The sequence below is a fragment of the Chloroflexota bacterium genome (genome assembly GCA_016219275.1).
In the GTDB taxonomy this organism is placed as follows: domain Bacteria; phylum Chloroflexota; class Anaerolineae; order UBA4142; family UBA4142; genus JACRBM01.
Genome location: JACRBM010000015.1, coordinates 1 through 56,363 on the forward strand (window position 1 = coordinate 1; position 56,363 = coordinate 56,363).

Annotated in this window: 52 protein-coding genes and 1 pseudogene; 49 read left to right on the forward strand and 4 right to left on the reverse strand. The window is 56.7% G+C overall.

Features of this window, described 5'->3' with window-relative positions:
- The first annotated feature begins 32 nt into the window (after positions 1–32).
- From HY868_02240 to HY868_02305, 14 genes are all read left to right on the forward strand, one after another.
- Positions 33–2,528, forward strand: a complete 2,496-nt coding sequence (locus HY868_02240; GenBank protein MBI5300929.1) for a tetratricopeptide repeat protein — start codon at positions 33–35, stop codon at positions 2,526–2,528.
- Between the two features lie 325 nt (positions 2,529–2,853).
- Positions 2,854–4,071 carry a ribonuclease H-like domain-containing protein gene (locus HY868_02245; GenBank protein ID MBI5300930.1) on the forward strand — a complete coding sequence of 406 codons (1,218 nt, stop codon included), beginning with the start codon at positions 2,854–2,856 and terminating at the stop codon, positions 4,069–4,071.
- A gap of 122 nt (positions 4,072–4,193) precedes the next feature.
- Positions 4,194–4,643 (forward strand): hypothetical protein, encoded by a 450-nt coding sequence (locus HY868_02250; GenBank protein ID MBI5300931.1) that lies wholly within the window; start codon positions 4,194–4,196, stop codon positions 4,641–4,643.
- A gap of 92 nt (positions 4,644–4,735) precedes the next feature.
- On the forward strand, positions 4,736–5,251 hold the full coding sequence (locus tag HY868_02255; GenBank protein ID MBI5300932.1) for a hypothetical protein: 516 nt from the start codon (positions 4,736–4,738) through the stop codon (positions 5,249–5,251).
- A 46-nt stretch (positions 5,252–5,297) separates the two neighbouring features.
- Positions 5,298–6,269, forward strand: a complete 972-nt coding sequence (locus HY868_02260) for a c-type cytochrome (protein ID MBI5300933.1) — start codon at positions 5,298–5,300, stop codon at positions 6,267–6,269.
- 553 nt (positions 6,270–6,822) lie between these two features.
- Positions 6,823–8,280 carry an NAD(P)/FAD-dependent oxidoreductase gene (locus HY868_02265; protein ID MBI5300934.1) on the forward strand — a complete coding sequence of 486 codons (1,458 nt, stop codon included), beginning with the start codon at positions 6,823–6,825 and terminating at the stop codon, positions 8,278–8,280.
- Entirely contained in the window at positions 8,277–9,551 is a 1,275-nt protein-coding gene (locus HY868_02270) for a hypothetical protein (protein ID MBI5300935.1), read from the forward strand. The genes HY868_02265 and HY868_02270 overlap by 4 nt, the downstream gene beginning before the upstream one ends.
- Positions 9,494–10,789: a hypothetical protein gene (locus tag HY868_02275; GenBank protein MBI5300936.1), complete on the forward strand. Its 1,296-nt coding sequence runs from the start codon at positions 9,494–9,496 to the stop codon at positions 10,787–10,789. Before HY868_02270 ends, HY868_02275 begins: the two co-directional genes overlap by 58 nt.
- Before the next feature lie 4 nt (positions 10,790–10,793).
- Positions 10,794–12,023: a hypothetical protein gene (locus HY868_02280; protein MBI5300937.1), complete on the forward strand. Its 1,230-nt coding sequence runs from the start codon at positions 10,794–10,796 to the stop codon at positions 12,021–12,023.
- 114 nt (positions 12,024–12,137) lie between these two features.
- Positions 12,138–13,730 (forward strand): SpoIIE family protein phosphatase, encoded by a 1,593-nt coding sequence (locus HY868_02285; GenBank protein MBI5300938.1) that lies wholly within the window; start codon positions 12,138–12,140, stop codon positions 13,728–13,730.
- 1 nt (position 13,731) lies between these two features.
- The gene (locus tag HY868_02290; protein ID MBI5300939.1) at positions 13,732–14,082 is read left to right on the forward strand and encodes an STAS domain-containing protein; all 351 of its coding nucleotides are present in this window, start codon (positions 13,732–13,734) and stop codon (positions 14,080–14,082) included.
- Positions 14,083–14,091: 9 nt separating this feature from the next.
- On the forward strand, positions 14,092–14,439 hold the full coding sequence (locus HY868_02295; GenBank protein ID MBI5300940.1) for an STAS domain-containing protein: 348 nt from the start codon (positions 14,092–14,094) through the stop codon (positions 14,437–14,439).
- 4 nt (positions 14,440–14,443) lie between these two features.
- Entirely contained in the window at positions 14,444–15,076 is a 633-nt protein-coding gene (locus HY868_02300) for a cyclase family protein (protein ID MBI5300941.1), read from the forward strand.
- A 196-nt stretch (positions 15,077–15,272) separates the two neighbouring features.
- Positions 15,273–16,034 carry an aldolase gene (locus HY868_02305; protein MBI5300942.1) on the forward strand — a complete coding sequence of 254 codons (762 nt, stop codon included), beginning with the start codon at positions 15,273–15,275 and terminating at the stop codon, positions 16,032–16,034.
- Positions 16,035–16,267: 233 nt separating this feature from the next.
- On the opposite strand, the gene HY868_02310 is transcribed toward HY868_02305, so the two are convergent.
- Complete coding sequence (locus HY868_02310) at positions 16,268–18,097, reverse strand: exo-alpha-sialidase (GenBank protein ID MBI5300943.1); 1,830 nt, start codon at positions 18,095–18,097, stop codon at positions 16,268–16,270.
- Between the two features lie 558 nt (positions 18,098–18,655).
- Here HY868_02310 and HY868_02315 point away from each other — a divergent pair.
- The 11 genes from HY868_02315 to HY868_02365 all read left to right on the forward strand — a co-directional run bounded on the left by HY868_02315 (position 18,656) and on the right by HY868_02365 (position 27,553).
- On the forward strand, positions 18,656–19,354 hold the full coding sequence (locus HY868_02315) for a hypothetical protein (protein ID MBI5300944.1): 699 nt from the start codon (positions 18,656–18,658) through the stop codon (positions 19,352–19,354).
- A gap of 97 nt (positions 19,355–19,451) precedes the next feature.
- The gene (locus tag HY868_02320) at positions 19,452–20,243 is read left to right on the forward strand and encodes a class I SAM-dependent methyltransferase (protein MBI5300945.1); all 792 of its coding nucleotides are present in this window, start codon (positions 19,452–19,454) and stop codon (positions 20,241–20,243) included.
- 101 nt (positions 20,244–20,344) lie between these two features.
- Positions 20,345–21,370 (forward strand): hypothetical protein, encoded by a 1,026-nt coding sequence (locus tag HY868_02325; protein ID MBI5300946.1) that lies wholly within the window; start codon positions 20,345–20,347, stop codon positions 21,368–21,370.
- Between the two features lie 339 nt (positions 21,371–21,709).
- Entirely contained in the window at positions 21,710–22,105 is a 396-nt protein-coding gene (locus tag HY868_02330) for a GntR family transcriptional regulator (GenBank protein ID MBI5300947.1), read from the forward strand.
- A 12-nt stretch (positions 22,106–22,117) separates the two neighbouring features.
- The gene (locus HY868_02335) at positions 22,118–23,053 is read left to right on the forward strand and encodes a slipin family protein (protein MBI5300948.1); all 936 of its coding nucleotides are present in this window, start codon (positions 22,118–22,120) and stop codon (positions 23,051–23,053) included.
- A gap of 1 nt (position 23,054) precedes the next feature.
- A complete protein-coding gene (locus HY868_02340) occupies positions 23,055–23,270 on the forward strand; it encodes a DUF4177 domain-containing protein (GenBank protein MBI5300949.1) in 216 nt (71 codons plus the stop codon).
- Positions 23,271–23,406: 136 nt separating this feature from the next.
- Positions 23,407–24,240 carry an SdpI family protein gene (locus tag HY868_02345; protein ID MBI5300950.1) on the forward strand — a complete coding sequence of 278 codons (834 nt, stop codon included), beginning with the start codon at positions 23,407–23,409 and terminating at the stop codon, positions 24,238–24,240.
- 50 nt (positions 24,241–24,290) lie between these two features.
- The gene (locus tag HY868_02350; GenBank protein ID MBI5300951.1) at positions 24,291–24,734 is read left to right on the forward strand and encodes a DUF4870 domain-containing protein; all 444 of its coding nucleotides are present in this window, start codon (positions 24,291–24,293) and stop codon (positions 24,732–24,734) included.
- Between the two features lie 42 nt (positions 24,735–24,776).
- A complete protein-coding gene (locus HY868_02355; protein MBI5300952.1) occupies positions 24,777–25,796 on the forward strand; it encodes an ABC transporter ATP-binding protein in 1,020 nt (339 codons plus the stop codon).
- A complete protein-coding gene (locus HY868_02360; protein ID MBI5300953.1) occupies positions 25,793–26,695 on the forward strand; it encodes an ABC transporter permease in 903 nt (300 codons plus the stop codon). The genes HY868_02355 and HY868_02360 overlap by 4 nt, the downstream gene beginning before the upstream one ends.
- A gap of 3 nt (positions 26,696–26,698) precedes the next feature.
- The gene (locus HY868_02365) at positions 26,699–27,553 is read left to right on the forward strand and encodes an ABC transporter permease (protein ID MBI5300954.1); all 855 of its coding nucleotides are present in this window, start codon (positions 26,699–26,701) and stop codon (positions 27,551–27,553) included.
- On the opposite strand, the gene HY868_02370 is transcribed toward HY868_02365, so the two are convergent.
- Positions 27,550–28,839 carry an MFS transporter gene (locus tag HY868_02370; GenBank protein ID MBI5300955.1) on the reverse strand — a complete coding sequence of 430 codons (1,290 nt, stop codon included), beginning with the start codon at positions 28,837–28,839 and terminating at the stop codon, positions 27,550–27,552. The two genes, HY868_02365 and HY868_02370, sit on opposite strands and share 4 nt — an antisense overlap.
- A 110-nt stretch (positions 28,840–28,949) precedes the next feature.
- Here HY868_02370 and HY868_02375 point away from each other — a divergent pair, with 110 nt between their 5' ends.
- The 11 genes from HY868_02375 (at position 28,950) to HY868_02425 (ending at position 42,216) form a co-directional block, all read left to right on the forward strand.
- Complete coding sequence (locus HY868_02375) at positions 28,950–30,098, forward strand: hypothetical protein (GenBank protein MBI5300956.1); 1,149 nt, start codon at positions 28,950–28,952, stop codon at positions 30,096–30,098.
- Between the two features lie 149 nt (positions 30,099–30,247).
- Positions 30,248–30,982 carry a sulfite exporter TauE/SafE family protein gene (locus HY868_02380; GenBank protein MBI5300957.1) on the forward strand — a complete coding sequence of 245 codons (735 nt, stop codon included), beginning with the start codon at positions 30,248–30,250 and terminating at the stop codon, positions 30,980–30,982.
- A gap of 123 nt (positions 30,983–31,105) precedes the next feature.
- The gene (locus HY868_02385) at positions 31,106–32,818 is read left to right on the forward strand and encodes a peptide ABC transporter substrate-binding protein (protein ID MBI5300958.1); all 1,713 of its coding nucleotides are present in this window, start codon (positions 31,106–31,108) and stop codon (positions 32,816–32,818) included.
- 81 nt (positions 32,819–32,899) lie between these two features.
- Entirely contained in the window at positions 32,900–33,880 is a 981-nt protein-coding gene (locus tag HY868_02390) for an ABC transporter permease (protein ID MBI5300959.1), read from the forward strand.
- Entirely contained in the window at positions 33,880–34,833 is a 954-nt protein-coding gene (locus tag HY868_02395) for an ABC transporter permease (GenBank protein ID MBI5300960.1), read from the forward strand. The genes HY868_02390 and HY868_02395 overlap by 1 nt, the downstream gene beginning before the upstream one ends.
- 104 nt (positions 34,834–34,937) lie before the next feature.
- A complete protein-coding gene (locus HY868_02400; protein MBI5300961.1) occupies positions 34,938–35,936 on the forward strand; it encodes an ABC transporter ATP-binding protein in 999 nt (332 codons plus the stop codon).
- Positions 35,937–35,962: 26 nt separating this feature from the next.
- Positions 35,963–36,949 carry a dipeptide ABC transporter ATP-binding protein gene (locus HY868_02405; GenBank protein MBI5300962.1) on the forward strand — a complete coding sequence of 329 codons (987 nt, stop codon included), beginning with the start codon at positions 35,963–35,965 and terminating at the stop codon, positions 36,947–36,949.
- 44 nt (positions 36,950–36,993) lie between these two features.
- A complete protein-coding gene (locus HY868_02410; protein MBI5300963.1) occupies positions 36,994–37,560 on the forward strand; it encodes a Uma2 family endonuclease in 567 nt (188 codons plus the stop codon).
- A 133-nt stretch (positions 37,561–37,693) separates the two neighbouring features.
- Positions 37,694–39,511, forward strand: coding sequence for an ABC transporter substrate-binding protein (locus HY868_02415; protein MBI5300964.1), 1,818 nt, complete (start codon positions 37,694–37,696; stop codon positions 39,509–39,511).
- A 73-nt stretch (positions 39,512–39,584) separates the two neighbouring features.
- Positions 39,585–41,336 (forward strand): peptide ABC transporter substrate-binding protein, encoded by a 1,752-nt coding sequence (locus tag HY868_02420; GenBank protein MBI5300965.1) that lies wholly within the window; start codon positions 39,585–39,587, stop codon positions 41,334–41,336.
- Positions 41,337–41,493: 157 nt separating this feature from the next.
- Positions 41,494–42,216 carry a hypothetical protein gene (locus HY868_02425; GenBank protein MBI5300966.1) on the forward strand — a complete coding sequence of 241 codons (723 nt, stop codon included), beginning with the start codon at positions 41,494–41,496 and terminating at the stop codon, positions 42,214–42,216.
- Between the two features lie 153 nt (positions 42,217–42,369).
- Here the strand turns inward: HY868_02425 and HY868_02430 are convergent, their stop codons facing one another.
- Together HY868_02430 and HY868_02435 are read right to left on the reverse strand one after the other, a co-directional pair.
- Positions 42,370–42,786 (reverse strand): hypothetical protein, encoded by a 417-nt coding sequence (locus HY868_02430; GenBank protein MBI5300967.1) that lies wholly within the window; start codon positions 42,784–42,786, stop codon positions 42,370–42,372.
- 4 nt (positions 42,787–42,790) lie between these two features.
- A complete protein-coding gene (locus HY868_02435; GenBank protein MBI5300968.1) occupies positions 42,791–44,575 on the reverse strand; it encodes a lamin tail domain-containing protein in 1,785 nt (594 codons plus the stop codon).
- Positions 44,576–44,925: 350 nt separating this feature from the next.
- On the opposite strand from HY868_02435, the gene nuoB reads away from it, so the two are divergent.
- The 13 genes and pseudogenes from nuoB to HY868_02500 all read left to right on the forward strand — a co-directional run bounded on the left by nuoB (position 44,926) and on the right by HY868_02500 (position 55,889).
- Positions 44,926–45,654 (forward strand): NADH-quinone oxidoreductase subunit NuoB, encoded by a 729-nt coding sequence (nuoB, locus tag HY868_02440; protein MBI5300969.1) that lies wholly within the window; start codon positions 44,926–44,928, stop codon positions 45,652–45,654.
- Positions 45,655–45,718: 64 nt separating this feature from the next.
- Positions 45,719–47,482, forward strand: a complete 1,764-nt coding sequence (locus tag HY868_02445) for an NADH-quinone oxidoreductase subunit D (protein MBI5300970.1) — start codon at positions 45,719–45,721, stop codon at positions 47,480–47,482.
- A gap of 62 nt (positions 47,483–47,544) precedes the next feature.
- The gene (locus HY868_02450; protein MBI5300971.1) at positions 47,545–48,183 is read left to right on the forward strand and encodes a 4Fe-4S binding protein; all 639 of its coding nucleotides are present in this window, start codon (positions 47,545–47,547) and stop codon (positions 48,181–48,183) included.
- Between the two features lie 48 nt (positions 48,184–48,231).
- Positions 48,232–48,720 (forward strand): TlpA family protein disulfide reductase, encoded by a 489-nt coding sequence (locus HY868_02455; protein ID MBI5300972.1) that lies wholly within the window; start codon positions 48,232–48,234, stop codon positions 48,718–48,720.
- 69 nt (positions 48,721–48,789) lie between these two features.
- Positions 48,790–49,023 (forward strand): hypothetical protein, encoded by a 234-nt coding sequence (locus HY868_02460; protein ID MBI5300973.1) that lies wholly within the window; start codon positions 48,790–48,792, stop codon positions 49,021–49,023.
- A 4-nt stretch (positions 49,024–49,027) separates the two neighbouring features.
- Positions 49,028–49,237: pseudogene (locus HY868_02465) on the forward strand (hypothetical protein).
- A 129-nt stretch (positions 49,238–49,366) separates the two neighbouring features.
- A complete protein-coding gene (def, locus tag HY868_02470) occupies positions 49,367–49,966 on the forward strand; it encodes a peptide deformylase (protein ID MBI5300974.1) in 600 nt (199 codons plus the stop codon).
- A 68-nt stretch (positions 49,967–50,034) separates the two neighbouring features.
- Positions 50,035–51,237 carry a DUF362 domain-containing protein gene (locus HY868_02475; protein ID MBI5300975.1) on the forward strand — a complete coding sequence of 401 codons (1,203 nt, stop codon included), beginning with the start codon at positions 50,035–50,037 and terminating at the stop codon, positions 51,235–51,237.
- 257 nt (positions 51,238–51,494) lie between these two features.
- On the forward strand, positions 51,495–52,400 hold the full coding sequence (locus tag HY868_02480) for a hypothetical protein (GenBank protein MBI5300976.1): 906 nt from the start codon (positions 51,495–51,497) through the stop codon (positions 52,398–52,400).
- Positions 52,401–52,402: 2 nt separating this feature from the next.
- The gene (locus HY868_02485) at positions 52,403–52,900 is read left to right on the forward strand and encodes a hypothetical protein (protein MBI5300977.1); all 498 of its coding nucleotides are present in this window, start codon (positions 52,403–52,405) and stop codon (positions 52,898–52,900) included.
- A complete protein-coding gene (locus HY868_02490; GenBank protein ID MBI5300978.1) occupies positions 52,897–53,454 on the forward strand; it encodes a hypothetical protein in 558 nt (185 codons plus the stop codon). The genes HY868_02485 and HY868_02490 overlap by 4 nt, the downstream gene beginning before the upstream one ends.
- Positions 53,451–55,226, forward strand: a complete 1,776-nt coding sequence (locus HY868_02495; GenBank protein ID MBI5300979.1) for a succinate dehydrogenase flavoprotein subunit — start codon at positions 53,451–53,453, stop codon at positions 55,224–55,226. Before HY868_02490 ends, HY868_02495 begins: the two co-directional genes overlap by 4 nt.
- A 207-nt stretch (positions 55,227–55,433) precedes the next feature.
- Entirely contained in the window at positions 55,434–55,889 is a 456-nt protein-coding gene (locus HY868_02500) for a YdcF family protein (GenBank protein MBI5300980.1), read from the forward strand.
- Positions 55,890–56,363 lie beyond the last annotated feature (474 nt).

A 56,363-nucleotide genomic window follows, 5' to 3' on the forward strand; every position in this document is an offset into this window, starting at 1 on the left:
CCCCCCCCCCGCCCCCCCCCCTGGCCCGGGGGGTGGGGGCCGGGGGGGGCCCGCGCATCCTCATCACGACGCGCGATGTTTCGTTCGACGATGCGCGATTTACGCCGTCGCAATTTTGCGCGCACATTGAACTGGGCGGGCTGGCGATGAGCGACGCGCTCGATTTGGCGGCAGACGTGCTGAACGACAACGGGATTGATCGCACGCGCATCAAGCGCGAAGATTTGATTGAATTGATGGATCGGCTGGGCGGGCATCCCTTGTCGCTCTACCTTGCGTTGCCGCATTTGCGCCGCGTCGCGCCGCGCGATTTGATCGCGCAGTTTGAAACGCTCTTGCCCGGGTTTGTGAACGGCGCGGCGAAGGAACGCAATGAAAGTTTGGCGGTCTCGTTGAATTATTCGTTGACGCGCTTGGGCGAGCAAACGCGCGCCGCGCTTCCCGCGCTTGCCGTGTTTCAGGGCGGCGCGCTGGAAGATGATTTGTTGGCAATTACGGAAATTGATGCGGAACTGTGGAAGACCGCGCGCGCGGAATTGCAAGCCGCCGCGCTCGTGAAGATAGAAACATTGCCCAACATTCAATTTCCATTTCTTCAATTCCATCCCACGCTCTTGCCGTATTTGGCAACCCAACTTGACAATGCGCGTCGCGCCGAATTGCAAGAACGTTATTGGAAACGATATTACGATGTTGCGCGTTACTTGTATCAAACCGACACCCAGCATCCGATTGAAGCGCGCGCGATCGTTGTGCGCGAAATGCCCAACCTCCGCCGCGCACTCGATCTTGCGCTCACTGCCGGGGCGATGGATGAGGCGGTGAATATTGCGGATAGCATTGCGAAATTTCTCAACAACTTTGGTCGTTGGCGCGAACGTGATGCGATGATGGAGAAAGTCAACAGTCAACAGTCGTCAGTCGCCAGTGATGGAAAATTGACGAAAGCGGAATATTTGTTGGACAGTCAGCGCGGGGATGCGTTGCGGCAACAGGGACACGCGGCGGAGGCGGAGCGGTTGTTCCGCGATTTGCTCAAGCGGATGGATGCGGGCGCGGCGTATGATGTCGAGTACGACCGCGCGATGACGCATTGGCGTTTGGGGCGTTGCCTTGCCGCGCAAGGGCGACCGGCGCAGGCAATCGAGTGGCATCGCCAAGCATTGCAAGTGTTCGGGCGGTTGAGCGCGATGGACAAGGATGCGAAGAAGATGTGGGCAGTTGTGCAAACTGATTTGGCATATAATCTTGCGGAGAACGGGAATTTTGGCGAAGCAGAAAAGGAATATGAAGCGGCGGTAAAACTTGCGCGCGAGGTTGATGACTCGCGGCAAGTTGGCGTCGCGCTCGGTCAACTGGGCACGCTGGCGATGCAACGCGGCGACCTGAAGACCGCGCACGAACGCTACACCGACGCGCTCAACACCTCCCGCGCATTGGGCGAGCAACAGAGCGAAGCAATTTATTTGCATCAGTTGGGGAGGGTGGCGCAAGAGGCGAAGCAGTGGGACGAGGCGGAGCGGTGCTATCGTGAGAGTCTGCGGCTTGAAGAGCAAATGAATCACGCCGAAGGTGTCGCGCAAACGTGCAACCAACTCGCGTGCGTCGCAGAAGGCGCGGGGCGGCTGGAGGATGCGGAGCGGTGGTATTTGCGAACAATCGAATACGCCGATTATTTGCCGGACAAAGGCGCGGCAGTTTATAACAACCTCGCCAACCTCTACCTCACCCTGCGCCGGCTGGATGAGGCGGAGCGTTACGCGCGCCGCGCGGTGGAAATTGTAGAGGCGTATCAAGTTCAAACTGAAGTTTGGAAATTTTACCAAATCCTTGCACAAATCGCGGACGCGCGCGGCAAGCGGGATGAAGCGGTGCAGTGGCGGCGCAAGTCGCAGGACAGTTTCGCGGCGTATGCCGGCGCGGCGTATAAAGTGCCGCAGTGGGCGGGGCAGTTTGTTCAACAAGTTGTCGCGGCGGTGCAAGGAAATGATGAAGCGCGGAAATCGGCGGAACAATTTTTGGCGCAAATGGAAAATGCCGGTTGGGGAAATCTGGAATCTGCCGTTCGTCGCATCTTGAGCGGCGAAACGGATTTTGAAAAGTTGCGTGATCCGCTGAATCGCGTGGAAGCGTACATCGTCCGCGAAATTCTTGCGGGTGGGCAAGCCCCCACCCCTGCCCCTCCCCCGTCTGCCAAAACCGGGCGGACAGGGGAGGGGGAAACTGCTCCCTCCCCTGCGGAGCGGGGGAGGGTCGGGGTGGGGGTTGAACAACAAGGCATCACGCTCGAACAACTGCTCGGCACTGTCGTCGCCGCGTGCAAACCGGGCGCGCCCGCCGGACTCGCGGAGCAATTGCACGCGCTCACGCGGCAAATGGCTACGGACGCGCAAATGTCGCCGGAAATTCGCGCGCTCGGTCGCGCGCTCAACCAAATTCTTTCCGGCGAACGCGCGCCGGATGTATCGGCACTGCCGCAACAATTGGCGGAGGCGGTGCGCGGAATGTTGCGCGAAATTGAGGAATAGAAATTCACCGCAGAGGCGCGGAGAACGCAGAGAGCGCGGAGAAATTATTTAAAAAAACTCCGCGCCCTCTGCGACTCTGCGGTAAAAATTTTCACGCATTACGTACCACGCAGAGGGCACCGAGAAATTTTTTTAAAAACTCCGCGTTCTCTGCGACCCTCTGCGACTCTGCGGTAAAAATTTTCACGCATTACGTACTACGCAGAGGGCACTGAGAAATTATTTTAAAAAACTCCGCGTTCTCTGCGACCCTCTGCGACTCTGCGGTAAAAATTTTCACGCATCACGCAATTCGCAATCTGAAATCTAAAATCTGAAATCCGAAATGGTTTCCCTTTCCGATAAACTAAAATCTCTCGGCGTCAAAATCGGCGCAAAGGATTTGCCGCCGCCGCGATCCAGGAATGCGTTCGCGATTGAAAACGTGACCGACGGTCGCGTCGTCGCGACCGAACTTGGCGAAGCGTTCATCGTCGAGCAAACGTACTCGAGCGCGTACCGTCACGGCAACACCGCGCTCCCGGTCAACGCGTCGCTCGCGACGATTGCGGACTGGGCGAATGAGCCGATGCTCGCGAAAGGCGACCTGACTCGCTGGGTGTTTCTCGACACCGAAACGTCCGGACTTGCGGGCGGTACTGGCACGTACGCGTTTCTCATCGGGCTGGGTCGCTTTGAACAAGACGCATTTCGCCTCACGCAAATTTTCATGCGCGATCCCAGCGAAGAACCCGCGACGCTCGCTGCGCTCACCGAGTTTTTGCAACCATGCGACACGCTCGTCACGTTCAACGGCAAATCGTTCGACGCGCCGCTTCTCCGCAATCGCTACGTTCTCAATCGCGCCGATGTGCCATTCGCGAATGCGGCGCACCTCGACCTGCTTCCGCTCGCGCGCCGTTTGTGGCGCGACCGGCTCGAAAGCCGCGCGCTCAAATCGCTCGAAGCGCACATTTTAGGAATGACGCGCAGCGAAGAAGACATTCCCGGCTTTTTGATTCCGCAAATGTATTTCGATTATTTGCAGAACGGCGACGCGCGACCGCTCACGCGCGTACTGTATCATAACGCGATGGATGTCGTCGCGATGGCGGCACTGCTGAGTCACATCGCGCAGATGCTCGACGACCCGCTGACGTTCGCGGTCGAACACGGACTCGACCTCATCGCGATTGGCAAGATGTTCGAAGACCTGGGTCGGCTCGACGAGGCGGTAAAGTTGTACGCGCGCGGCTTGGAGCAAGATGTGCCGGAAGAAAATTATCGCGCGACCGTGCAACGCTTCGCGCAATTGCAGAGACGACGCGGCGACACGCTCGGTGCGATTGAGTTGTGGCGCGCGGCGGCGGGCACGCGGCAAATCTACGCGTTCGTCGAACTCGCCAAGCATTTCGAGCATCGCGCGCGCGATTACGAGCAGGCGCTTCACTGGACGCGCGAGGCGCTCACGATTGTCGCGCAATCGCCGCCCGCGGTGCGCCGTGAATGGCGCGTCGCACTGGAACATCGGTTGGCGCGGGTGGAGCGCAAGTTGGGTAAATAGACGGGTAAACAAGTAGACAGGTAGACAGGTCACGACGACTTGTCTACCTGTTTGCTTTTCTACTTGTTTACCTTTGCACCACCGTAACGATTCGGTAACGATGACGCGGTATACTGTTGGCAATGAGTCAAGATCACCGGTCGTCAAAGCAATCTAAATCTGCCGGGGATGCGGCGGTAGATGGATTACTCAACGGAATGCTCGCGGGTCTCGCGGGTGGAGTCGTCGTCGTGATGGGTGGGCTGGCGAGCGGCGAGCGCGCGTTCGAGGTGTTCGCGCATTTCGATACGCCGCAACGCATGTCGGCGTTTGTCGGCGCGGCGCTTTACCTTGGCGTGTCCGGCTTGTTCGGTATTCTGTTTGGGATCGCGCGCGGCGCGTGGTCGCGTCTGCCTGCGCCGACCTGGCTGGTCGGTCTGGGCTATGGTATCGTGTTGTTGGGCTTTGATCTGTTGGTCGTGGCGCGCGGAGCTGAAGCGACATTGTCCGCAATTCCGTCGTGGTCGCTCGCGGCATCGCATCTCGTTTTCGGCGCGATGCTTGGTTGGTTGATTGGTCGCGTGGAGTTGTAGAGCAAGTTTCCAACTTGCTCATGGCAAGTTGGAAACTTGCCCTACAGATTCACATGGCAAGTTGGAAACTTGCCCTACAAGAGGGGAGCAAAATGGATATCGTGATGATCGTTTTGCGCTTGGCGCATATTTTCGGTGGTGTGTTCTGGGCGGGCGGCACGTTCATTCTGGTGGGAAATATCGAGCCGACTGTGCGCGGGCTTGGTCCTGAGGGTGGTCGCTTTATGCAGCGATTTGCCGGCGCGGGCGGCTTTTCGCGCGCGATGAGCATTGCCGCGGCGACGACGGTGATCGCCGGCGCATTGTTGTACTGGCGCGCTTCGCTTGGTTTTAGCGCGGCGTGGTTCGCGACTGGCTCGGGCATCACGTTGACAATTGGCGCGCTCGCCGGGATTGCCGGGGCAGTCGTCGGGTTCGCGATCAATGGGCGAACGGCGAATGCGATGGCGGCGCTCGGCGCGCAAATCGCGTCTGCCGGCGGACCACCCAAGCCAGAGCAACTCGCGCAGATGCAGGCGTACCAAGAAACATTGCGTCAAGGCGGTATGATCGGCGGTGTGTTGATCGCCATTGCACTCGCGTGTATGTCGGTCGCGCGGTACGTTTGAAGTAGGGCAAGTTTCCAACTTGCCAATCATTTTTGGAGGAGGAGAGATGTTCGTCAATATACTCGTGCAACTTGGTTTCATCGCCGTCGTCGTCCTGTTCGCGTTTCTTACTCTGCGCGCGTGGGGCAGCAAGAACGCGATTCTGAAATGGGGTGGCGTCGTTCTGTCCGGTTTGCTCACGCTCGTCGCGCTGGCGATTACCGGCGTTGCGTTGATGGGAATGCTGAAAACCTACGCGCCGCCCGGTAATCCGGTTTCGAATATCAAGGTGCAAGGCACACCGGAGCAAATCGCGCGCGGCGAAAAATTCGCAAATATGTGCACTGGTTGTCACTCGGTTGGCAACAAACTGCCGTTGATAGGCAGCACCCAAAACTTTGCCTTGATTCCAAATGGACCGAACCTAGGTTCGATCTATCCGCCGAACCTGACCCCGGCTGGCGAATTGAAAGATTGGTCGGACGGCGAAATTATTCGCGCGCTCCGCGAAGGCATTCACAAAAGCGGTCGCCCGCTGATCATCATGCCGTCCGAAGCGTTCCATAGTTTGAGCGATGCGGACGTGTACGCGTTGGTGGCGTACTTGCGTTCGCAACCGGCGACCAAGAATATACCTGAGAGTGACGCTCCGTCGAATTCTCCCAACATGCTGGGTGTCTTCATGTTAAGCATAGGTATGTTTAACACGAGCGCGCAACCGCCAATCACGCAACCGATCCCAGCGCCGCCACCTGGGGTGAATCTCGAAAATGGCAAGTATCTTACTACCGTCTTGGCGTGCGCGGATTGTCATGGCAAGAGTTACAAAGGCGGTGATCCTAGTGGTTTCGCACCGGTCGGTCCGAACATTCTCGCCATCGTACCCGCGTGGAGTGACGCGGATTTCATCAAACTGTTTCGCACCGGCACAGATCCGGCCGGCAAAGTCGTCGCCGAAGAAATGCCGTGGAAAGATTACGCCAAATTCAGCGACGATGAGTTGAAAGCGATCTTGATGTATCTCAAATCGCTCAAGTGAAATGATTGTGGCTAGTAGACTGACTATTTGATCTTGTCCCGCGAATCAAGTTGCGGCTAAAGCACGTTCAGGTCTTGTCATTTCGAGGCACGCTTTTTGTGCCGAGAAATCTCTCCTTGGTCGCGCGAGATTTCTCGCTTCGCTCGAAATGACAACTGGATAGAATTAAATGGTCAAACCACTAGTTTGTCATTGCGAGGCGCGGTTTTTTGCACCGAAGCCGCGAAGCGCCCGATTCGCTGATTGGGGATTGCTTCGCCGCTTCGCGGCTCGCAATGACACTTGTGGGTAATCACCGGACCGGGGGGATTGACAAATCTTGGAGCAAGTGAGTAAAATTTACTCGCTCTGGGAATGGGCAAGCGTGTGATGCGTTTTCGCTGTGGAAGCGCATCACGCGTTTGATATTTTGCAAAGCCAGGGTACCTGCTCAACCTTGCGAAGGTTTGCAGGCACAATTCTCTTGGAAGCGAATTTGCTGTCGTCGCTCAATTCCTCAGAAAAGTGTCTAGTACCTTCGCAAGGATGGGCTGAGTAGATACAAGCCAGGTCAATGGAAACGCAGTTCGATGTGATGGTGATTGGCGGCGGTCCCGCTGGGGTTACTGCCGCATTGCGCGCGAGCGAACTGGGCATGCGCGTCGCGCTCGTCGAGCGCGCACAGTTGGGCGGCACCTGCACGAACGATGGTTGTGTGCCGACGCGCGTGCTCGCCAAAGCCGCGCGCTTGGTGCGCGAGTCCAAACACTTTGCCGATTATGGTCTGCTGGGCGGCGCAACCCAGGTCGCGTGGGGCACATTGTTGGCGCGCGCCCAACAAACGGTGTATCGCATTCACGAAAAGAAACAACTCGCGGCGCACATCGCGAATGTCGGTGGACGCGTGTTCGAGAATGTCGGCGATGTGCGCTTTGTGGACGCGCACACGCTTGCGTTTGCAAATGGCGATGCTTTGCGCGCGGACAAGTTTATCGTCTGCGCCGGCGGACACACGCGGCGACTTGATATTCCTGGCATCGAGTATTGTCTGACGCATCGCGATATTTGGTCGCTCAAGCAGTTGCCTGCATCGGTGATCGTGATCGGCGGCGGCGGAACAGGCGCGCAAGTCGCATCAATTCTCGACGCGTTTGGCGTGCGCGTGTCGCTCGTTTCGCGCGGGCGCATCGTCGAGACGGAAGACGCGAGTGTGTCCAAGTGTGTCCACGAAGCATTCACGCGACGCGGGCTGAACGTCATCACGGCGATGCAAGCCATCGAACGCATCGAGAAACGCGCCGATGGTTTCACCGTGGAGTATCGGTGCGAGTCTGGGATCGAAGCGGTGCACGCGGACGTGGTGATGCTCGCGGCGGGCTGGGAAGCGAATGTCGCCGCGATGAATCTCGACGCGGCGGGCGTGAAAACAGAACGCGGCTATATCGCGGTGAATGATTTTCAGCAGACCTCTGCGCCGCACATTTTCGCGGCGGGCGATATTACCGGGCGCATGATGCTTGTCCAGAGCGCGGGCTATGAGGGTCGTCTGGCGGCGGAGAACGCGGTGCTGGGTGTGGGACAACCGTACAAACATCTCATCGTACCGCACGGCGGCTTTACTGATCCCGAGTACGCCGGGGTCGGTCTCACCGAAGCGCAGGCGCGCGCCAAACATGATGTCGTCGTCAGCATGGTGCCGTACTCCGATTTGGATCGCGCGGTGATTGACGATCACGCGTACGGATTTTTCAAGTTGATCGTCTCGCGCGAGACGCATCGCGTCCTGGGCGCGCACGTCGTCGGCGAGCAGGCGCTCGAAGTGATTCAACTCGTCGCGGCGGCGATGGCGGCGGAAACCTGGGTCGAGCAAATCGCGGAACTCGAACTCGCGTATCCGACGTTCACCGCGATTGTTGGGCTTGCCGCGCGCCAAGCGTCGGCGGAACTGGGCGTCGTGCCGCTCGCGCCGCAGTGGCGCGGCTTGTCGCAACTAGGCGCGCGGCTGGCGGAATGGGAGCGCTCGGATCAATGAACGCACGCGCATTATCAGATTTACAATTGACCGGTTGGCGGCTTGTTGGCGCGCGCGCGTTCGGGGCAGCGATGTTCATCGCGATGCCGGTGATTTTCGCGCAATCCATACCGGCGCGTGCGGCGCAACTGACGACCGTCGCGCTACAACACCAACGCGCGCTCGATCAACTTGGTTTAGGCGTTCGTTTTTTGCCCGCGTATCTTGGCGCGCTCGATCTAATCACTTTTGCGGCATGCTTCGTCGTCGCGCTGATCATCATTCTCCGCAAATCGGACGACCGCATGACGGTTTTCGTTTCAACGTTTTTGTTGGTCTATGGTTTTTCGATTGTTCGTCCGCCGGAATCGCTCGCGGAGATGGAACCGGCTCTGCGCGCGTGGATGAACGGAGTCCGCACGATTGGCGCGGGCGGCGCGCTCATTTTTACGTTCCTGTTTCCGGATGGACGATTCGTTCCGAGGTGGACGCGCTGGATCGCCGCGTTGTGGGGCGCGTGGGCGGCGAGTTACACGTTCTTTCCCGAAAGCGCGCTCAACCCCGAGCTGTGGCGCAATCCGCTTCGCGCGCCGATCTTCCTGGGCGTCTTTTTAATCGGGCTGATCGCGCAAGTGTATCGCTACGCGCGCGTCTCGACGCCCGCGCAACGACAACAGACCAAATGGGTCTTGCTCGGTTTGATATTCTTCCTGCTGGGGTACGCGTTGTTTTTCCTGCCGCCGATTTTTGCGCGCGCGTTGATCGAAGATTCCATGCTGCGTTTGGGGTACACGTTGATCGGCGTGCCGGTGTTTTATTTCGGCGCGTTGATGTTCCCCTTGTTGTTGGCGTTCGCGATTTCGCGTTATCGCTTGTGGGACATTGATCTCGTCGTCAGTCGGACGCTGGTGTACACCTTGCTCACGCTCGCGCTCGGCGTGATCTACTATTCGAATGTCGTGTTGTTGCAGCAAATTTTTCGCGTGCTCACCGGTCAGTTGCAGTCGGAACTCGTCACGGTCATGTCAACCCTCGCGATTGCCGCGCTGTTCAATCCGCTCCGCCGCCGTGTGCAAGATGGAATTGATCGCCGCTTCAATCGGCGCAAGTACAATGCGGCGCGCGTGCTCGCGGCGTTCAGCGCGACGGCGCGCGATGAAGTAGACATGGCGAAATTGCAAGACGCCTTGGAGACGGTCGTCAACGAGACGATGCGACCGGGTTATGTGTCGTTGTGGCTCAAGCCGACCGCGCAAGACGCCGCGCGTTCGACCGGGACGGCTGGCGAATGACGGCGACGCGTTGGGAGGATCACGCGCGGCTGGCTGGAACCTGGGTGTGGTTGGCGCGCGCAGGATGGCTCGTCGTCGCGACGCTGATGGTGGGCGTCAGCATCGCCTTCGTGCCGGTGCGGTGGGAGCAATTCCTCCGGCTCTTTGAACAAGACGCGGCGACGCTCGCGCAATGGGGCTGGCGCGCGGAAATCGGCGCGATGTTTCGCACGCTCGTTGGCTTGATCTTGCTGACGAGTAGCGCGGCGCTCGGCGGATTTGTGTTCTGGCGGCGGTCGGACAATTGGGTCGCGATGTTGACCGCGTTAATGTCCGTGTCGGTCGGCGCGCTCTTTAACAATTTGACCGCGTGGGTTACGATTCCGCCCGCGTGGTTTTTTCCGGTGAGCATCGTGCGCGTCGGCGCGCCCATGTTGGTTTTCCTCGCCACGTATCTTTTTCCCGATGGACGCTGGGTGATGCCCGGTTCGCGACTGTTCTGCGCGTTGTCGGTACTCGTGACCTTGTCCTGGACCGTGTTGCCGGATTCGCCGTTCAATATTTACAATCCCGCGCAATACACCAGCGGTGTCATCGTGACGGCGGGCATGATGTTGGTGGGGCTGATCGCCCAAGTCTATCGGTTCTCCCAGACGCGTAGCCCGATTTTGCAACAACAGACCAAGTGGATCGTATTTGGTTGGGTCTTTATTTCGATTGCGTTTGGATTCGTCTATTTGCCGCCGGTATTTTTCCCGGAACTGGGTCAACCCGGCGCGTCGCGGTTATTGTTCAATCTTTTCGCCGAACCGGTCTATCAAGCGAGTCTATGCGTATCGTTCGTCACCGCCGCCGTCTCCATCTTGCGTTATCGGCTGTACAACATTGATGTGATCGTGCGCCGCGCGTTAGTCTACTCGGCAATGACGACGATTTTGTTGCTGGTGTATTGGGCGAGCGTCCTCGTTCTGCAGCAACTCTTTCGCGCGTTCATCGGACAAACGTCCGAACTGGCGATCATCATTTCGACGCTGGGTCTCGCCGCGCTGTTTCAACCGTTGCGACGCGCGGTGCAAGACGCGATTGATCGCCGGTTCTACCGGTCCAAGTACGATGCCGCGCACGTGCTTGCGGCATTCAGTACGACCGCGCGCGACGAAGTAGACCTGGATCGCTTGCAGAGCGAATTGCTGCGCGCGGTGGATGAAACGATGCAACCTACGTACGTTTCGTTGTGGGTCAAACCGCGGAGCGAGTGAGGCAATGAAATTATCTTTTAGCGCGTGGATGCTCGCGGTCGCGTTGACGCTCGGCATTTTCATCGCCGCGATTCCGGCGCGGTACGCGCAACTCACGACGGTCACGCCGCTGGGCGATGATCCGCTGGTGATGTTGGCGACGACTGAAGCGGCGTTCATTCAAGACGCGGGTTGGTCGGTCGAACAGTACGCGTTGTACTTTATCGCGCTGGAAGTTTTGTTCGCGGCGGTGTTCGCCGCGCTCGGCGCGCTGATCGTGTGGCGCAAACGCGATCAAGGATTGGCGCAGTTCGCGTCGCTCACGCTCATCACGTTCGGTGTGCTCGTGCCGGCGACGCTGCGCGCGGTGGACGTGCCCGGATCGCGTTTGGAATGGGTGGTGCACGCGATTCAAAGTCTGGGTTGGCTGGCGTTCATGGCGTGCTTGTATCTTTTTCCAAACGGACGTTTCGCGCCGCGTTGGACGCGGTGGCTACTCGCGCCCTTTGGCGTGTGGGCGGTCGCGTGGGTATTCGTGCCGGCGGCGAATCCGTTCAATTGGTCGCTGGCGTGGATGTTGATCGCGTTCCTGGGTTCGTTCAGCACCGGCGTCCTCGCGCAAATGTATCGCTATGTCTTTGTCTCGTCGCCGCTCGAACGCGCGCAGACGCGTTGGGTCGTGTTCGCGTTTGCGCTTGCCACGCTCGGCATTCTCGCGTTTCTCGCGCCGACGATCCTGTCTCCGGCGACGCGCGAACCGGGAAGCGCGCGCGTGATTTATCACATGATCGGCGTGCCGGTCTTTGCATTCTCGTTGCTCCTGATTCCCGCGTCCATCGGTATCGCGATTTTGCGTTATCGGCTGTGGGATATTGATCTGTTGATTCGCCGCACGTTGATCTATGGCGTGTTGTCGGCGGCGTTGCTCGCGTTGTATTTCGGAAGTGTGGTCGCGCTGCAACAACTTTTCCGCGCGATGACCGGCGAGCAATCGGACGTCGCGATCATTCTTTCGACGCTCGTCATTGCCGGGGCGTTCAATCCGTTGCGGCACGTACTGCAGGACGCGATTGATCGGCGATTCTATCGGCGCAAGTACGACGCGGCGCGCGTTCTCGATGCGTTCGGCGCGACCGCGCGCGACCAGGTTGAGTTGAACGCGTTGACCCAGCATTTGCTTCACGTCGTCGAAGAAACGATCCAACCGACGAGCGCGAGTCTGTGGCTGAAATCGGATCGCCGCGAAAAAATGTAATTGGAATCTATAGATTTCGCAGATTCCACAGATTGTTCTTTTCTGTGAAATCGGTGTAATCTGTAGTTGCTTACTCTGAGTAATGACGCGTTGTCTTTTTGAAATGGAACATGGATGGCAAGTTTTTTGCGACGATTGAGCCAGATTTTTTTTCGCAAGTCGAACGGCGCGGCGCGCGACCAAGCGTTCGCGGCTACATCCGCGCGCGGGGCAGTGACGCCGTTTGACCTGGATATCGCGCCGGACGATCCACTCCTCGCGTATTTACAGCAGAGCTCGAACGCGGTCGAAGTGGGGCGCGTGAATCTCGAATCGGCGGCATTGCGCGCGTTGAAACAAGCCGGCGTCAAGGTCGTCGTGCCGCTCGTCAGTCAAGGCGAGTTGATCGGTTTGTTGAACCTGGGTCCGCGTTTGGGCGAGCAAGAGTATTCGAGCGGCGATTTCAATTTGCTCGACAATTTGGCGACGCAAGCCGCGCCGGCGGTGCGCGTGGCGCAATTGGTGCAGCAGCAACAGTTCCAAGCGCAAGAGCGCGAGCGCATGGCGCAAGAGTTACGCGTAGCGCGCTTGATTCAGCAAACCTTGTTGCCCAAGCAACTCCCGCACGTCGCCGGGTGGCGGCTCGCGGTGCATTATCAACCGGCGCGCGAAGTCGGCGGCGACCTCTATGATTTTTTCGAATTGCCGGATGGACGGCTGGTTATCGCGGTGGGCGATGTGACGGACAAGGGCGTGCCCGCCGCGCTCGTGATGGCGACGACGCGCGCGGTGTTGCGCGGCGCGGCGCGGCGCGAACTTTCGCCGAGCGAGGCGCTGGAACGTTCGAACAATTTGCTTTGCCCGGAAATGCCGCCCGCGATGTTCGTCACGTGTCTCTATGCGATTCTCGATCCGACGACCGGACGCTTGCAGTACGCGAACGCCGGACACAATCCGCCGTACCGCCGGCACGACGGCGCGGCGGACGAGTTGCGCGCGACCGGGATGCCCCTTGGGCTGATGCCGGGAATGAAGTACGAAGAAAAAGAAACCGTGCTCGTCCCCGGCGATAGTGTTCTGCTGTACAGCGACGGTTTGATCGAAGCGCACAACGCGCGGCGTGAGATGTTTGGTTTCGCGCACTTGCGTGAGCTGGTCGCGCAACACGCGTCCGGTAGTTCGACGTTGTTGCCGTTTTTGATGGAGCAGTTACGCCAATTCAGCGGCGCGGGCTGGGAACAGGAAGACGATATCACCATGCTGATGCTGGAACGTTTGCATTTTACCGATGCCGACCGACGCGATTTGAAAACGCGCGACGAATTTACGTTGCCGAGTGAGCCAGGAAACGAACGCGTCGCGATGGCGCGCGTCGCGAATGTCGCGCGCGGGCTGGGTTTGCCGAACGCGCAACTCGACCGCCTCAAGACGGCGGTCGCGGAGACGACGATGAACGCGATCGAGTACGGCAATCGCAATCATGCGGATGTGCCGGTGGAAATTCGCGTTGCCGCGTCGGACGAGTTGCTCGCGATTTACATCACCGATCAAGGCACGGGTGTGCCCGGCGGCGAACCGCCCACGCCGAACCTCGAAGCGAAACTCGCCGGTCTGCAATCGCCGCGCGGCTGGGGTTTGTTCCTCATCAAAAAAATGGTTGATGAGATGAACGTCATCGCAGGGGACAAGCACACCGTCGAACTGATCGTCCGCATCAAGGATGGGTGAAATGGATCCAAGTCCGTTTGCGGCGAAGGTGCGCGCATTATCGCGAATGCGCGCCATCGAAATGTCAGGCGAGATTGACGGCTCGCAAAGCGATCAACTGATGGCGCTATTCAATCAAGTGGTGATCCAAAAACCGTCCGCGGTTCTTTTAGATTTTACAGAGATTGGGTACATCAATAGCAAAGGTATTGCGGCAATTGTGGCGATGTTGACCCGCGCGCAACTCGCCCAAGTCCGTCTGTTGGCGTGCGGCTTGAGCGAGCACTATCGAGAGATTTTTCAAATTACGCGGCTGTCTGATTTTATCGAAATTTATTCGGATCAGGCGACGGCAATGAATTCCGTCAAGTAAGGAGGGGACATGGCAGGGAAAGCGACGGTCACGGCGCGCAACGTGCGCGAAGGAGTGAGCATTCTCGACATTCAGGGTGAGATCAACGCGTTCGCGGAGAACGCGCTGATGGATGCGTACACGCAAGCGACGAGCGCGAACGCGCGGGTGATCATTTTGAATTTCACCGGCTTGGAGTACATGAACAGTTCCGGCATCGGTCTCTTGGTAACACTGCTCATTCGCGTGAATCGGCAGAAACAGAAATTGTTGACGTACGGACTCAACGAACACTATCAGCAAATTTTTGGACTGACGCGCTTGAACGAAGCGATTCGCATCTGCCTTTCGGAAAGCGATGCGCTGGCGAACGCGTGAACCTATGAAAATCTATGACATCTCAATTCCAATGACGCCGACGATGCCGACGTATCCCGGCGATCCCACCGTGAGCATCGAGCCGGTTTTGCGAATCGCGCACGGTGATAATGCGAATGTCTCGCGCTTGACGTTTGGCAATCACACTGGCACGCACGTAGACCCGCCAGTGCATTTCATTCCCGGCGGCAAGACGGTTGACCAACTCGATTTGAACACGCTCGTTGGTTCCGCGCGCGTCGTAGACTTGACGCGCGTAAAAAAGATCATTACTGCCGCCGATTTGGAACGCGCGCGGATTCCGCGCCGTGTGACGCGCGTGCTCTTCAAAACGCGTAACTCGGCGATGTGGCGACGCGCGGGCTTTCAAAAAGATTTTATCGCGCTCGCGCCCGACGCGGCAGTGTGGCTGGTCGCGCGCGGGGTTAAGCTGGTCGGCATTGATTACCTCAGCGTCGAAGCGTTCGGCGTACCAGAACCGGCAACGCACCGCACGTTGCTGGGCGCGGGAGTGATTGCGGTTGAGGGATTGAACTTGAGCGGGATCACGGCGGGAACGTACAAACTGGTGTGCTTGCCGATTAACGTGCAAGGTGGCGATGGTAGTCCGGCGCGCGCGATCTTGATCGAGGAATGACGCGGCGCGTGTGACCCATGCACGCATTGATTGACCCAGTTTGCAATCGAATTTGACGTTTGCGCGAGATATGCGCGGGGATACAAGGGCGAAGCATTCGCCGCCGTGGTTCAGTTTTGGCAAGTGCACTTTGAAGTACCAGCATCGGCGAATGCCTCGTCCCAACGATATCAAATCAATCTGAGGTGAAATGCAAATGCGAGAAAATGTAGTGCGCGCGATGCTCAAACGCGGCGAGTCCGTGTACGGCATGATGATCTCCGAGTTCGACAGCCCGGTGATTCCGGTCATTATGGCAGATGCAGGGCTAGACTTTGTCATTCTCGACATGGAGCACGGCTCGTTCACGTTGACGAGTGCGTTGCACATTTTGCAAATGGCGCGCCTGGCGAACATTACGCCACTCGTGCGCGTGCCGGATGGGATGTACCACGTCATCGCGCCAGTGCTCGATGCGGGCGCGCAAGGCATCGTCGTGCCGCGCGTCGAAACGCGCGAGGTCGCCGAACGTTCCATCGCGGCGATGCGCTATCCGCCGCTTGGCGTGCGCGGCATCTACGGCGGTAAGGCGAACAATGATTACCAGCCGGTTAAGTTGATGGAGTACACGCGTCACGCGAACGACAACATCCTCGCGATCATTCAAATCGAATCGAAAACCGCGGTCGAACGCGCGGACGAATTGCTCGCGACCCCAGGTCTGGACGGTGTGCTCGTCGGACCCTGGGACTTGGCATCCTCGCTCGGCATTGACCCAAGCGATGCGATGGTCGAGACGATGGTGCAACGCGCGCTCGATGCAACCAAGCGGCACCACGTCGCGTGCGGCATTCATGTCGGCGATCCCAGGGTCATCAAGCAGTGGCAAGCGCGCGGGATGACGTTTCTCTCGTGCCTCGGCGATCTCGAAATGTTGCGGAACGCCGCATACGCGCTGAACAAGGCATTGCGCGGATAACGCGCGAGGCGATTCGTAGATTCCGGCTCTCGCGCTATCGTCGTCAAGAAAAAGATTGGGAACTTTGGATTTTGTAGGGACGTTCGCGGAGCGTGCAACGGCTCTACAAAATCCAATTCTAAAAATAATCCCCAACATCTCGAGAAACAATCAGCCCGTCTCGATTTATCGAGGCGGGCTTTTGTACGTGAACTTGTCAATCGAAACGGACACAGTCCTACGCGGATGGCATCCTAATCATCGTCCCATTCGAATTGGGCAAAGTAGATGTCTTCTTCGACCGTGTCGTTCAAGCCGCGCGTATCTGCCCACACGACGTATGGTTTGCCTTTGGCATCCGTCGCGACCCACATGTAATCGCCGAGAAAACCGGCTTCGATGGGGTTGTTTGCAGGAGTGAGATTGGGCATGGAGCCGGTGGTCAGTCTCTTGTACTTGACGGATGGATTGGGAGAGGCGGGGTTCTTGATCCGCGCGAGCGTGATGTCGTTGCAGCCGGTCGTTTCGCAATTGCCGTACGAACGATCATAGTACGCGGCGTACAGCGTGCGACCATCTGGCGTTATCGCGCTCCACGGTTGCCACTGCGCGCTCGCGTTGAACTTGGACTTGGGGGTGATGTTGAACGGCGCGCTCCAGGTCGTGCCGCCATTCGTCGAGTAGGAATAGAACACGTCGTTGTCGCAGGGTGGGGTCGCCGTGGAGGCAGAGCCGGTGCATGTTCCGCCCCCGTTGCGAAAGTCGGACCACGAGACGAACAATTTGCTGTTCTTGTCCACCGACGTCGAAATCGAAGTGAACTCTGGCACGCGATACCCGTTGGGTGGGAGACACTGGCGACCGGCTGGGCAGCCCGCCGCGCTCGGACCCGTCGGGTGATTATCAATCAAATCTCCCACTTTGACTGGCGCGCTCCAACTTGCCGCGAGCGCGCAATTCGCGGCAGCCGGACATTTGACGAACAAGACTTGATTGACACCGACGAGCGGTGTGTTCGCGTTGCCGAACGCGACATAGATCGTTCCGTCCGGACCGACGATGGGATGCGATCCTTGATCCTGGTCGCATTGGTTGGGTTGACCGGTCGTGCCGCTGCCGACGGTGCAGGCGGTGGTGTTTTTCCCACTGATCTCGACTCCGGGCGACCAGGTCGCGCCGCCATTGGTAGATTGGCTAAAGTAGATCGGACTATTCGTCGCGGTAAAGCGCGTCCAGGTTGCGTAGACATTGTTTTTCTTCGGACTGGATGCGTTGGCATCCGCGACGATGTACTCTTTGTCGTGAAAGACATTCGGGTTATTGTCGTTCGCGACGACTCCTACCGGCGTATCGCGGTAGGTCTGGAACGACAGACTCGCGTCGGGCGAATGATAGAACGCACCGCCAATGCCGGCATTCGACTTGACGACGACGAATGCGCTTGCGGCTGAGTTGATGTCGAACAAAATTCCGCCGACGTAGGCGTTGCCGTTCGCGTCGAAGGTGGCAGTCGGATCACTGCACGCATCCGCGGTGTGCCCGTCCGCTAGGATGAATTGCCAGAAGGGTGGGACTTGATCGCCCCAGGTTCGTCCGCCATCAAACGACCAGTCGTAGCCGCAGTGGTTGAAACCGATGCGGCTATCATTCTGACCGGCGATGAGGTTGCGCGGATTCGTTGGGTTGATCGCGATCACCTCTTCCGCTTGCCGGCGAAGCGAACAGTCTTGATTGACGCGGATGTTGAGCAAACCATCCGGTCCCTTGAAGACATTCTGGCATCCTTGCGTGCCGGAACTCGACAAGTTCTTGGGGCGCTTGTCGTCATGACCCTGGGCTTTCGCTTCCGCGGCGCGCTTTGCCAATTCGCCGGACGCTTCGAGCACAGCATACATCGTGCCAGACGATATACGCATTTCGTGTTTGCTGGTCTTGATTTCGCCGCGTTCAATTTGCAGTTGCCGCGCAAGAATTTTGTTGGCGGGTCCCTGAGATTGGGCGGTGGGCGCCGTGTCCGGCATGGCGACGAACACCAAGAACATCATCGCCGACAGCATGACTGCCAGCGCTATTTTGGTTCGCATGTTGCTCCTCCTTCCAGGATTTGTGAATAACATGGGCAATTTTCAGTCACGCGATAAATAGATATTTTTCGCTATCCGCCTCCGAGATAGAACCACATCAAATCGTGGAGTTGGCTTGCTCATCTTTTTAGCCACAGAAAATTTCCGTGTGTTTCTGTGTGGCGCGAAGCGTATGGCAGAATGGATGTCCACGATTCGGTAGGGGGCTACACTGCCTCCTTTCTGCCAAACAAAAAGAAGAGTCTACCTAGAAATGGACTCTTCTATCTGATTGGAACGATTGAATTGAATAGGAATGCAAAACAGAAAACAACGCACGCGCCAAACGAGCTGCGTAAGTTTCCGCACGGATACACACGAACAGAGCACTCAGTTAGGACGTGTATCACGATAACTCCGCTGTCATCACGGGAGACATGCTCACTCATCAAGCATGCCAAGAATATAGCGGCGATTATAGCGAAAACGTGTCATTCGTCAATGCCCCATTGTTCTAAAAATCGCAAGGGGAACTTGCCAAGCCGGATAGCGTCATTATAATCAGACACGGAGGTGAAAATGAAACCTTTTCCATTCCTGGTTGTCCTGGCATTCGGCGCGATCATCGGATGTTCGGCGCAACCAACTATTGTGCCGTTGGCTAAAATCGAAACGCCCATGGTGTTGAAAATATCTACGGATGTACCGACCACAAGCGCGCCAACCGTTGCTTCTGCTCCGAAGAGTCCTAGCCCCAGTTTGACCGCACCATCCACACCATCGCGTCTCACGCCCCCGGCAACCACAATTCCCAGCCCCGGACTTACCCAGACGCCGCCTGCTGCAACGGGCGTTCCGGCGACTCAAACCCAGGCAAGTGCTCTGCCTAGTGGAACAACGAAAACATACTCGAATGCTAAACTGGGGATCACGCTCGATTATCCGGGCGATTGGTCGGTAACTGAGTCGGCGAACGGCGCAAAATTCACATCGCCGCGCGGCGAGACGATTGACCTGGGATTGGTGGACACACACAACCAGTTGCCCGAAGATTTTCTGATCGAGACACAACTACCGAATATGCGTTGTCTCAACAGCACCAATTTACATGGCGTCACGATTCGCAATTGTTTGGATACGGTGTCGTTCAGTTACACTGCGCATCTGATTCTCAAACTGCCGAACGGCGTAACGCGCCTCGTCGTGATTTACATGCGCGCCAAATCCCCCAATCCAGTCTTTGACGCGATGATTGCCTCCGCGCGGATCACACCCTAGAGCAGGGCGTTCAGATTCCCAAAGTTTTTGGAAACTTTGGGAATCTGAATAGCGCAACTATAAACTCAAGTGGAATTCGTCCTAAATGAAAGGAACCATGCCCAGTCTCGTCTTCGACCAAGCCGTTTCGTTCTACGACAAAACGCGCGCCGATCCTGAATGGGTTGCGAACGCGATTACCGATTCGCTCATCAAACTAGGCGAGATCACAACCAGGTCACGCGTGCTGGAAATTGGTATCGGCACGGGACGCATTGCGTTGCCGGCGCTTGGACGCGGCATCCCCATCACCGGGATTGATCTGTCGCGCGCGATGATGGCAGAGTTGGAGAAAAAGATCGCGGGGCAGAATCATCGCGTCGCGCTTGTGCAAGCGGACGCGAACGGGTTGCCGTTTCGCGATGCCGCGTTCGATTGTGCGTACGCGGTGCACGTCTATCACGTCGTCGCGAATTGGCAGCGCGCATTGCGTGACGCGTGGCGCGTCGTCAAGCCAGGCGGTCATTTGCTCGTCAATTATCACGATCACGAACCGCGCGCAGTGTTCAGTCGGATGCGCGCCAAACTTGCTGAGATGGCGCGCGCCGCCGGTGTCGAGACGCGCCGACCGGGCGCGCAATCGTCGGACGAACTGCGCGATGAATTGAATCAATTCACCAAAACGCGCGTCGTCGAAATCGCGCGCTGGCATGAGACGGTTGTGCCGGCGCAAATGATTCAAGGTCTTGCCGCGAAAAGCGTGTCCGAGACCTGGCTCATTCCCGATGATTTGCTCGCGCGACTCATCCCGCGTGTACGCGCGTGGGCGCAAGCCGAGTTGGGTGATCTATCGAACGAAATCATCGAACATGAAAAATTCGTCTGGATCATTTCGCAAAAACTGGGCTGAGGCAATGGGTCGCCAAACCCCCTTGACCAATCATTTGATCGCAATTAAAATTCGAGCGTGTGATTCTTCAGGCATCAGCCCTGACTAGATTGAAAATGTGAATGGCTGACAACCGCCGATCTTCAACTGGTTTGATTGTTCTCGCGGTATTCATCATCGCGCTAGGCGTGTTTCTCTGGGCATTGTTCAACTTTCTCGGCTCAGTGAATCGCGCTGAAACTGCATCGGTTACAACCACAACGCCGACCGTGGGCACAACCTTTACGCCGATTTCGCGCGCAACCGACACGCCGATCGCGCCCACGGCAACGCCTACGCGCGTTCAACCCTCGCCCACCGCGATTCTACCTACGGCAACGTCCACACGCGCCGCGCCATCGCCCACCGCGACCGCGCCGCGCGTAGCGCCATCCCCGACTTTAATTGCCCCTGCGCCAGTGGCGCTCACCAAGCAGACGTACAGTACATTGACGATTCAATCTGCGGTGACGGATCGCCCCGCGGCATCGCATGCTGATCTCAATTTGAAATTGCGTGGCTTTGCGCCGTTCAAATCGGATCTCGAATTGATGGACTTGGAGGGCGCGACCGATGGTGCTGCGCCGCAGTTATCGAGTCTCTTGACCGGTAGCCGCGATCCGGTGGTCAAGGCAGTTTATCGCGTCAATAACTGGGATTGGGGTTGCAATTGCAAAGCCAAACCGATTGACGATCCCGATGTGACGTTAGTCGGATTTGGAGTTACACCTGGGGAACCGATTCACGTACCGCACGCTAACATTGACATCGGTAACAAGAATCAAGTCATGGTGTTGTATGCCGACGCGGACAGCATCACGCTCGTTTATACGCGCAATGACAATGTGACCCAGGGTTACATCGTGCACGTTGCGGGCGTCGCAATTGAGCCCGACCTGCTTGCGCTATATCAGCAGTTGAACAGTGCGGGACGCGCGTCATTGCCCGCGCTCAAGGAATACCAGGTGTTGGGCGTCGCGCCGACCAACGAAATCAGGATTGCGGTACGCGATACCGGCGCCTTTATGGATCCACGGTCGCGCAAGGATTGGTGGCGCGACAAACCCAAGCCACAATTGCCGCCGAGTATGATGAAACCCCGTCCCTAGCGCGGCGAAAGAAATGTATGCCGAATTCGCGGCGCATCCAGAATGATGCGCCGCGTTTTTTTATCTGCTTTGTAACTACTCAGCCATCGTTCCTTTATCCGCGAATTACGCGAATCTTCGCAATTTTTTTCTTCTTATTCGCGCAATTCGCGTTATTCGCGGATAAATTTGTTTTCATCGGCGTAAATGTGGGTTGGCTGAGTAGTTACTCTGCTTTGAACTGTCCTTGCGAGCGAAGCGACGCAATGACACCCTTGTACGTGATCGCCAGTTTTTTGTCCTTGACAAGGTGTGTTATAATTGTACTAGTTGAAATAGTACAATTCCGAAAGGCGGGCAATGGAACTGCGAATTGACCCGGACAGCGCGGTACCGATCTACTTGCAGGTCGTCCATTCGATCAAGCATCAAGTGGCGACGGGAAAGCTAAAGCCCGGCGAGCAACTGCCGACGGTGCGCGAACTCGCGACGAACTTGCGGATCAATCCGAATACGGTTGCGCGCGCGTACGATTTGCTCGACAGCGATAGCGTGATCACCACCCAACAGGGGCGCGGCACGTATGTGCGCGAAAAACCGGACAGCGTGCACTTGTCGCGCGTGCGGCAGGAACAGTTGAAAGCGCTGATGGACGGCGCGGTTGGCAAGGCGTTGAGTTTGGGGTACACGCTCGACGAAGTTCGTGAATCGTTCGACGCGCAAATCACGCGTTGGGCGCGCATCAAAAAAGCATAGGAGGAATTCAAAATGGCAAACAAGACAGATTTGATCAAACGCACGCGTTCGCTCGCCGAACTGCGGCAAACCAACCCAGTCGCGGGCGCGTTATTCACCGTGATTCTCTTGATCGGCGTCGCGGCGAGCGCGCTCACCGGGGAATTCGCGCGGAACCAAGCGCCGATTTGGATGTTGCTCGCGCTCGTCGTCGGCGTGTACTTTTTATTCGCGCTCAAGATCGCGAATCAATGGGAACGCGCCATCGTTCTCCGCTTTGGTAAATTCAAGCGACTTGCGGGTCCGGGCATGTTCTGGATCGTACCGATCGTCGAAACCGCGCCGACCTGGGTGGATCAACGCGTGATGGTAACGCCGTTCAAAGCGGAACGCACACTCACGCGCGACACGGTGCCGGTGGATGTGGACGCTGTCCTGTTCTGGATTGTGTGGGACGCGCAAAAAGCCGCGCTCGAAGTGGAAAATTATCGCGACGCGATTTCGTGGGCGGCGCAGACCGCGTTGCGCGACATTATCGGCAAGATGATGCTCGCGGATATTCTCGTCGGGCGCGAAAAGATTGACGCGGAATTGCAGACGATCATTGATCAACGCACGACGCCCTGGGGCGTGACCGTCCAATCGGTCGAGATTCGCGATGTCATCATTCCGCAAGAGCTTGAAGACGCGATGAGTCGCCAAGCGCAAGCAGAACGCGAGCGCCAGGCGCGCGTGATCCTCGGCGAATCGGAAAAACAGATCGCGGCGAGTTTCGCGGACGCGGCGCAGGCGTACTCGGGCAATCCGACTGCGTTGCATTTGCGCGCGATGAATATGCTGTTCGAAGGACTGAAAGAAAAAGGCGCGCTCGTGATCGTGCCGAGTAGCGCGGTGGATACGATGAATCTCGGTGGGTTGAGCGGATTGACGGCGCTCGCGCAAAACGCGTCCAAAGAAGTGCGAGGATGACATGAGCGAACGAGCGGGCTGGGAATATCGTGTTCAGACGATTGGGCGGTTCTGGGGCACCGGCGACGAACAAATCGAAGCGACGCTGAACGAGTGGGGCGAAGAGGGCTGGGAGGCGATCAATGTGTACACGCCGGAAGGAAGCGGCAAGGTAACGATTGTCGCCAAGCGACCGCTCACACTCGCGACGCGGCGGCAACGTTCGATGCCAGGGTAGATAACGGAGTGGAAACGGATAAGCGGATAACGGATAGTGATGCACAATACGCGATACGCGATACGCTATTTGCCATTCGCCATTCGCCATCTGATATTCGCTATCCGCTATCCGCCGTCCGCAACTTGGAGGCACGATGTTGAATTTTGGTCTAATGATGGGGGCGATTCTTTTTATCGCGGGCGCGGCAACGTACGTGTTCGCGCCGCGCGTTGGACCGAACCCGATCTTTGGCGTGCGCGTCGGATATTCGTATGCGAGCCGCGCGGTGTGGGACAAATCGAATCGGTTTGGCGGCGCGTTGCTCGCGGCGATTGGCGTGTTGCTTTTGGTGCTCGCGTTGATTTTGTGGGGGCTGGGTATTGCGGAACAACCAGGAGTTGCGATTCTGACCGGCGTGATGTTCGTGACGTTGCTCGGTTCGGTCGTCGTGATGTTTGTGTACGCGCGGCGTCTCGCGTTGGGCGAGCCGATCGCACGCGCAATCGCGCCAGTGAAATTTCGCTGGGCGTACATCACGCCGGTGCTCGTCACGTTTTTGATCCTGATCGCGTTGCTCGCGTATTTTTACCCCCTGTTGCCCCAAGCGCGGATGGCGACGCACTTTAACATCAACGAACAGCCGAACGGCTGGATGTCGCGCGCGAGTTTTGTCGAAATGATTGTCGGGCTGGGCTTGCTGATGCTCGCGATCAACGTCGGCGTCGTTCTGCTCGCGACGCGCGAGCCGCTTGTCGCGTTCGGACGGTGGGGCGCGCATTGGCAGATTGACCCGGCACGCGGTTTGACGTATATGAGCATCGCGTTCGCGCTGACGAATCTGATCATTCTTGCCGCGACGGCGGACACGATTGCGTTCAACCTGCGCGGCGCGCATCTGTTTCCCTTGTCGCTCTTTTTGTGGATGCTGATTCCGTTCATCGCGATTTTGATCGCGCTGTTCTTTGTGCTCGCACGACGCAAGGTGTAACCGGAATACGACATTTGCGTAGATAGGGGTGTAGAGAAAGCGAGGTTACGATGTTGAGGGAAAATACAATTACGCGCGACGAACGATTGAACGCGACGTTGGCGCACGCGAGTATTTTGCTAGGAGTATTCAGTCGCGGCATCCTGGGTGTGGTGCTCGCCGCATTGATTTGGATTACGCAACGCGGCAAATCGAACTTTGCCGCGCGTCACGCGTTACAAGCGACGGTGTATCAACTGCTGGGCATCGTCATCGCATTGGCGTTATGGATTGGCTGGGGCGTGCTCTTCACGGGTTCGATCTTTGTGCCGGTGCTGATCAATCCACAACACCCCGAACCGCTGATGGCATACACGATGATTCCCGCGTTCGGGTTGATCCTGGCGCCGTTCGCCGTGATGTTCGCGTGGTTTTTGTACGGACTGTACGCCGCGTGGCAAGTGTGGCACGGCAAAGATTTTTCGTACTGGTTGATCGGCGAGCACATCAAATGAAAGCAAAACCCCGTACTCTTGCAGAATACGGGGTTTTGCTTTATGATGCCAGTCGTTATGGAACCGATCATCAAAATTCACGGACTGGGCAAAGTTTACCAGTCGAAAGAACGCGCAGGGCTGTTTCGCTCGCGCGTGAAAGAAATCTCCGCACTCAAAGATGTCAACCTCGACATTTTCCCCGGCGAATCGTTCGGCTTGCTCGGTCCCAACGGCGCGGGCAAGACGACGTTGATCAAATGTCTGACGACTTTGCTCTTGCCGACGCACGGCACCGCGTGGCTCAACGGCTATCAACTCGAACGTGACGAGAACGCGATTCGTGCGAGTATCGGTTGCATGTTGATGGGCGAGCGCGGGCTGTACTGGAAACTGACCGGACGCGAGAATCTCGAATTCTTTGGCGCGCTGTACCAGATTCCGCCGGATGTGTGTAAACGCCAAGCCGATAAAATCATCGCGCTCTTGAATCTTGGCGACATTATTGATCGCGCGGTCGAGACGTTCTCGTCCGGGCAAAAGATGAAACTGGCGTTCGCTAAAGCGTTGCTCAACGACGCGCCGATCCTGATCCTGGACGAGCCGACGAACACGCTCGACTTGCCGAGCGCGCGCGAGTTGCGCGGCATCGTGCGCGAATTGAATCGGCAGGGGCGCACGGTCGTTTACACGACGCACGTGATGAGCGAGGCGGAAGAGTTGTGCGACCGCGTCGCGATCATTGATCGCGGACAAGTGATCGCGCTTGGCACGATTGCCGAACTGAAAGCGAGTTTGAATCGCGAGGGCGTGACCAAAGTCGAGGGAGTGATTCCGGAGGACGCGCTACGCGCGGTGCATGCGATTGACGGCGTGGCGAGCGCGGCATTATCGTCCAATAATGGATTGCAAGAGTTGGTCGTCGTTAGTCCGAATCCGCGCGCGCTCTTGCCGCTGTTGATTCGCGCGTTGATGGACAATGGCGCGGTGCTCGAGCAAATCGCGCCGACCGAAGTGACGCTCGAAGATGTGTTCATCGCGAAAACCGGGCGAACGCTGGCGGAAGATACGCGGGTGAAATGAGCCGATTGCCCAATGTGCCAATAAACCAATTCGTCGCAATGAGCGCATCGTTGACGCGATTCTCGTTCGCGAACAAATTCCGCCTCATCTGGGCAGTCGTGATGATGCGTGTGCGCGTCATGTCGCGCTATCCGGGCTGGCGCTTGCTCGACATCATCATGCCGACGTTTATCGCGGCGATGCCGATTTTGCTGGGGCAAGCGATTGGCGGCGGCGCGGCGCAAGCGGCGGCGAACTTTCAGCAAAATACCGGCACCGCGAATTACGTTGCGTATCTGCTCATCGGCTCGAACGTGTTTATGATGGTGAGCGGGACGATGTGGAACGTCGGTTATTGGTTGCGCCGCGAACAAGAGACTGGAACGCTCGAGGCGCTGTACCTCGCGCCGACCGGACGCGGCGCGATTCTCGCGGGTATCGCGCTGTACGGCAATTTGCGGATGACGCTCAATTTTATTCTCGCCTTCACGCTCGGCTCACTCGTGTTTCGCGTCAATCCGCTGCAAGGCGACATTCTGCTCGCGCTCGTGTTCATTCTTGTCGGATTGATTCCGCTGTTCGGCATTAGCTTGCTGTACGGCGCGATAATTTTACGCGTGAAAGAAGCGAACGCGCTGATTCGACTCGCGCAGTGGGCGGCATCGTTTTTGATGGGCTTGTTCTTTCCAATCGCGATTTTCCCACCCTGGCTCAAAATGGTTGCGTTGATGTTTCCACCAACATGGATGAACAACGGCGTGCGCGCAAGTCTGCTCGGCGTTGGATTTTTCTTCGAACGTTGGTATTTGGATCTGGCGATGCTGGGTGTGTTCTGCGTGCTCGCGCCCTGGGTCGGGTATTGGCTGTTCACGCGCACCGAACGCGACGTGCAACGCGGCGCCGGCATTGGTGAGTTTTGAAGAATGCCAAATACCACAATCTCCAATCGCCAAGCTCTAATTTCCAATTTCCAAATTTATCTCGCGATGGTGCGTAAGCAAGTGACGGTGATGACGCGCTATCCGGTGGATTTTATCACGAGCTTCGCGCAAATTTTTCTCATCATCCTCGTGTTCACGTTTGCCGCGATCATGTTCGAGCCGCGCGGAAGCGGTTCGGGTGAGGCGGGCGGTTCGGGCGCGGTGATGATGTACGGTTTCATCTTGTTCATGTTCGTGAGCGATACGCTCTGGACGATTGGGTACAACATTCGCGAGGAGCAGTATCAAGGCACGCTCGAATCGTTGTATCTCACGCCGGCGTCCAAGTTCGCGTCGCTCGTGTCGCGCGTGACAACGATTGTGCTGTGGACGGGTGCGCTCTCGATTGCCGCCGTCGCGTTCGTGCAAACATTCCTGGGTCGCTTGCCGTTCAACAACGCCTGGCTCGCCGCGTTCTTGTTGTTGTTCACCTTGTCCGGCACGTTCGGCATCGGGTTTGCGTTCGCCGGCTACACGTTGCTCGTCAAGGAATCCGCGCAGACGACCGCGAACTTGCTCGAATTTGGTTTTATGATTTTGTGCGGCATGTTTTTTCCGTTTCGCGCGCTGCCCGATGTATTGCAACCGATCTCACGCGCGCTGCCGCTCAGTTACGCCGTGGACGCGTTCCGCTCGACGTTGATGGGTTATCCGCGCGGCTATCCCGAACTCGCGCCGATTGAAATCGAAATCCCGATCGTTATCGCATTTGGCATTTTGTCGCCGCTGATCGGTTACTGGGTCTATCACCTTGCGGAACGACGCGCCCGAATCACCGGCAGTCTCGCTGAATTCTAAAGACCTGCAGGGTTTTCGCGCAAGCGACCCTGCGGGTCTTGCGTTTTTACTGGCATCACCGCCGCGATGATGAGCAAGCCGGCGAGACCGGCGGCGAGGAAGGGAACCGCGTTTCCTCCGAGCGTGATGAACCACGCGCCAATCGTCGGCGCGAATCCGCCGACCAAGCCGGTCGTCGTCGAGATGAGTCCGTACACCGACGAGCGCGATTCGCGCGTCGTGACGGCGGCTTGGATGCTTGCCTGTGCGATGAAGAGTGATTCGCTCGCGACGAACGCGATGACGAGTGGAACGATGCCCCACTGCCACGTTGGCGCGAGTCCCCACAACGCCGCGCTGATGCCCATGCCGAGCGCACTCAGCGCGAGCACGCGCCGCGCGCCGAAACGCGTGCTCGTGCGCCCCAGCAAAATACCGACGAGCGCGGCGGCGCTGCCGACCGAAAACAGCAAATTGATTTCGGCTTCGGTGTTGCCCCACGCGTCGCGTGCGAGAATCGCAAAGAATGGACCGAAGGTTAGCGCGTTCGCGAACGCGAACAGCGCGCCCAGCACGATGATCCACAACAGATTGCGCGTCAACGCCGCGCGTAGATTCAAGCGCGTGCTCGTCGGAGTTTTTCGCACGGTCTCACGCAATCCCCAGAAGCGGACGATGCCGGTGAGTGCGGTGATGATGCCTGACAAGATGATCAGAGTGGACACACCGAAAATGCCGAGCAATCCCGCTCCGATGAGTGGACCGGTAATCAAGCCGAACAGGACCGACGCTTCCGTGAAACTGTACGAACGTGCTGCGTGCTCTTCGCCGGACGATTCGGTGATGAGCGCGGATAGAGGGGGCCATTGCATCGAACTGAACGCGTTCATCGCGATGAGCGCGGCGACAGTCATCTGCCAATCGGCGCTCAGCCCCGCGCCGGTTAGAAACACACCCATCAAAAAAGTGAGCACACCCGCGAGCCGCGCGCGCCCAAACCGATCGGCGAGCGCGCCGCCGACCATCGCGAAGAAGGTGCGCGCAATGAAAATGCCGGTGAACGCGAGTCCGATCTCTTGCGCGTTCGCGCCGAGCGCGCGCAGGTGCAGCGGCAAGATCGCGTCCCACATAAATCGCGCGAACACATTGAGATACATCGTCGCGCACAAGATGACGAGATTGCGATTGAGTCCGAGTTGATTCAGCATGGTTGACCCAGGTAAGCGTGAATGGTTTAGTGTCGGTAGACGAAATTCGATCAGACTCTGCACCTCACTCGGGTTCGTGTGTTCGCGGACTAGCCACAAGTCCTATTCCCGTGACGGTACTAGAATCCGATTGCTACTTTATCAGAACCGGATTAAGATGACAAATGTAAGCAGTGGATTTTGGGATGCCAGGTTCAGGCGGTGTGGCTATGCTCAAGCTAGACGATCGGCAAGATACGATTGATGGCAAAGCGCGATCAACCAAGCGCGACGATTCGCCCGGTGATGAAACCGCGCAAATTGATCAAGTCGCTTTGCTGCGCTTCGCCGCCTTAATGGATCAGTCTAGCGATGCCGGATCGGAAGCCGAACCGGCTTGGCTGCGCGATTCATCGCCGGCGGATCAGACGGCAGACGCGCTGCCAGAGTCCGCGCCGGCGTGGTTGCGCGGCACCGCATCGCCGGATCAACCGGAAGAATCCAGTCCTGAGTCGGCTTGGTTGTCGGGACAAAAGTCAGATGGCAGTTCCGATCAATCTGTTGTGCCTGACTCGGAAGCGAACCGCGCCGGCGATGCGATTGCAAAATCGCTACGGCATGCGTTCGAGGAAAGCGGATCGGTTCCTACAGAGTCAAGCCCTGAACTCGAGCCATCCGCTCAAACCAAGCCGGCGCCGGAGCGTTTTCTGAACAGTCTCAACCAACAACGTCGTCCGATCATGGTTGGCGTTGTCAGCGCACTTGTTTTCTGCTGCTCGCTTGGCTGGGTTGGCTTTGTCAACAGTCCTCTATTTGCCGCCGCATTTCCAACCGCGACGCCGCGCAAAGTAACGGCTAAAGCAGAATGGCCCGCCACATGGACGTTGACTCCCACGCGCACCGCGACGGCGACGAGTACTCCGCCCGCGACGGCAACCGCTACTCAAACACCCAAGGCAACGCGCGTATTGCCCACGCGCACACCGCGTCCTTTGGCATCTCCAACCATCACGACGAGTCCATACTTGTTCACATCCATTTTCCGGGGTTGCCAACATTCTGGTGGGACGTATATCGAAGGGACGGTCAACAGTTTGGTTGGCGAGGTGTATGGAGCGCGCGTATCACTCGGCGCTTCGCCCGGCGGCACTATAATTCAAACCATCGTGACGGGAAAAGATAAGAGTCCGGGGTATTACACGTTTGTCATCCGGGCAAATGGACCATATCCGGGTACCTTTTACGTCTGGGTTACGGATGTGGCGGGCAAGCCATTGTCGGACCCGAACAGCGGACGGGTCGTGACCAATTCCATTAAGAATAGTGATGATCCGGCATCGTGTTGGCAAGCCTTTATTGATTTCGCCGCCACGCGCTGATGGTTCTCACGCCGATGCCCGAGTCCAGGTTTCTCCAAGAAACCTGGACTCTTTGTGTACTAAATGAATTTGGTTCGCCGCGCCGGTTCGTGTATACTGCAAACCTATTGACGTTGGAGAACGTATTCTATTGAGGAGCGCGCGCAAAATTGGATGTGAGTTCGCTGATTGTTTTCACCGTGGTCTTGCTCGCGACGTTCACGCAAAGTTTAACCGGTTTTGGTTCGGGACTGGTGACAATGGCGTTCTTGCCGGCGGTGATCGGCATCCGTTCGGCGTCGCCGCTCGTCGCGTTGTTTGCCGGCACGCTCGAAGCCATTTTGTTTTGGCGCTTTCGCGGTTCAATCAATCTGCGCGCGTTGTGGCGATTGATGATTGGCGCGGTGATTGGAATTCCACTCGGCATTCTCGGCGCGCGGTTCATCAACGAGCGTGTTGTTCTGGCGATTCTGGGCAGTGTGCTCGTCGCGTATCCGTTGTACGCGTTCTTTACGCCGAAATTGCCCCGTCTGCCGGAGGGGAAACTGACCTTCGGTTTCGGCGTGATTGCCGGAATGCTGGGAGGCGCGTACAACACTTCGGGACCGGCGGTGATCATCTACGGCGATAGTCGCGCGTGGTCGCCCGCCGAGTTCAAAGCAAATTTGCAAATGTTCTTTTTGCTCAACGACGCGGTGACGATTGCGAGTCACGCGTTGAGTGGAAACATGACGCCGTTCGTTCTGCAAAACTATTTGCAGATTTTACCGGCAATCGCGGTTGGGATGCTCGCCGGGTTTCATGCCGAACGATGGATCAACCCGGTGCGCTTTCGTCAGCTGGTGCTCGCGCTCTTGATTCTACTCGGTGTGCGAATGATGCTGATGGCATATCTTGGGGTGTAAAGTTTGGATTGGCGCGCAAATGGGCTTGACAAGATGGGCAACCGTGTGTACCATTGCCCGCAATTAACGCGCGCCGTATCAATGACTCGCGCTCCGCAACGAGCGCGCGGATGGGAGGGAAAGATGGAGAACAAAGGTAGCAATCGTTGGCTCATTGGTGTGATTGTAATTCTCGTCGTCGCGCTGATTGGCGCGGTGTGTGTGAGCGCAGGCGCATTGTTGTTCCTGTCGCAACAACCGGCGACGAGCCAAAATACCAATCCTGTGCCGGGCGCGCAACCTGCCGCACCCGGTCGTACCGCGGTGGTACCGACACGTGCACCCGCGTCTGCCGCCGGCAAAAATACTTTGCGAATACCGGGTGCGGAACCGCCGACGCTTGACCCCGCCCTGACCGGCGATGCATCGTCCGCCGAGTACGTGGTGGAGATTTTTAGCGGCTTGGTATACCTCGATAGAAATCTCAAGGTCGCGCCAGACCTTGCCGAGACCTGGAAGGTGAGCGATGACGGCAAGACGTACACGTTCACCATTCGCAAGAATGCGACGTTCCACGATGGTCGCCCGGTGACCGCGCAAGATTTCAAATACTCGCTTGAGCGCACGACGAATCCCGTGATTGCCTCGCCGACAGCGGAAACCTACCTGGGTGATATTGTCGGCGTCAAAGAAAAACTCAATCGTAAGGCGCAAGACGTGAGCGGCATCAAAGTCGTGGACGATTATACCTTGGCGATCACGATTGATGCGCCGAAAGCATATTTCCTCGCCAAGCTCACGTTCCCGACCGCGTATGTCGTGGACAAGAATAATGTCGAACGCGGCGGTCGTACGTGGACCGACAAACCGAACGGCACTGGTCCCTACAAATTGCAAGAGTACGCGCGCAGTCAACGGATCCTCCTGACCAAGAACGACAGTTTCTACCTCGATCCCAAACCGCAAGTCCAAACAGTCGAGTACATTCTCGGCGGCGGCTCGGCGATGACGATGTACGAGAACGGCGATCTGGAAGCCGTGCCGATTGGCATCAGCGACATCGAGCGCGTGAGCGATACGAACAGTCCGCTCAACAAGGAACTTTCGATCAATCCGCAGTTGAGCACCGGCTTTTTGGTGTTCAATGTTCGCAAGCCGCCGTTCGACGATCCCAAGGTTCGCCAAGCGTTCGCGCTCGCGATTGATCGCCAGAAGCTTGTGGATGTGGTGTATCGCAAGATGGCGTCGCCGGCGAGTACGATATTGCCGCCCGGTATGCCGGGCTATACCGAACCCAAAGGCGCAACGGCGTTCGATCCTGCCAAAGCCAAGCAGTTGTTGAGCGAATCCAAGTATGCCGGCAAACTGCCGGAAATCGTGTGGACGACGAGCGGTGGCGGTGGAAGCACGCCGCAAGGTGTGCAAGCGATGACCGCGATGCTGAAAGAAAACCTGGGCATCTCCGTTTCGATTGAGCAGACCGATTGGGCAACGTTCATCAATCAGTTGAACGATCCGGCGAAGAATCCATACCAGGTTTTCGACATTGCCTGGATCGCCGATTACGCCGACCCGCAAAACTTTTTGGATATTCTGTTCCGCTCGAACAGCATCCAAAACTGGGCGGCGTACGGCAATCCCGAAGTGGACAAGGTGCTCGATCAAGCTGCGCTGGAAAAAGATGCCGCCGCGCGTTTCAAATTGTACGAACAAGCCGAGCAATTGATTCTGGCGGATTATCCAATCGTGCCGCTGACGTACTCGCGCGATTACTGGCTCACCAAGCCGTATGTCAAAGACATGCTCTACCCGCCCTTGATCATTCCGCGTCTGCGTTACGTCTCGCTGACAAAGTAGCAAAGTGTGAGCGATGACGAGTGACGCGTGGCGGCGAACCTGCCGCGCGTCACTCGCCACGCGTCATCAGGTATAAAGCCAATGGGGGCATTTATCATTCGCCGGCTCGTGTGGTTGCCGGTGGTGCTGTTCTTCGTCTCGATCATCACGTTTGCGCTTGGGTTGTACGGTCCGGGCAACCCAGTGAATGTGATGGTTGGTTTGCATGCGACGCCCGATACGATTGCGCGTTTGAAGCAAGAGTACGGGCTGGATCAACCCTTTTACGTACAATATCTCAACTATGTCGTCAACGCGTTGCAAGGCAACTTTGGTTACTCGCTCGTCAAGTTTCGCGATCAGCCGGTCGGCGGGTTGATTGCCGAGCGCTTGCCAGTCACGATCCAATTGAATTTAGTCGCGATGCTCCTGGGTAGCGTCATCGGCATTCCATTGGGATTGCTCGCCGGTATGTATCGCGGCACCTGGTTCGATTTAGCCGTGCGCGCGTTGTCGTTGGTGGCGGTTTCGATTCCACTGCTCTTTCTCCTGCCCTTCCTCACGTTTATCTTCTCGCGTCGGCACGACCTGGTGTTGGCGGCGTCGGATCTCAGTTTTTCTATCGGTCCGATGTTGCCGATGGTCGCCGGGCGCTGGGAAGGTATCTTTAGCGCGAAGGTCATTTTGCCGGTGCTGATCGAGTCTATGAGTTTTGTCGCGGTGTTGACGCGGCAGATGCGCGCCGGCATGATTGACGTGCTGGGACAAGATTACGTTCGCACCGCGCGCGCCAAGGGTTTGCGCGAGCGACTCGTCATCGTGCGCCACGCCATGCGGAACGCACTGATTCCCATCGCGACGATCCTGGGTCTGAGTTTAGGCGGCTTGGTCGAAGGATCGTTCCTCGTCGAGAATTGGTTCGGCATTCCCGGCATCGGTCAGCTTGCGTTCGACGCGTTTACCTCGCGCGAGTATTACACCATCATGGCGATCACCTTGATGATCGCGGTCGCATACGTGTTCGCGAACATGTTCGTGGATTTTCTCTACCCGATTCTTGATCCGCGGATCAGAAGGACCTAATGGCAGCCGCATCTGTCCTTCCTCAAGCCAACGCCAAACGCGCGCGGTCACCCTGGATGGAACTGCTGTGGAAAATCGCGCACGATGTTCCCGCGTTGCTCGGCTTGTTGGTTGTCATCGCGTTTTTTGCGCTGGCATTGCTCGCGCCTCTGCTCGCGCCGTATCCGTACGACAAACAGAACTTGGATCTGATCGAAAAAGGTCCGAGCGCGGCACATTGGCTCGGCACGGACGCGCTGGGACGCGATATGCTCAGTCGCTTGATTTACGGCGCGCGATCATCGGCGTTTGTCGTGCTGTTGGTCACGGTTGTCAATCTGCTTCTGGGCGTTCCGCTCGGCGCGCTGGCGGGTTATATCGGCGGCTGGGTGGACAACCTGATCATGCGCGCCTGCGATATTCTATTTGCATTCCCCGGTTTGCTCTTTACGTTCTTGATCGCGGCGAGTGTACGCCCTGCGGTGCTCAGTTGGGCGCGTGACGTGGGTTTGACAGAATTGGCAAGAAGTGGTTATCTAGACTATGGCGTGGTTATTCTCGCGCTCGGTTTAGTCGGGTGGGCGGGCTTGGCGCGTTTTGTGCGCGGTCAAGTGCTCACCGTCAAAGAGCGCGAATACGTCATCGGCGCGCAAGCCGTCGGTGTGCCGACGAGCAAACTGATTCTGAATCACATTTTACCGAACGCGCTCGCGCCGATCATCGTCTCGATTTCGATGGGGATGGGCTTTATCGCCTTATCCGAAGGTTACCTAAGTTACCTCGGCATCGGCTTGCAGCCGCCGAATCCCAGTTGGGGCAACATCATGGCGGAAAACGCTGGACGGTATTGGCGCATCTATCCGCAAGCGTTGTGGCTCGTGATGATTCCCGGCGCATTCTTTACGCTGATCGTTCTGGCGTTTAGTTTTCTGGGTGATGGGTTGAACCAAGCATTGAACCCCGAAGTGGATTGAATCTCTATTCTCGATTTATGATTTTCAATTGGCGATTGTGGGGCTCCAGTTCGCAAATCATAAATCATAAACCATAAATCATAAATTCTCTCAACGGAGTGAGTATGGGCACACTGCTCGAAGTCAAAGACCTACGCACGGAATTTCACACCCAGGACGGCGTCGTCCATGCCGTCAATGGGGTCTCGTTCGCGGTGGATGAAGGCGAAACGCTGGGATTGGTTGGCGAATCGGGATGCGGCAAATCGGTTTCGATGTTGTCCGTGATGCGCTTGATTCCGATGCCGCCTGGCAAAATCGCGAGCGGGCAAGTCAATTTTCAAGGACGCGATTTGCTCAAGGTGGACGACGAAGAAATTCGCTCGGTCCGCGGCAACAAAATCGCGATGGTCTTTCAAGACCCGATGACCTCGCTCAACCCGGTGCTGACGATTGGCACGCAGATCAGCGAGGCGCTCGAATTGCACATGGGCATGACCAAAGAACAAGCGCGCAAACGCTCGGTTGAATTGTTGGAGATGGTGGGCATCCCCGAAGCCAAAAATCGGCTCGACGATTACCCGCACCAATTCTCCGGCGGTATGCGCCAACGCGTGATGATCGCGATGGCATTGTCCTGCTCGCCGCAATTGCTCATCGCCGACGAACCGACGACCGCGCTGGATGTGACGATTCAGGCGCAAATCATTGATATCGTCAAACGCTTGAAACGTGAACTCGGCATGGCGATCATTTGGATCACGCACGACCTGGGTGTCATCGCCGGTCTCGCCGACCGCATTAACGTGATGTACGCCGGGTACGTTATCGAGAGCGCGCCGGTGAAAGAAATTTTCGGCGACCCGTTGCATCCGTACACGCTCGGCTTGCTTGGCTCGATTCCGCGCTTGGATGAAAAACGCAAATCGAAGCTCACACCGATTGAAGGTTTGCCACCCGATTTGATCGCGATGCCCAAGGGGTGTCCGTTCTACGATCGGTGTCGCTATCGCACCGAGAAATGCGCGAACGAAAATCCGGTGTTGGAACCGGCGGCGGTCCGACACTTTGTCGCGTGCTGGCATTGGCAAGATGTGCGCAAGTCCCGCGGCGCGCAAGCATAAGAAAGAATCGAGATCAGGAGAACAAAATGGCAACCAATGGCAACACCGCCCTCGTCCAAGTGCGGGGCTTGAAAAAGTATTTTCCGATCACCCAGGGCATCATCATCCAGCGCAAAGTCGCAGATGTGAAAGCGGTGGACGGTTTGGATTTCGATATTCACAAAGGCGAGACGCTCGGCTTGGTGGGCGAGTCGGGGTGCGGCAAGTCCACGACGGGGCGCACGATTCTGCAATTGTATCGTCCGACCGAGGGGAGCGTCGTCTTTCAGGGCAAAGACCTGGCGCAGTTGAAAGGCGAAGACCTGCGTAAGATGCGGCGCAACATGCAGATGATTTTCCAGGACCCGTACGCATCGTTGAATCCGCGCATGACGGTCGGCGACATTATTGGCGAGCCGCTTGAAGTGCACAACATCGCCAAAGGCAAGGACAAGAAAGCGCGTGTCGAAGATTTGCTCAAGGTCGTCGGGTTGAATCCGTACTTTGTGAATCGCTATCCGCATGAATTTTCCGGCGGTCAGCGCCAGCGCATCGGCATTGCGCGCGCGCTCGCCGTGCAACCGGATTTCATCGTATGCGATGAACCGATCAGCGCGCTCGATGTTTCGATTCAGGCGCAAATCATCAACCTGTTGGAAGAACTGCAACAACAATTCAATCTAACCTACTTGTTCATCGCGCACGACTTGTCGGTGGTGCGGCACATTTCGGATCGCATTGCGGTGATGTATCTCGGCAAGATCGTCGAACTGACAGATCGCGACGCGTTGTACAAAGATCCCAAGCATCCGTACACGAAAGCGTTGCTCTCCGCCGTGCCGATTCCGGATCCAGTTGTGGAAGAGAAACGCGAGCGCGTGATCTTGACCGGCGATGTGCCTAGCCCGGTGAAACCGCCGAGCGGCTGTCGCTTCCACACGCGTTGTCCGATCGCGATTGAGAAATGCAAGAGCGTGGATCCCGAATGGCGCGATGCGGGTAGCGATCACTGGGTCGCGTGTCACCTGGCATAGCCAGGACTCGCGAAATCTTTCATCGCGATGAACGGGAGCGTTCGATGGTTGTGCGAACGGCAGAGACCACAGCTGAAAAGTTGATCAGTGGCGTAGACCTCTTGGAGATGGGCAACATCGGTCGCTGTGAACTCGTCGCGGGGAGAATCGTGATGCGGAGTCCAACCGGAGATCAACATGGAAGCGTCGAAGGAAATTTCTACGATGTGTTGCGGTCGTTTGTGCGTCCCCAGCGGTTGGGTGTAGTCCGCGTTGGCGAAGTGGGCATCTACACGCGACGCAATCCCGATACGATTCGCGCGGCGGATGTTCTGTACATTTCCTACGACCGGTACACCCAACGAACCGCGCGTGCGTTCCTCGATGTCGCGCCCGAGTTGATCGTCGAAGTCATGTCGCCGGATGATCGGTGGACGGACATGAATCGGAAACTGCAAGAGTACTTTGCCATCGGCGTCAAACTGGTCTGGGTAGCGGAACCCGATTCGCGCACGGTGTATGCTTATCGTTCGATCACCGACGTGCGTGAGTTTACCGAACGCGATACGCTGCCGGGCGATGACGTGCTCGTCGGTTTCAGTATCCCGGTCGCCGCGCCCTTCGCGGAGTAAGATTCGAGTAGATCGAAACAAGTAGTGCACATTGTCGAGGGCGACGCATTGCGTCGCCTTTGTTAATTGCATCCAAGACAAGGTTATGCTTTCTCCAAAAATCTTTCGACCTGATTCTATCTACAAGTGGCGTGTGGTAAGTTTTCCAATCAACCTGTTTAGGAACTTGATCCTGTGGTGCGGACGGCTCGTCCGCACGGGCGGGCAATCTGCCCGCCCCACAGAGCGCGTGACATACAGCTTGATCGTCGCGTTCATCCTCGCGTCACTCGTCGCCTGTGTCGCGCCCACGCCCACCCTAATCGTGCCGACGGTCGTTCCCAAAGCGACGAACACGGTCGCTGCACCGACGAGCACACCTACCCCAACTGAAACTCCCGCCCCAACCTCCACGCCGATCCCGGTGACATTTGTTTTCGGTTCGCCGAGCGACCCGGTGTGTCTTGACCCCGCGGTTATCACCGATACAATTTCCGCGCGCGTGACGAATCAGATTTTCGAGGGCTTGGTCAAGTACGATCGCGAAACGACGAACGTCGTCCCAGGTCTCGCGGAAAAATGGAGTGTGTCCGACGACGGCAAGGTATGGACGTTCACGCTGCGTCAAGGCGTCAGGTATCACGACGGTACTGAATTCAATGCCGACGCAGTTGTCCGGAATTTCGACTATTGGAAAAACTCGCGCAACGCGTGGCACAGCGCGCAGGTAAAAGCCGGGCAAACGTTCGACTATTTCGAAGCGCAGTTCGGCGGCTTTGATGGTCAAAGCATCATCACCAAATTCGAAACGATTGATAACGCGACCGTGCGCGTCATATTGCGCGAGCCGCAAGGCGCGTTCCTCAACAATCTCGCGATGTTCGTGTTCGGGATGTGGAGCCCGACCGCGCTCAATCGCGCCGGCGCGAACGTGTGCGCGATGCCGGTCGGCACGGGTCCGTACAAGTTCGTCGAGTGGCGGCGCAACGAGCAAGTCACACTCGAAGCGTTTGTGAAATACTGGGATCAGCCGAATGCCGCGCGCACACCACGTGTGATCATTCGCACGATACCCGACGAGGCGGCACGCTTGCAGGCGCTTGTGAGCGGTGAGATTCAAGGCGCAGAAGTGGTGGACACGAGCCAGATTGCGACGGTCCAATTCGACAATCGCTACAAACTAGTCTTGCGTCCGTCGAATGTTACCGCGTATCTCGCATTCAATTTCAAGATCAAGGAATTCCAGGACGCGCGCGTGCGGCAAGCGTTTGCGATGGCGTTCGACAAAGCCGCGCTCGTGACCAAGGCATTTGCCGGTACCGGGTTGGTCGCGAAGGAATTTCAACCACCGGCGTTGTGGGGCTACAATCGCGAGATAGACGATTGGAAGTACGATGCTACCGCCGCGAAAAAATTCCTCGCCGATGCCGGTTTTCCGAATGGCATTTCGGAAGTGACGCTCGACGGCAAAAAAGTTCCGCTCGAATTGTGGTACCCGCCGATTGCGCGACCGTACCTGCCGAATCCCAAAGACACGGCGACGACCATCGCGACAGATTGGGCGAAAGCAGGCATCCACGCGCAAACGCAGACGATGAACTGGGCGACGTATCTCGAGCGGCGCAGCGCCGGGCAACTGCCGCTGTACATCCTGGGTTGGTCGAGCGACAATGGCGATCCCGATAATATGCTGTGCTACTTTTTTTGCATGGACGATAAGGATACGCCCATCGCGCGCGAAGGTTTCTTTGCCGACAAGTTGATCTCGGATACGCTCAAGCGCGGGTCGGTGACGACCGATCCATCCACGCGCGTAAAATTGTATCAGCAAGTTGAGAAACTGATTCACGACCGCGTATTACGCGTGTTTATCGCGCACAACCAGACCCCACTTGTTTTGCTCGCGAATGTCGAGGGCTACGCGCCTCATCCACTCGCGGCGGAGTATTGGAACACGCTGGTCGTCAAGTGATTTGACCAATCGGCGTCTCTTTGCTAAATTGGTCGCGAATTTGACTGCAACCCCAGGAGAGATTATTTCGCTCATGCGCCGATTATTTTTTGTCTTGTTGGTCGCGTTGTGGGTAACGGGGTGCGAAGGCGTCACCGTACCGACCACGCCGTCGCAAGTTTCACCGCAACCGTCAGCTATCCATCAACCCGCACAGACCGCCACGCCCGCGATTCCACGTCCCCGTGTGCTCCGCATCAATCTCGGTGTTCGTCCCGATTTGCTCGACCCGCAACGCGCGTCCACGAACAATGAACTTGCGATTCTGCGACTCGTCTACGAAGGATTGACGCGCGTGGACGAAAAAGGCAAGGTGTTGCCGGGCGCGGCGGCATCCTGGGAATTTAGCAATAGCGGCAAGACGCTCACCTTTCATCTGCGCGATGGCTTGGTGCGTGCGGACGGCGCGCCGATCCTCGCCAGCGATTTTGAATTCGCGTTTCGTTACGCGCTCGACCCGCGCGTGGGCGGCGCGTCGCCCTCGTTGCTCGACGATGTGCGCGGCGCGCTCGCCGCGTACACGCTCGATCCGAAATCGAAACCGGAGGACATTGAAAAGGCGTTGAGCAACGTCGGCATCAAAGCGACCGATGAGCGAACGCTCGTCGTCAACTTTGATCAGCCGACCGGCTATTGGCTCACGCTCGCGTCAACCTGGGTCGGTTATCCAAGCGAGCGAAACAAGGTTGATCAAGACCCGGACGCGTGGTGGATCAAGCCGGAAAATCACAACGGCAATGGTCCGTTCAAGATAGTCGAGATTCAAGATTCGTACATTCGCCTGATCCCAAACGAAAATTACTGGGGCGACAAACCGAAACTTGACCGGCTGGAATTTTATTTTCAGTCGGACGCCGATGCTATCGAAAGTTATCGTCGCGGCGAGTTGGAGATCGTGCGATTGACGATGGACAACTGGACGCAGGCGCAAGCGGACAGCGCGTTGAACAAGGATTTATTGCGAATGCCGGCGGCGCGCGTGACCTACATCGGCTTTAACGTGAAAAAAGCGCCGTTCACGGACAAGAACGTGCGCCGCGCGTTTTCGTACGCGTTGGACCGCGACGGCTTTGTGCGCGATGTGCTCAAGGGTTTGGGCAAGCCGTACACATCGTGGATTCCGCCGGGCATTCCAGGGTACGATGCGAGCGCGACCGTGCCGGGGTACGATCCGAGCGCGGCGCAACGCGCGTTGATTGACAACGGCTATGGGACGGCGGACAAGCAGAAAATTGATTGCGCTAAACTTGGCGTGATCAAATTGTCGTACAGCAACACGCCGCGCACCCAGGTGTTGTTCAGTCTCATCGCCGCGAATCTCACGCGTGTGTTCGCCTGCCCGGTTCTGCTCGATCCTGTCGAACCGAACGCGTATCCGGTCTACGTGCGCGATCCGAAAACGACGCCGCAGTTATTTTTGATTCCGTGGGAAGGCGAGTATTTGCATCCGCAAGACTGGTTGTTTTTGCAATCGTGCAAAGGCGTGTACGCGCAACGCATCGGTTATTGCAACAAGGATTTTGACGCGGCGTTGGCGGCGGCGAACCAAGAACTCGATGCCGAACAGGCGCTTGAAAAGTACAAAGCCGCGCAACGAATTTTTATTGGCGATATTGCCGGCGCGTTTTTGTGGAACAATGAAAACGCGTATCTCGTCAAGCCGTACGTGCTTGGCGTGCGCGAGCATCTCGGCGCGTTGGACGCGGCTTGGGCGGGGCAGTCTGGTCCAGTGAATACTTATGCAATTGACACGACCAAAGTCGGCGCGGCGTATCCGACGAAGTAGCCGTGATTTTGGATTTCTGATTTTCGATTTTTCCTGGCGTCAATCACTGGGACTGCTTTTTGCGAGGTCGCAAGTCCTTGACTTTTCTCTTTCCTGTGCTACACTATGGCTGTCAGTGGCGTTTAGCCAGAATTGCTAAAGCCAGAAAAGAGGAGCCATGTCAAAGAAGACATTTTTCGCGGCGTTCGTCGCGGCGCTACTCGTTCTCATCGCAAGTGAAACTCCAAATGTTGCCGCGCAAGTACCGCTCGCGCACGGGGCGACGTATCTTGACAACCAGTGGCATACGACTAGTCCCGACGCCACTTTGTGGTACGCGTTTGTTTCTGCCGGTGATCGCAACACGGTGACGCTTAGACTGATGAATGGCGTACAACTGGGAATGCTGTTCAACGTGTACGCGCCGGACAAGCCGAGCGATCAGCCGATTGGGCGCGGTACATCATCGCTTGTCCCCTGCAATAACGGCGACAAGTGTCCTTCCCCTGATCTCACCTGGACAGGTGGGGCAATCAGCGCCGGGACGTACTATGTCGAGGTCATCAACAAGACCTCAGTCGCAAAGAGTTTTCTGCTTACTAGTTCAAACTTGGGAGTAACAACGCCGGCCCAAACGACCGTCGTCTATGTGTCTCCATACATCGCGCCCTACACGTCGCCGTACGTTCAGCCATACGCGCCGCCTTCGTATGTTCAGCCAAATGTGCCGCAATACACCCAGCCATACGGCGTGCCATACTATGGTCAGCCGTATGCTCAACCGTACTACATGCCTGGGTCTGTCTCGCCGGCTCCACGCTATCCCAAGTCAAGCTGTTGCTATCCGTACTACTCGCCTTATTACCACACTCCCCAGTACGGTTATCCATACTATCGCTAGTTTGTGCAGGCACTCGACGTTTCGACAGAATGCCTTCAAGTATTTGCAAATAAAAATCCGTTCTCGCGTTTCGCAGAGAACGGATTTTTTTCGTGGGAACTCACAGATGCCTACGGAAGATTTCCGCGTGCTTCTGTGTGCTTCTGTGGCGGATCAGATGTACCACAGATCGCCCTCGAACTCAAAGCCGATGCTTTCCTGTTGCCACTCTTTTTTCTTGGCGAGCAACCACGCGAGAAATTGCTCGCGCTTGTCGAGATAGTGATCGCCCTTGCCATAGCCGGTCAGCACGGCAATGTCTTCCTCGATGATTTCGCCGCGCCGATCCATATAGTGTCCGCGCACCATCGTTTCGCGGCAGCCGCCGAACAACCGCACCAACTCGTCCGCGGTTTTGCGGATTCGCTTTTGAAACACGCGTTTCGGAATGCGTTTGTCGAACAGCGTGGATGGAACATAGACGACGCATTCGATTGGGAGATGCACTACATCGCGCGGTTTGGTCTTGAACGGAAACCGCGAGACCCATTCGTCGTCGAGGCGTGGTTTGCTGGCGCGTGATTTGGGCATAGGGTTATCCTTGGGCGGTGGCTTTTTGAACGCGTTGGAAATAGTACCATAACCCCGCGCTCAAAATGCAAAAGCCAATTACGGTCAGCGACAAGACGATCATATTCGATTGCTGGAAGGCATGGACGAAATCGCCGTTCGGGTTGAGCATCGTTTGGAAGAACACCGTCGTGGTCAGCGCGAACAGGATGACCCAGAGCCAACGATTGTATTGAAAGATGCCTTTGCCATGTAAATACTTGATCGGCAACATTTCAAAGAACACCGATTGAACGCCGAGCGCAAAGATCAGCAACAACGTGGTATGCAACCATGCCCCTTCATCAATCAGCGGCGTCAACAACCACGCGGCAATTGCCAGGATGCCCATCGCACCGAGCGCGATAAAATGTGATGGGATCTCAAAGTGCGGATCATCCACATCTTCGATGCCGGCGGGATTACCGAACAACAACCCAGGTGTCAGCCCGGAGAATCGCGAGAACATCGCCGAGAGAATCGAGAGCAAAAGATTTCCGCCATGCAAGCGAATCGTTCCGCGCGAGCCGCGGCGGCGCAGATAGGCATATTGCGCAAGGTCGTCAATGACGCCGATAACCCCGGCGGACAAGGCGAGCGCGGCGATCAACAGCCAGCCCGCTGGTTGTGTGATATCGAAACTGGGATCGAGATACGCGAACACGATGCCGTAAAGCACGAGCATGAATCCCAGTTTGATCACCCAGCCCAGCAAACTGAGACGCCATTTAGCGAACGTGTCGTCGAACTGGGTTGCCGCATTGCGAATGCCGTAGATCACCGGGCGAATCGGCGCAAACCATGCCGCAATTTCCGGTTCGTGCGATTCGAGCACGTCGTTCAACATGTTGCCGAAAAAGCCCATCGCGAGCGCGAGGACGAGCGCGAGCAGAAAATTCGTGATCAACGCCGCGACATTCAAGGCGCCAAATAACGAAGGTGTCGCGATGTGATCGCGGAAATAACTGCTTGCGCCGGCGACGAGCGGACAGTTCGCCGTGTTCGGCGTTGGCTTGCAATCGGCGAGCCACAATCCCGCGCCATCCACCGAACGCGCGTAGACTTGATTATCGCGCAGACGGCTGTGCCGCGTTGTATCGGCGACCGCACCGTTCGGGTAGACAAGTTGCACATCGTCGCTTTGCGAGTTCAATGTCAACCCGGTTTGCGCGCGTGTGAACACCCGGAAACCGCGTGGCGCAATCGTCGTGCCTGACGGAATGATGTACGCTCCGCCGCCGTTTGCCGTGTGCGCAAGTTGCCAACCGCTCAAATCCACGGACGAATCGCCAAGGTTGTAAAGTTCGATCCATTCGTTTTCCGCGTTCCGATCTGGCACGCGATACTCGTTGAGCACGATAGTCGTCGGAAAGGTCGGCATCGCGAGAACCGTAGCAGGTGGCAACGGAGTTGAGGTTGCCACGACGACTGGCTCTGGCGCCGTTGCCGTTTGTGTAGCCAATGGTATGTTGGGACCAGCGCTCGGCTCCGGCGAAGGAATCGTCGAGACCGTAACTCTGGTTGGCTCAGGTGTGCTTGTCGGAGCGGGAGTCGGAACCGGCGCGCGAGTGGGATCATCCCGCCGGTCAGCCAAGGGTTCCCGTGGCTCGCGCGGCTCTTGTGGCTCAGGTTGTTGCGGCGGTTCTTTTGGCGGTGGACAACCCGTGCGCCCGCACTGCGCGCTTGCCGGCAAAGCCAGGGGCGCGGCGAGCGCCAACAACACGAACGCGCCGAGCAGAGCGATCATCAATACGAAAAAAATTCTTGGCATGGCATCCTCGATCATTACAGAGCGAGCGGATAAAATCGTAGAGACTTGCGGAGAGAACGAGGCAGAACGTGCTGGGGCTGTTCGGTCGGCAAGTCGTCACCTGGGTTGATCGAGCATCAGCACTCGATCCATGAGCATGGATTCGCAACAAACGCACGACGATACTAATGCAATCGGTTGTGAGTGTCAATAGGGACGACTATCCCCAATCAAAATTCTCGCGTTTTTTTAATACCGTTTTTATTGGTGGACGATTCTCTCTCGCGCGATTCTTACTGGTTTGCCGATATAATCGGATAATGATATAATGGATTGCGTACGAGAAATTATACTCCAATGAGGGAGAGACTATGGCTGATGGTACACCGCAAACATCCGGCATTCAAGTTTCGCGCAGCGAAGAAGAGTGGCTCGAAGATCAAGTGCGTCGCTCGGTCTGGGTGACGCAGTGGGACAAGGTGATTGACAAACTGATTGACCCGCTTTACAACTGGGGACGCCGCAACTCGGTTTGGCCCATGGGTTTTGGCTTGGCGTGTTGCGCGATTGAAATGATTTGCACCTCGGCGAGCCGATTCGACATCTCGCGATTTGGCATGGAACTATTTCGCGCGTCGCCGCGTCAAGCCGACTTGATGCTCGTTTCCGGCACGGTGACGAAAAAGATGGCGCCCGCGGTCGTCCGCCTCTACAATCAAATGGCGGAACCCAAGTACGTCCTCGCGATGGGCGCGTGCGCCAGCGCGGGCGGTCCTTTCAAAGAAGGTTACAGCGTGGTGTCCGGCGTGGACAAACTCGTGCCGGTGGATGTGTACGTCCCAGGTTGTCCGCCCACCCCGCAAGCCCTGCTCTATGGTTTGATGCAACTCCAAAAGAAAATTGACAAGCAATCCGTTCGCGAGGTCGCGTGGTATCGCAAAGGTGAAACCGAAGGCGTCCCCGAACCGGTGCTCGGTCCCGATCTGTTCGATCCGCGCCGCGCCGAAGAAATCACCGCGCTCGCGCGTGATCCGCAATCGCTCGCCGCGCGCGCCGTCAAGATTCAAACCAAAGCCGATGCCAAGGCAGAGAAAAAATAATAAAGTTGAAAGCCAAGTCCACAGTACTTTTCACTTTCGACTTTAACCTGAGGAGTTTCTGACAATGGCTGTCAACGCGCCACCTGCTCCAACTGAAAAACAAGTTACGACTGCTTTTGACGCGCCGAGCGTCGCCGAAAAAATCAAAATCAAGTTTCCCGATGCGGTCGAATCCGCGGCGGGGCAGAACCTCGTCATCAAAGGCGAGCGTTTGCTCGACGCCGCGCGCATTCTACACGACGAACTGGGATTCGATTATCTCCACAACGTCACAAGCGTAGATTTCCCAGATCGTTTCGAGGTCGTTTATCAACTGTCTTCCATCGAACGGCAGGGCGTACCGCTGACGCTCAAAGTCAACGCGCAGCGTCAAGACCCGGCGGTGCCGTCGCTGGTGTCGGTGTATCGCGGCGCGGACTTTCAGGAACGCGAAGTCTACGATATGATGGGCATTCGGTTCCTGGGTCATCCGAACCTCCGTCGCATTTTGATGTGGGATGGCTTTGAAGGTTTCCCGCTCCGCAAAGATTACCACGAGCCGTACTACGAAGACGACAAGAAACCGTTCGGCACGCGTTGGGATCAAGGGCATCACGTCATCGCCGAAGACCGCAATCCTTGGCATGACAATGTGATCTATCCCGCGAATTTTGACGCGGTGTCGTACAAACCACAGCGCGACACGGTGCGAACCGTTGGCGCAGCAGAAGCAGTCGCAACCAAACTCAAGACCGACAAAATCGTTTTGAACATCGGACCGCAACACCCTTCGACGCACGGCGTGTTGCGTTTGAAAACGACGCTCGACGGCGAAACGATTGTCGCGGTCGAGCCAGTGCTGGGTTACTTGCATCGCAATCACGAAAAAATCGGCGAGCGCAACACGTTCCTCGGTAACATTCCGTTCACCGACCGCCTCGATTATTTTACCTCGATGAACAACAATCACGCGTACGTGATTGGCGTTGAAAAATTGATGGGTCTCAAGGTGCCCGAACGCGCCGAATACATTCGCATTATCATGGCGGAGTTGACGCGTTTCGTCAGTCACCTTTCGTTTCTCGGGTTTCTCTTCAACGACCTGGGCGCGTTCTACACGCCGCTCCTGTACGGTTTGGAAGAACGCGAGCTGGTGCTCGATTTGTTCGAAGCCGCGTCTGGCTCGCGCATGATGTGCAACTATATGCGCTTTGGCGGCGTCGCGCGCGAATTGCCCGATGGCTTTCTCGACAAAGTGAGTTATCTCGCGAACGAGCGTTTCCCGCGCGTGATGGATGAGTTTGACCGATTCCTGACCGGCAACGAAATTTTCCTTGCGCGCACCCAGGGCGTAGGCGTTCTCACGCGCGAGCAAGCGATCAATTACAGCACCGCCGGGCCGGTCTTGCGCGGATCGGGCGTCAAGTACGATGTGCGCCGCGCCGAGCCGTACTCGATTTATGATCGGTTCGAGTTCGATATTCCGACCGGCACGACCGGGGACGTGCACGCGCGGTTCATGATGCGGTTCTGGGAAGCGCACCAAAGCATTCGGATTCTGCAACAAGCGCTCAAGCAAATTCAGCCGGGCGAAATCATGACCGGTAAAAAGAACTATCAGGTGCGCGTGCCCAAGGGCGAAGTCTACGGACGCGGCGAGAATCCCAAAGGCGAACTGGGATTCTACCTGGTCAGCGATGGCAATCCCAATCCGTACCGTTATCACGTTCGCTCACCATCGTTTATCAACCTGACTTCGATGAATGAGATGTCGGTTGGACACAAAGTGGCTGACCTGATCATCATTCTTGGCTCGCACGATGTTGTGATGGGCGAAGTGGACCGATAGCACTGACCCCTACCCTAACCCTCCCCCGTCAAACCGGGGAGGGAAAATGCGGAGGACTGACGATGAGTTTCGGATTAGGCGTACTGCGCGGAATGGGTGTGACCTTGCGCCGCGCGATCAAGACATATCAAGGCGATTTCAAACATCTCGGCAAACCATACGAGCCGACCGCGTTCGCGGAACGACAGAGTGTCAAGGGGAGCGGCATCTTTACGGTGCAGTATCCCGAAGAAAAACTCAAGCCGCCGGAAAATTTCCGGTTCGTGCCGTTTCTCGTTTACGATCCCAAGTTGGATGAAAAGGGCAAGCCGGTCATTGACGCGGCGACCGGCAAAGAAGCGATCGGTTACGAACGATGTACCTCGTGCGGCATTTGCGCCAAGGTGTGTCCGCCGCAATGCATCTGGATTGTGCGCGCGACGAAACCCGAAGGCAAGCCGCGACCAAAATGCACCGAGTTTTACATTGACATTGATGTCTGCATGAACTGTGGCATGTGCGCCGAGTTCTGCCCGTTCGATGCGATCAAGATGGATCACGATTATGAGTTGGGCGACTACGAACGACACGTCGGACACATCCACGATATTACGCGCTTGATGAAATCTTCGACGTACCACGCGCAAATTCATCCGCTGGATGCGGCGCGTGAGGAAGCGGACAAGAAAGCGAAAGAAGCGGCGAAAGCCAAAAAGACGTAATTTCATGGGGGGGCGACGCATGCGTCGCCCCCTACCGATAACTGGACGATGGCAACTCTGAGCGTAGGACAGGTCGCCCCGGCGTTTTCGTTGCGCGGGGCGGACGGTACAGATTTTGAACTGAATCAACACGGCGCGCGGCTCACGCTCGCCGTCTTTTTCAAGACGACGTGTCCGACGTGCGTGCTGGCGTTTCCGTACTTTGAAAAAATGCACCAGACTTTATATGATGCCGGGTTGGTGGTGTGGGGCATTTCGCAAAACGACCGCGCGCGGTCGGTCGAATTCGCACGACGATACGGTAGCACATTTCCTATTTTGATTGACGACGCTTGGCGCGTGTCCAACGAGTTCGATCCGGAATTTGTGCCGACCGCGTTCTTGATTGATCGCGCCGGCAAAATTGTCGAGCGCGTGGTCGCGTTCGACAAAGCAGGGTTGAATCGCGTGGCGCATTCGGTCGCCACGACATTGAGCGTCGCGGTACCCGTGATCGCGCCGGACAAGGATGGCAATCCGCCGTTTCGTCCCGGCTGAGGTGCGGCACATCACAAGCATGGCTAGGTGAGCCATTAAGATCGAAATTCTGATACCGAGACATTGCCAATGCATTTTGAAATCATCGGCGAGATCACTGATATTGAAATCATTGCGGTTGGAAGTAGTATTCGTATCCTGGCGATGCTTCGTGAGCAATACGGGACCGCCCGATGGAGAAAGCTCAAGGGAATCGCAGCCGTACGTTTGTGGAATGGCGAGATTCGTCGTGCCGAAGTGCATTGGTTTGAAGCGCACGGCATCGGTAAACGAAAAATGAGAGTAAAGCGTTATTTGGATTGAACCTATGGATAAACTACGCAAAGTGACACCTCGATTTGCAATTTGCATTCGGAGTGATGACGCGGATATGTTGACGCCGCGAATGCTGTACCAAATCTTGCCCGATGCAAGCGCCGCGCGCTCTGGATATGTTCGCGTGATTGATAACGAGGGCGAAGATTATTTGTACCCGGCAAAGGATTTCATTCTCATTGATCTTCCCCGCGTGGTGGAACGCACTCTGAAGCGAATCGCACTTTCGGGTGCGCCGGCAACATCTGCAGAACGACCGATAGCGACGATGCGACAGAAACGGCTAAAACAAAAAGCCGCGTGATGCGCGGCAAAGATAAGCAGGAGAACGATGGCAATTCACGAAATACTCATGTCGGATCACCCGGTGCTCCGGCAAAAAGCCAAAAAGGTCAAACGCGTGGACGCGTCCACGCAGAAACTCATAGACGACATGTTCGACTCGATGCGCGAGGCGCGCGGGCTGGGTCTCGCCGCGCCGCAAATCGGCGTGGGTTTGCGCGTGCTCGTGATCGAAATGCCCGAGGACGAAACCGACGATAGTGTTCAGGCGCTGCCACGCGACCATCGCAAAGTGGAATACAGCGGACAACAAATCGCGCTCGTCAATCCGGAAATCGTCAAAGCCGAAGGCGAGCAGTTCGGCGAAGAAGGATGTCTCTCGATTCCCGGTTATGTTGGGATGGTGCGCCGCGCGATGAAAGTGACCGTCAAAGGTCTCGACCGCAAGGGCAAAGAGACGCGCATCAAAGGCGAAGGTCTGCTCGCGCGCGCGCTGCAACACGAAGTAGATCATCTCGACGGAATTTTGTTCACCGACCGTCTCGAAAAACCGGAAGACTTGTACCGCGTCACCGAGAACCACGAGCGCGTGCCGGTGTTTCAGGGCGGCGCAACCCAATCCTCGAAGAAAGAGTTATCACCCGCGTGAGTAATAAAAGCAAAGTCGCCATTCTCAGAACGTCCCCGCGCACCGTGCTCGCAGATTACCACCGCTTGATGAACCTCGCCGGTTATCACCAAGTCATTGATCGTCAAGCCGATACCGCGCTCAAGGTCAACATCTCCTGGCACTTTTTCTTTCCCGGTAGTTCGACGACGCCCTGGCAATTGGAAGGCGTGATTCGCGCGCTGAATCAAGACGGGTACGACCCGAATCTGATTCACGCGTGTCACAATCGTACCGTCGTGATTGACGCGCACCTGGGCGAGCGCGAGAACAAGCAGCTCAACGTCGTCGAGCGTCACGGTTTGCGAAACATCCATCTCTACGAGGGCGAAGAGTGGATTCACATTCGCGATGCAGTCGGCGATCTCACGGAAAAATTCTTGTGCCTCAACGATGTGTATCCCGGCGGATTCTACATTCCGAAACGATTCATCGGCGAGAACATCATCCATCTGCCGACGGTCAAGACGCACATTTTCACGACGACGACCGGCGCGATGAAGAACGCGTTCGGCGGCTTGCTCAACGAGCGGCGGCACTGGACGCACCCGGTCATCCACGAGACCTTGGTTGACCTGTTGATGATTCAAAAGAAAATTCATCGCGGTGTGTTCGCGGTGATGGATGGCACGTTCGCCGGCGATGGTCCTGGTCCGCGTTGCATGACGCCGCATGTCAAGAATGTTTTGCTCGCGAGTTCGGATCAAGTTGCGATTGACGCGGTCGCGGCGAAGTTAATGGGTATGGATCCGCTCTCGATCAAGTTCATTCGCCTCGCGCACGAACGCGGGCTGGGTTGTGGCGACCCGCGCGAAATCGAAATCACTGGCGACGTGAGCGCGGCGAATGAGAACTGGCAATTCGTCGGACCGTTCCAAAAGATGACGTTCGCTTCGCGGATGCAACACAAAATTTATTGGGGTCCGCTCAAGAAACCGATCGAGTGGAGTCTCAAGACGGTGCTCGCGCCCTGGTCGTACATCGCGAGCGTGGTTTATCACGACAGTTTCTGGTATCCGTTTATCGCGAAACGACAGATGGATCAGGTGCTCGGTAGTGAGTGGGGCAAGTTGTTTCGCAATTGGGAAACGCTCACGCCGGACGAGCAAGGTTTTCCATCGGTGGGCGACGATTCAGCACAGTTGCATCGCGTCGGATGGAAAGCGTTCTATCGTTCGTTGGGTGTGCTCGGTACGACCGTCAGAGAAGCGCCCGAGTTCGCCGCGCGAAAACGCCGAACGACCAACGCGTGAGACGAACGATGCCCCGCGTGTAACAATCCGATGTGTGACCTGCGCGGTCGAGCGAAGCCGCGCAGGTCTTTTTCGTGCGCGTGTTGGGGCGAGGCATTCGCCAAATCATGTTCGTGCGACAAGGTGGTTAGCATTGTGCGGTTAATCTCTCGATCATCGCGATTGTGCGAATGCCTCGCCCCTACGCCCTTTGACTTTTCTTTTTCGACTGCGTATAATCTCAAGCGGTTTCATCGAACGTCTGCGAGGAGGCATTCGTGTTCAATGCACTGAGGGTTGGTTATAGCGTCCTGCGCTATCGCGGCGGCATTGGTCAGTGGGCATGGGCGATCAATCGCGTCGCGGGCTTGGGCGTTTTGCTTTTTCTCGCGCTCCACATCTTTGATATTTTCCTCGTCGGCTTTCCGGAACTATTCGAAGAATTGCTCGTCATTTACAAAGGACCGATCCCGCGTATCCTCGAAGTGTTCCTCGTTTTCGGTTTGCTCTATCACGGCGTCAACGGGTTGCGTCTGATTCTGATGGATTTCAAACCGACCACGGCGCGGTACCACATCAAACTTTTCTACATCCAAATCGTGATTTTCCTCATCCTCTTCGTTCCCGCGAGCGTCGTGATGCTCGGCGAATTCTACGGCGTTGTGGGCAGCATCGCGATGACGCTTGCGTTGCTCGCACTGCCGCTCGTCATCGCGTACGCGGCGACGCGCGCGCCGCTCGGCGCGGTGAATACAGAAGTGAGTGGCGGCAATTATCAAGACGCGCTCACGCGGCTCGCGTCCTCGCGTGGCAAACCGCGCAGTGGATTCGAATTCAATATGTGGTTGTTCATGCGCGTCTCTGGTTTGTTGCTGATCGTCATCGCGTTGTTCCATGTGTTCTGGATGCACTTTGTCATCGGCGTCGAGAAAATCACCTTCGCGACGATTGTCGAACGCTGGACCGGACCGCAAGGCGCGTTCTGGCGCTTGTACGATTTGCTCCTGCTTGCGTTTGCGTTCACGCACGGCGTCAATGGTACGCGCAATGTGATTGATGATTATTTTCATTCGCCGGGTTGGCGCGCATTCATTCGCATCGCGCTTATCGTGTTTTGGTTTGTGCTGATGGGCATGGGCGCGTTCATCATTTTCACATTCACACCTGGGACGTTACCGAGGTAAGGGTGGAACGCGGTCAACTGGTCGCCGCTCTGCGCGAGTATGGCATTCGCTTTTTGGCTGATGGCGAGGCGCACGTGGAACGTGTTGCGCCGCCCATGTTGATTGCCGAGTTGGCGCGCGCCAAAGACGCGCGTCTGCATCTTGCGTTGACCGACTTGTTCTTACTGCATCCGTCATTTGCGAATTTTGTGCGACTCGTCGTGCCGGGACTTGACGGCGATGCCGCGCGCGAGTTGCAAGCGCGTTACATGGCGGCAGTTTACCTGCAACGCATGTGGAGCACGCGACTCAGTTTCTATTTGGACGCGTTTCAGCTGTTACCCGATTTGTTTTCGCGCGAGTTGGGCTTGCCAGCGCCGGACGAACGATTCGGCAAAGTCGGCTTAGTTGCGCTTGCCCAGTGGCATGCGCGCGCGGCGAATGTTCCGTACAATTACTTGGCATCGTATAATAAATCGGCGGATTTGCTCTTTGGTCAGTTATTGGCAGAGGCGAAGTGAGTTCACGACAATCGGTTGATCGCAAACGCATCGAACAGTTCCTGCGTCGGTTGGGTGAACGCTTTCGTCATCCCGGTCAGGTCTATCTTGTCGGCGGAACGACGTTGGTGTTTGAAAATTTTCGCGCACAGTCGCTCGACATTGAGTTGACATTCCAAGTTGCGTCCCAGGATCACGCCGCGTTGATTCAAACGATCCGCGAACTGAAAGACCAACTTGGCTTGAACGTCGAAGAAGTGTCGCCCGGCGATTTTATCCCGTTGCCGGCGGGTTATCGGGACCGCGCGATTTTTATCGGGAGATTCGGACAACTGGATGTTTTCCATTTCGACTTGTACAGCACGGCGCTCAGTAAAATCGCGCGCGGTACGGAAGAGGATTTCAGCGATGTCATCGCGCTTGTACTCACGGGGCGTATCGAGATGCCATTGCTGGAAAATTATTTCCGCGACATTTTGCCGCGTTTAGCGACTGAGAGTTTGAAGCAAGACCCGGACGAATTCCAACGCAAATTCCAAGTTGTGCGTGATATGATTCAACGAGGCAACGAATGACCCAAACACATCGTTACGACGCCGTCATCGTCGGCGCAGGCGGCGCGGGCTTGTGGGCGGCGCTCGAACTCGCCAAGAGTCAAGCCAATATCGCGGTGCTCACGAAAATGTATCCGACGCGTTCGCATACCGGGACGGCGCAGGGCGGCATCGGCGCGGCGCTCGGTAATCTCGAAGAAGACCACTGGGAATGGCACATGTTCGACACCGTGAAAGGCGGTGATTATCTTTCCGATCAAGACGCGTCCGAAATTCTCGCGCGCGAAGCGGTCGAGACAGTGTACGCGTTGGAGCACATGGGCTTGCCGTTCAACCGTACGCCCGAAGGTAAAATTGATCAGCGACGTTTCGGCGGGCACACGCATCACGAAGGCAAAGGTCCAGTGCGCCGCGCGTGTTTCGCGGCGGATCGCACCGGGCACATGATTTTGCAAACACTCTATCAACAGTGCATCAAACATGAAACGCATTTCTTTAACGAATACCAGGTTCTCGATCTCATCATCGAAAATAATGTCTGTAGCGGCGTCGTCGCGGTAGACATCGCGACCGGCGAGTTGCATATTTTTCACGGCAAGGCGACGATCATCGCGGCGGGCGGATTCGGCAAAATGTTCAAGGTCACGTCGAACGCGCATTCGCTTACCGGTGATCCAGTCGCGATGTTGTATCGGCACGGGTATCCGCTCGAAGATATGGAATTTTTCCAATTCCATCCGACCGGCATTTACAAGATGGGCATCTTGATGTCCGAAGCCGCGCGCGGCGAAGGCGGCGTGCTGATCAACGACCAGGGCGAGCGCTTCATGGAACGTTACGCGCCGACGATGCTCGACCTTGCGCCGCGCGATATGATCTCGCGTTTTATGCAGATGGAAATCAACGAGGGGCGCGGCATCGGCGGCAAGGATTACGTCTATCTCGATATTCGCCCGGAGAGCATCAACCGGTACAAGAGCGCGCCGGGCGGCAATCCGGTGACCGAGCACGAACTGCGCGCGAAACTGCCGGACATTATCGAGATGATGGAATTGTATCTCGGCGTGGATCCGATGAAAGAACCGGTGCCGACGCAACCGACCGCGCATTACGCGATGGGCGGCATTCCGACCGACAACGATGGGCGCGTCGTGATAGACGAAAAGAATACGGTGCTCCCTGGTTTGTACGCGGCGGGCGAATGCGCGTGCGTTTCGGTGCACGGCGCGAATCGCCTCGGCACGAACTCGCTCGTAGATATTCTCGTGTTCGGTCGTCGCTCTGGGTTGAGCGCGGCGCAGTACGTCAAGCAAGCCGATTTCGCGTCACTACCCGCGAACGCGGAGGCGAATGTGCGCGCGGAGATTGATCGCTTGTCGAGCGGGACCGGCACGGAAAACGCCGCGCAGATTCGCTGCGCGATGCAAGAGATCATGACCGCGCAGTGCGGCGTGTTTCGCACTGGCGCGGGTTTGGAGCAGGTCAAGCAAACGCTCGCGGATTTGAAAACGCGTTACCACCAAGTTTCGATCACCGACAAGACGAAAAAGTTCAACACCGAATTGCTCGAAGCGCTCGAACTCGGCTACTTGCTTGATCTTGCCGAAGCGACCGCGCACAGCGCGGCGGCGCGCACCGAATCGCGCGGCGCGCACGCGCGCGAAGATTTTCCGAATCGCGACGACAAGAACTGGCTCAAGCACACGCTGATCGCGCGACGCGATGGCACGTTTGAATCGCGGTACAAACCGGTGGTCATTACGCGGTACCAGCCGAAGGAGAGAAAGTATTAGATGCGTTGGGCGGCAGATCGCGTACGAACGTATCCGTTGTTCGATTGGTTGATGCGCAGGAGATTTTGGATAGCGGTTTGCATCGTCGTACTGATTCTTTTACTCTTCACTCCCCAAGTTCTGATAACATGGCGGTTCAAAGATAAAATCTATACTCAATCGGACAACTTGCCAAAGCGCGAATATGGTGTCGTGTTCGGTGCGAGTGTGAATAGCGATTACAGTCTCACCGATGTTACGCGCGAAAGAATCGAAGCGGCGATATTGCTCTATCGGCAAGGCGCGATTCAAAAGCTCTATGTTTCAGCCGACAATCGGCATAATCAAGAAGCGGATGCCATCGCACGATACGCAATGAGCAGTGGAGTGTCTGTCGAAGACATACGGATAGACCGACTGGGCGACACTACAAACGATACGTGCCGACATTTCGCGCAGTTGAAAGCAGAAGGTGTTTTACTGACCCAGGAGTTTCATCTGCCGCGTGCGATGTACCTGTGCGAATCGAATGGAGTTGCGCCAATCGGGTTAGCGGTCAATCGTCTCGGCATCCTGGCGCAAAGAGGCGATGGCTGGGTGGACATATATACGATTCGATTGAGCAGATATGTGCGTGAGTCAATGCTCACCTGGGCGTTCATGGTTGGAATGTACGACCGGTGATCCAGCCGGGTGTTCTGTTTGTGTAGTTTCAATCGAAAGGGCTGAACTACTAAATCGGGGACGAACGACGGAAGGTCATAGTGCACAAGCGACTTTATTCGCGAGCGTTGTTGACCATCGCGTTAATGTTGTCAAGTATCTTGGTCACCGAGAATGCTTTCGCCGGGGGCGTCATTCCAACTCTGTCGGCACAGGCAGGGAATGGATTTATCTCCGTCAAGTGGACGACGATCAATGAGAGTAGTGTTGCCGGGTTCAACGTTTGGCGGAGCGAAAATTTCGGTGGTCCGTTTATTCAAATCAATGTTTGGTTAATCCCAGGTTGTGGTGGTTGTCTTAACCGTCATTTCACATAACCGATATGAGTAATTTTCACATAACCTCTGTTAGAATGAGTGTACCATTTCAATTCAGGAGGTTCACTCATGACGCGCACTTTAACTGTTCGCAAACCAACTCGGCGTGAAGTCCACG

What these genes read in the sequence shown, in the direction of transcription:
- HY868_02245 (MBI5300930.1), top strand. Translation starts at nt 2,854, where the DNA reads ATGGTTTCCCTTTCCGATAAACTAAAATCTCTCGGCGTCAAAATCGGC.
- HY868_02250 (MBI5300931.1), top strand. Translation starts at nt 4,194, where the DNA reads ATGAGTCAAGATCACCGGTCGTCAAAGCAATCTAAATCTGCCGGGGAT.
- HY868_02255 (MBI5300932.1), top strand. Translation starts at nt 4,736, where the DNA reads ATGGATATCGTGATGATCGTTTTGCGCTTGGCGCATATTTTCGGTGGT.
- HY868_02260 (MBI5300933.1), top strand. Translation starts at nt 5,298, where the DNA reads ATGTTCGTCAATATACTCGTGCAACTTGGTTTCATCGCCGTCGTCGTC.
- HY868_02265 (MBI5300934.1), top strand. Translation starts at nt 6,823, where the DNA reads ATGGAAACGCAGTTCGATGTGATGGTGATTGGCGGCGGTCCCGCTGGG.
- HY868_02270 (MBI5300935.1), top strand. Translation starts at nt 8,277, where the DNA reads ATGAACGCACGCGCATTATCAGATTTACAATTGACCGGTTGGCGGCTT.
- HY868_02280 (MBI5300937.1), top strand. Translation starts at nt 10,794, where the DNA reads ATGAAATTATCTTTTAGCGCGTGGATGCTCGCGGTCGCGTTGACGCTC.
- HY868_02285 (MBI5300938.1), top strand. Translation starts at nt 12,138, where the DNA reads ATGGCAAGTTTTTTGCGACGATTGAGCCAGATTTTTTTTCGCAAGTCG.
- HY868_02290 (MBI5300939.1), top strand. Translation starts at nt 13,732, where the DNA reads ATGGATCCAAGTCCGTTTGCGGCGAAGGTGCGCGCATTATCGCGAATG.
- HY868_02295 (MBI5300940.1), top strand. Translation starts at nt 14,092, where the DNA reads ATGGCAGGGAAAGCGACGGTCACGGCGCGCAACGTGCGCGAAGGAGTG.
- HY868_02300 (MBI5300941.1), top strand. Translation starts at nt 14,444, where the DNA reads ATGAAAATCTATGACATCTCAATTCCAATGACGCCGACGATGCCGACG.
- HY868_02305 (MBI5300942.1), top strand. Translation starts at nt 15,273, where the DNA reads ATGCGAGAAAATGTAGTGCGCGCGATGCTCAAACGCGGCGAGTCCGTG.
- HY868_02310 (MBI5300943.1), bottom strand. Translation starts at nt 18,097, where the DNA reads ATGCGAACCAAAATAGCGCTGGCAGTCATGCTGTCGGCGATGATGTTC.
- HY868_02315 (MBI5300944.1), top strand. Translation starts at nt 18,656, where the DNA reads ATGAAACCTTTTCCATTCCTGGTTGTCCTGGCATTCGGCGCGATCATC.
- HY868_02320 (MBI5300945.1), top strand. Translation starts at nt 19,452, where the DNA reads ATGCCCAGTCTCGTCTTCGACCAAGCCGTTTCGTTCTACGACAAAACG.
- HY868_02325 (MBI5300946.1), top strand. Translation starts at nt 20,345, where the DNA reads ATGGCTGACAACCGCCGATCTTCAACTGGTTTGATTGTTCTCGCGGTA.
- HY868_02330 (MBI5300947.1), top strand. Translation starts at nt 21,710, where the DNA reads ATGGAACTGCGAATTGACCCGGACAGCGCGGTACCGATCTACTTGCAG.
- HY868_02335 (MBI5300948.1), top strand. Translation starts at nt 22,118, where the DNA reads ATGGCAAACAAGACAGATTTGATCAAACGCACGCGTTCGCTCGCCGAA.
- HY868_02340 (MBI5300949.1), top strand. Translation starts at nt 23,055, where the DNA reads ATGAGCGAACGAGCGGGCTGGGAATATCGTGTTCAGACGATTGGGCGG.
- HY868_02345 (MBI5300950.1), top strand. Translation starts at nt 23,407, where the DNA reads ATGTTGAATTTTGGTCTAATGATGGGGGCGATTCTTTTTATCGCGGGC.
- HY868_02350 (MBI5300951.1), top strand. Translation starts at nt 24,291, where the DNA reads ATGTTGAGGGAAAATACAATTACGCGCGACGAACGATTGAACGCGACG.
- HY868_02355 (MBI5300952.1), top strand. Translation starts at nt 24,777, where the DNA reads ATGATGCCAGTCGTTATGGAACCGATCATCAAAATTCACGGACTGGGC.
- HY868_02360 (MBI5300953.1), top strand. Translation starts at nt 25,793, where the DNA reads ATGAGCCGATTGCCCAATGTGCCAATAAACCAATTCGTCGCAATGAGC.
- HY868_02365 (MBI5300954.1), top strand. Translation starts at nt 26,699, where the DNA reads ATGCCAAATACCACAATCTCCAATCGCCAAGCTCTAATTTCCAATTTC.
- HY868_02375 (MBI5300956.1), top strand. Translation starts at nt 28,950, where the DNA reads ATGCTCAAGCTAGACGATCGGCAAGATACGATTGATGGCAAAGCGCGA.
- HY868_02385 (MBI5300958.1), top strand. Translation starts at nt 31,106, where the DNA reads ATGGAGAACAAAGGTAGCAATCGTTGGCTCATTGGTGTGATTGTAATT.
- HY868_02390 (MBI5300959.1), top strand. Translation starts at nt 32,900, where the DNA reads ATGGGGGCATTTATCATTCGCCGGCTCGTGTGGTTGCCGGTGGTGCTG.
- HY868_02395 (MBI5300960.1), top strand. Translation starts at nt 33,880, where the DNA reads ATGGCAGCCGCATCTGTCCTTCCTCAAGCCAACGCCAAACGCGCGCGG.
- HY868_02400 (MBI5300961.1), top strand. Translation starts at nt 34,938, where the DNA reads ATGGGCACACTGCTCGAAGTCAAAGACCTACGCACGGAATTTCACACC.
- HY868_02405 (MBI5300962.1), top strand. Translation starts at nt 35,963, where the DNA reads ATGGCAACCAATGGCAACACCGCCCTCGTCCAAGTGCGGGGCTTGAAA.
- HY868_02410 (MBI5300963.1), top strand. Translation starts at nt 36,994, where the DNA reads ATGGTTGTGCGAACGGCAGAGACCACAGCTGAAAAGTTGATCAGTGGC.
- HY868_02420 (MBI5300965.1), top strand. Translation starts at nt 39,585, where the DNA reads ATGCGCCGATTATTTTTTGTCTTGTTGGTCGCGTTGTGGGTAACGGGG.
- HY868_02425 (MBI5300966.1), top strand. Translation starts at nt 41,494, where the DNA reads ATGTCAAAGAAGACATTTTTCGCGGCGTTCGTCGCGGCGCTACTCGTT.
- HY868_02430 (MBI5300967.1), bottom strand. Translation starts at nt 42,786, where the DNA reads ATGCCCAAATCACGCGCCAGCAAACCACGCCTCGACGACGAATGGGTC.
- HY868_02435 (MBI5300968.1), bottom strand. Translation starts at nt 44,575, where the DNA reads ATGCCAAGAATTTTTTTCGTATTGATGATCGCTCTGCTCGGCGCGTTC.
- nuoB (MBI5300969.1), top strand. Translation starts at nt 44,926, where the DNA reads ATGGCTGATGGTACACCGCAAACATCCGGCATTCAAGTTTCGCGCAGC.
- HY868_02445 (MBI5300970.1), top strand. Translation starts at nt 45,719, where the DNA reads ATGGCTGTCAACGCGCCACCTGCTCCAACTGAAAAACAAGTTACGACT.
- HY868_02450 (MBI5300971.1), top strand. Translation starts at nt 47,545, where the DNA reads ATGAGTTTCGGATTAGGCGTACTGCGCGGAATGGGTGTGACCTTGCGC.
- HY868_02455 (MBI5300972.1), top strand. Translation starts at nt 48,232, where the DNA reads ATGGCAACTCTGAGCGTAGGACAGGTCGCCCCGGCGTTTTCGTTGCGC.
- HY868_02460 (MBI5300973.1), top strand. Translation starts at nt 48,790, where the DNA reads ATGCATTTTGAAATCATCGGCGAGATCACTGATATTGAAATCATTGCG.
- def (MBI5300974.1), top strand. Translation starts at nt 49,367, where the DNA reads ATGGCAATTCACGAAATACTCATGTCGGATCACCCGGTGCTCCGGCAA.
- HY868_02475 (MBI5300975.1), top strand. Translation starts at nt 50,035, where the DNA reads ATGAACCTCGCCGGTTATCACCAAGTCATTGATCGTCAAGCCGATACC.
- HY868_02495 (MBI5300979.1), top strand. Translation starts at nt 53,451, where the DNA reads ATGACCCAAACACATCGTTACGACGCCGTCATCGTCGGCGCAGGCGGC.